44 protein-coding genes (1 of these 44 only partly in view) are annotated in these 51,395 nt (G+C 66.2%); 24 read left to right on the top strand and 20 right to left on the bottom strand.

The genetic code is table 11. The features are described from left to right. The 4 genes from C167_RS34635 to C167_RS0124155 all read left to right on the top strand — a co-directional run. Window positions 1–97: arginine deiminase family protein (locus tag C167_RS34635; RefSeq protein WP_157791871.1), on the top strand; the 97-nt coding region annotated here is incomplete at its 5' end. 142 nt (window positions 98–239) lie between these two features. After that, window positions 240–1,250, top strand: a complete 1,011-nt coding sequence (locus tag C167_RS0124165; RefSeq protein WP_017520887.1) for an ornithine carbamoyltransferase — start codon at window positions 240–242, stop codon at window positions 1,248–1,250. Between the two features lie 71 nt (window positions 1,251–1,321). Then, the gene (gene arcC / locus C167_RS0124160; protein ID WP_017520886.1) at window positions 1,322–2,254 is read left to right on the top strand and encodes a carbamate kinase; all 933 of its coding nucleotides are present in this window, start codon (window positions 1,322–1,324) and stop codon (window positions 2,252–2,254) included. Window positions 2,255–2,512: 258 nt separating this feature from the next. Beyond that, window positions 2,513–4,411 (top strand): beta-ketoacyl synthase, encoded by a 1,899-nt coding sequence (locus tag C167_RS0124155; RefSeq protein WP_026079245.1) that lies wholly within the window; start codon window positions 2,513–2,515, stop codon window positions 4,409–4,411. Window positions 4,412–4,526: 115 nt separating this feature from the next. Here C167_RS0124155 and C167_RS0124150 read toward each other — a convergent pair whose 3' ends face one another. Further along, window positions 4,527–5,351: an HDOD domain-containing protein gene (locus C167_RS0124150; protein WP_085988867.1), complete on the bottom strand. Its 825-nt coding sequence runs from the start codon at window positions 5,349–5,351 to the stop codon at window positions 4,527–4,529. A 266-nt stretch (window positions 5,352–5,617) separates the two neighbouring features. Between C167_RS0124150 and C167_RS0124145 the strand changes: the two genes are divergently transcribed. Continuing rightward, window positions 5,618–6,814 (top strand): class I SAM-dependent rRNA methyltransferase, encoded by a 1,197-nt coding sequence (locus C167_RS0124145; protein WP_017520883.1) that lies wholly within the window; start codon window positions 5,618–5,620, stop codon window positions 6,812–6,814. A gap of 190 nt (window positions 6,815–7,004) precedes the next feature. Here C167_RS0124145 and C167_RS0124140 read toward each other — a convergent pair whose 3' ends face one another. Further along, entirely contained in the window at window positions 7,005–7,319 is a 315-nt protein-coding gene (locus C167_RS0124140) for a hypothetical protein (RefSeq protein ID WP_017520882.1), read from the bottom strand. Window positions 7,320–7,694: 375 nt separating this feature from the next. Here C167_RS0124140 and ilvD point away from each other — a divergent pair, with 375 nt between their 5' ends. Next, window positions 7,695–9,533 (top strand): dihydroxy-acid dehydratase, encoded by a 1,839-nt coding sequence (gene ilvD / locus C167_RS0124135; protein ID WP_017520881.1) that lies wholly within the window; start codon window positions 7,695–7,697, stop codon window positions 9,531–9,533. A gap of 64 nt (window positions 9,534–9,597) precedes the next feature. Here the strand turns inward: ilvD and C167_RS32915 are convergent, their stop codons facing one another. Beyond that, a complete protein-coding gene (locus C167_RS32915; protein WP_017520880.1) occupies window positions 9,598–10,059 on the bottom strand; it encodes a pilin in 462 nt (153 codons plus the stop codon). A 268-nt stretch (window positions 10,060–10,327) separates the two neighbouring features. Between C167_RS32915 and C167_RS0124125 the strand changes: the two genes are divergently transcribed. Together C167_RS0124125 and C167_RS0124120 are read left to right on the top strand one after the other, a co-directional pair. Then, window positions 10,328–11,719: a uracil-xanthine permease family protein gene (locus C167_RS0124125; RefSeq protein WP_017520879.1), complete on the top strand. Its 1,392-nt coding sequence runs from the start codon at window positions 10,328–10,330 to the stop codon at window positions 11,717–11,719. 50 nt (window positions 11,720–11,769) lie between these two features. After that, window positions 11,770–12,237: a metallophosphoesterase family protein gene (locus C167_RS0124120; protein WP_085988866.1), complete on the top strand. Its 468-nt coding sequence runs from the start codon at window positions 11,770–11,772 to the stop codon at window positions 12,235–12,237. 85 nt (window positions 12,238–12,322) lie between these two features. On the opposite strand, the gene C167_RS0124115 is transcribed toward C167_RS0124120, so the two are convergent. Next, on the bottom strand, window positions 12,323–13,696 hold the full coding sequence (locus tag C167_RS0124115) for a GTPase/DUF3482 domain-containing protein (RefSeq protein ID WP_017520877.1): 1,374 nt from the start codon (window positions 13,694–13,696) through the stop codon (window positions 12,323–12,325). Then, a complete protein-coding gene (locus tag C167_RS0124110; RefSeq protein ID WP_017520876.1) occupies window positions 13,689–15,065 on the bottom strand; it encodes a DUF2868 domain-containing protein in 1,377 nt (458 codons plus the stop codon). The genes C167_RS0124115 and C167_RS0124110 overlap by 8 nt, the downstream gene beginning before the upstream one ends. A gap of 165 nt (window positions 15,066–15,230) precedes the next feature. Here C167_RS0124110 and C167_RS0124105 point away from each other — a divergent pair, with 165 nt between their 5' ends. From C167_RS0124105 to C167_RS0124095, 3 genes are read left to right on the top strand one after another with little or no spacing between them, the layout of a single operon-like run. Further along, entirely contained in the window at window positions 15,231–16,253 is a 1,023-nt protein-coding gene (locus tag C167_RS0124105) for a hypothetical protein (RefSeq protein WP_017520875.1), read from the top strand. After that, window positions 16,250–17,314: a hypothetical protein gene (locus C167_RS0124100; RefSeq protein ID WP_017520874.1), complete on the top strand. Its 1,065-nt coding sequence runs from the start codon at window positions 16,250–16,252 to the stop codon at window positions 17,312–17,314. The genes C167_RS0124105 and C167_RS0124100 overlap by 4 nt, the downstream gene beginning before the upstream one ends. A gap of 20 nt (window positions 17,315–17,334) precedes the next feature. Next, a complete protein-coding gene (locus C167_RS0124095; RefSeq protein WP_017520873.1) occupies window positions 17,335–17,847 on the top strand; it encodes a dihydrofolate reductase in 513 nt (170 codons plus the stop codon). 250 nt (window positions 17,848–18,097) lie between these two features. On the opposite strand, the gene C167_RS0124090 is transcribed toward C167_RS0124095, so the two are convergent. Continuing rightward, complete coding sequence (locus C167_RS0124090) at window positions 18,098–19,888, bottom strand: acyl-CoA dehydrogenase C-terminal domain-containing protein (RefSeq protein WP_017520872.1); 1,791 nt, start codon at window positions 19,886–19,888, stop codon at window positions 18,098–18,100. Beyond that, window positions 19,885–21,126, bottom strand: a complete 1,242-nt coding sequence (locus tag C167_RS0124085; protein ID WP_017520871.1) for a 3-hydroxyacyl-CoA dehydrogenase — start codon at window positions 21,124–21,126, stop codon at window positions 19,885–19,887. The genes C167_RS0124090 and C167_RS0124085 overlap by 4 nt, the downstream gene beginning before the upstream one ends. Window positions 21,127–21,230: 104 nt before the next feature. On the opposite strand from C167_RS0124085, the gene C167_RS0124080 reads away from it, so the two are divergent. After that, entirely contained in the window at window positions 21,231–22,130 is a 900-nt protein-coding gene (locus C167_RS0124080; protein WP_026079243.1) for a LysR family transcriptional regulator, read from the top strand. A gap of 65 nt (window positions 22,131–22,195) precedes the next feature. Here the strand turns inward: C167_RS0124080 and C167_RS0124075 are convergent, their stop codons facing one another. The 5 genes from C167_RS0124075 to hslO all read right to left on the bottom strand — a co-directional run bounded on the left by C167_RS0124075 (window position 22,196) and on the right by hslO (window position 29,292). Beyond that, a complete protein-coding gene (locus C167_RS0124075; RefSeq protein ID WP_017520869.1) occupies window positions 22,196–22,798 on the bottom strand; it encodes a nitroreductase family protein in 603 nt (200 codons plus the stop codon). A 142-nt stretch (window positions 22,799–22,940) separates the two neighbouring features. Next, a complete protein-coding gene (locus tag C167_RS0124070; RefSeq protein WP_017520868.1) occupies window positions 22,941–24,440 on the bottom strand; it encodes a flavin-containing monooxygenase in 1,500 nt (499 codons plus the stop codon). A 133-nt stretch (window positions 24,441–24,573) separates the two neighbouring features. Further along, window positions 24,574–26,499, bottom strand: a complete 1,926-nt coding sequence (locus C167_RS0124065) for a RecQ family ATP-dependent DNA helicase (protein WP_017520867.1) — start codon at window positions 26,497–26,499, stop codon at window positions 24,574–24,576. Between the two features lie 189 nt (window positions 26,500–26,688). After that, on the bottom strand, window positions 26,689–28,230 hold the full coding sequence (locus C167_RS0124060) for a phosphoenolpyruvate carboxykinase (protein ID WP_017520866.1): 1,542 nt from the start codon (window positions 28,228–28,230) through the stop codon (window positions 26,689–26,691). Window positions 28,231–28,398: 168 nt separating this feature from the next. Further along, entirely contained in the window at window positions 28,399–29,292 is an 894-nt protein-coding gene (gene hslO / locus C167_RS0124055; protein ID WP_017520865.1) for an Hsp33 family molecular chaperone HslO, read from the bottom strand. A 117-nt stretch (window positions 29,293–29,409) separates the two neighbouring features. Here hslO and C167_RS0124050 point away from each other — a divergent pair, with 117 nt between their 5' ends. Beyond that, entirely contained in the window at window positions 29,410–30,210 is an 801-nt protein-coding gene (locus tag C167_RS0124050) for a phosphatase PAP2 family protein (RefSeq protein ID WP_017520864.1), read from the top strand. 39 nt (window positions 30,211–30,249) lie between these two features. On the opposite strand, the gene C167_RS0124045 is transcribed toward C167_RS0124050, so the two are convergent. Next, window positions 30,250–30,642 carry an RNA-binding S4 domain-containing protein gene (locus tag C167_RS0124045; RefSeq protein WP_017520863.1) on the bottom strand — a complete coding sequence of 131 codons (393 nt, stop codon included), beginning with the start codon at window positions 30,640–30,642 and terminating at the stop codon, window positions 30,250–30,252. 134 nt (window positions 30,643–30,776) lie between these two features. Here C167_RS0124045 and C167_RS0124040 point away from each other — a divergent pair, with 134 nt between their 5' ends. The 3 genes from C167_RS0124040 to C167_RS0124030 all read left to right on the top strand — a co-directional run bounded on the left by C167_RS0124040 (window position 30,777) and on the right by C167_RS0124030 (window position 33,240). Further along, window positions 30,777–31,220: an ATP-dependent zinc protease gene (locus tag C167_RS0124040; protein ID WP_268744101.1), complete on the top strand. Its 444-nt coding sequence runs from the start codon at window positions 30,777–30,779 to the stop codon at window positions 31,218–31,220. Beyond that, window positions 31,217–32,122: a 30S ribosomal protein S6--L-glutamate ligase gene (gene rimK / locus C167_RS0124035; RefSeq protein ID WP_017520861.1), complete on the top strand. Its 906-nt coding sequence runs from the start codon at window positions 31,217–31,219 to the stop codon at window positions 32,120–32,122. Before C167_RS0124040 ends, rimK begins: the two co-directional genes overlap by 4 nt. Window positions 32,123–32,310: 188 nt before the next feature. Then, window positions 32,311–33,240 carry a S66 peptidase family protein gene (locus tag C167_RS0124030; protein WP_017520860.1) on the top strand — a complete coding sequence of 310 codons (930 nt, stop codon included), beginning with the start codon at window positions 32,311–32,313 and terminating at the stop codon, window positions 33,238–33,240. On the opposite strand, the gene C167_RS0124025 is transcribed toward C167_RS0124030, so the two are convergent. Then, window positions 33,237–34,556 (bottom strand): ATP-binding protein, encoded by a 1,320-nt coding sequence (locus tag C167_RS0124025; protein WP_017520859.1) that lies wholly within the window; start codon window positions 34,554–34,556, stop codon window positions 33,237–33,239. The two genes, C167_RS0124030 and C167_RS0124025, sit on opposite strands and share 4 nt — an antisense overlap. 257 nt (window positions 34,557–34,813) lie before the next feature. Continuing rightward, window positions 34,814–35,554 carry a two-component system response regulator OmpR gene (gene ompR, locus C167_RS0124020; protein ID WP_017520858.1) on the bottom strand — a complete coding sequence of 247 codons (741 nt, stop codon included), beginning with the start codon at window positions 35,552–35,554 and terminating at the stop codon, window positions 34,814–34,816. Window positions 35,555–35,828: 274 nt separating this feature from the next. Between ompR and C167_RS0124015 the strand changes: the two genes are divergently transcribed. The 3 genes from C167_RS0124015 (at window position 35,829) to gshA (ending at window position 40,321) form a co-directional block, all read left to right on the top strand. After that, a complete protein-coding gene (locus C167_RS0124015; protein WP_017520857.1) occupies window positions 35,829–38,171 on the top strand; it encodes a Tex family protein in 2,343 nt (780 codons plus the stop codon). A 36-nt stretch (window positions 38,172–38,207) separates the two neighbouring features. After that, window positions 38,208–38,570, top strand: coding sequence for a PaaI family thioesterase (locus C167_RS32910; RefSeq protein ID WP_416774643.1), 363 nt, complete (start codon window positions 38,208–38,210; stop codon window positions 38,568–38,570). Between the two features lie 164 nt (window positions 38,571–38,734). Then, complete coding sequence (gene gshA / locus C167_RS0124005) at window positions 38,735–40,321, top strand: glutamate--cysteine ligase (RefSeq protein ID WP_017520855.1); 1,587 nt, start codon at window positions 38,735–38,737, stop codon at window positions 40,319–40,321. 37 nt (window positions 40,322–40,358) lie between these two features. Here gshA and argA read toward each other — a convergent pair whose 3' ends face one another. Both argA and argE read right to left on the bottom strand, forming a co-directional pair. Then, a complete protein-coding gene (gene argA / locus C167_RS0124000) occupies window positions 40,359–41,657 on the bottom strand; it encodes an amino-acid N-acetyltransferase (protein WP_017520854.1) in 1,299 nt (432 codons plus the stop codon). Between the two features lie 187 nt (window positions 41,658–41,844). Then, on the bottom strand, window positions 41,845–42,984 hold the full coding sequence (argE, locus tag C167_RS0123995) for an acetylornithine deacetylase (RefSeq protein ID WP_017520853.1): 1,140 nt from the start codon (window positions 42,982–42,984) through the stop codon (window positions 41,845–41,847). A 188-nt stretch (window positions 42,985–43,172) separates the two neighbouring features. On the opposite strand from argE, the gene C167_RS0123990 reads away from it, so the two are divergent. The 4 genes from C167_RS0123990 to C167_RS0123975 all read left to right on the top strand — a co-directional run bounded on the left by C167_RS0123990 (window position 43,173) and on the right by C167_RS0123975 (window position 47,904). Continuing rightward, on the top strand, window positions 43,173–44,537 hold the full coding sequence (locus tag C167_RS0123990) for an inorganic triphosphatase (protein ID WP_017520852.1): 1,365 nt from the start codon (window positions 43,173–43,175) through the stop codon (window positions 44,535–44,537). Between the two features lie 89 nt (window positions 44,538–44,626). Continuing rightward, window positions 44,627–46,411: a GspE/PulE family protein gene (locus C167_RS0123985; protein ID WP_017520851.1), complete on the top strand. Its 1,785-nt coding sequence runs from the start codon at window positions 44,627–44,629 to the stop codon at window positions 46,409–46,411. Window positions 46,412–46,531: 120 nt separating this feature from the next. After that, window positions 46,532–47,458, top strand: coding sequence for an SPFH domain-containing protein (locus tag C167_RS0123980; protein WP_017520850.1), 927 nt, complete (start codon window positions 46,532–46,534; stop codon window positions 47,456–47,458). Next, entirely contained in the window at window positions 47,458–47,904 is a 447-nt protein-coding gene (locus C167_RS0123975) for an NfeD family protein (protein WP_017520849.1), read from the top strand. The genes C167_RS0123980 and C167_RS0123975 overlap by 1 nt, the downstream gene beginning before the upstream one ends. 84 nt (window positions 47,905–47,988) lie before the next feature. Here C167_RS0123975 and lgt read toward each other — a convergent pair whose 3' ends face one another. Together lgt and C167_RS0123965 are read right to left on the bottom strand one after the other, a co-directional pair. Then, on the bottom strand, window positions 47,989–48,789 hold the full coding sequence (gene lgt, locus C167_RS0123970; RefSeq protein ID WP_017520848.1) for a prolipoprotein diacylglyceryl transferase: 801 nt from the start codon (window positions 48,787–48,789) through the stop codon (window positions 47,989–47,991). A 19-nt stretch (window positions 48,790–48,808) separates the two neighbouring features. Further along, a complete protein-coding gene (locus tag C167_RS0123965; RefSeq protein ID WP_017520847.1) occupies window positions 48,809–49,591 on the bottom strand; it encodes a sulfite exporter TauE/SafE family protein in 783 nt (260 codons plus the stop codon). A 114-nt stretch (window positions 49,592–49,705) separates the two neighbouring features. On the opposite strand from C167_RS0123965, the gene C167_RS0123960 reads away from it, so the two are divergent. Next, a complete protein-coding gene (locus C167_RS0123960) occupies window positions 49,706–50,452 on the top strand; it encodes an NRDE family protein (RefSeq protein WP_017520846.1) in 747 nt (248 codons plus the stop codon). Here the strand turns inward: C167_RS0123960 and C167_RS0123955 are convergent. Then, a protein-coding gene (locus C167_RS0123955) for a sensor domain-containing diguanylate cyclase (RefSeq protein ID WP_017520845.1) crosses the window boundary here: on the bottom strand, window positions 50,449–51,395 show its 3' portion. Its footprint extends 79 nt past the window's final position; only the last 947 of its 1,026 coding nucleotides appear in the window; its start codon lies off the right edge, out of view — the gene reads right to left on this strand; the stop codon is at window positions 50,449–50,451. The genes C167_RS0123960 and C167_RS0123955 overlap by 4 nt on opposite strands.

Here is a 51,395-nt window from a genome sequence, read left to right as displayed (position 1 = left end):
GGAAGTCATCACCATCAGCGCCGGCGAGCTGGGCCGGGGCCGTGGCGGCGGTCACTGCATGACCTGCCCGATCATCCGCGACCCGATCGACTACTGATCCGCGCACTATATAGATAGACGCGACTACCTCAACCAGAGCGCAAGCACCTCACGTGGCGGCCCTAGCCAGGGCCGCCAGCCCCGCCAGCCACGAGCTGTACTGACGAGGGCCGAGAACGAATCCCACAAGGAGATAGACCATGGCTTTCAACATGCACAACCGCAACCTGCTCAGCCTGATGCACCACAGCACTCGCGAGTTGCGCTACCTGCTCGACCTGTCCCGCGACCTGAAACGCGCCAAATACACCGGTACCGAGCAGCAGCACCTGAAAGGCAACAACATTGCGCTGATCTTCGAAAAGACCTCGACCCGCACCCGCTGCGCCTTCGAAGTCGCCGCCTATGACCAGGGCGCCAACGTCACCTACATCGACCCGAACTCCTCGCAGATCGGCCACAAGGAATCGATGAAGGACACCGCCCGCGTCCTCGGCCGGATGTACGACGCCATCGAATACCGCGGCTTCAAGCAGGAAATCGTCGAAGAACTCGCCAAGTTCGCCGGCGTACCGGTATTCAACGGCCTGACCGACGAATACCACCCGACCCAGATGCTGGCCGACGTGCTGACCATGCGCGAGCACAGCGACAAGCCGCTGCACGAGATCGCCTACGCCTACCTGGGCGACGCCCGCAACAACATGGGCAACTCCCTGCTGCTGATCGGCGCCAAGCTCGGCATGGACGTGCGCATCGCCGCACCGAAGGAACTCTGGCCGACCGACGAACACGTCGCTGCCTGCAAGAAGTTCGCCGAGGAAAGCGGCGCCCGCATCACCATCACCGAAGACCCGAAAGTCGCGGTCAAGGGCGTGGACTTCATCCACACCGACGTGTGGGTGTCCATGGGTGAGCCGGTGGAAGCCTGGGGCGAGCGCATCAAGGAACTGCTGCCCTACCAGGTCAACACCGACATGATGAAGGCCGCCGGCAACCCGCGCGTGAAGTTCATGCACTGCCTGCCCGCGTTCCACAACAGCGAGACCAAGGTCGGCAAGCAGATCGCCGAACAGTACCCGAACCTGAAGAACGGCATCGAAGTCACCGAAGACGTCTTCGAATCCCCCTACAACATTGCCTTCGAGCAGGCGGAAAACCGCATGCACACCATCAAGGCAATCCTCGTTTCGACCCTCGCCGACATGTAATGCCGGGCCGCCCCGGAGCCGCGCCACGCGCAGGCTCCGGGCGCGTTTCCACTCTTTCGGAGGAAATGAATATGCGTATCGTCGTCGCATTGGGCGGCAATGCCCTGCTGCGTCGTGGCGAACCCATGACTGCCGACAACCAACGCACCAACGTACGGATCGCGGCTGAACAGATTGCCAAGGTTGCCCCGGGCAACGAGCTGGTGATCGCCCACGGCAACGGCCCGCAGGTCGGCCTGCTGGCCCTGCAGGGTGCGGCCTACGAGAAGGTCAGCCCCTACCCGCTGGACGTCCTGGGCGCCGAGACCGAAGGCATGATCGGCTACATGATCGAACAGGAAATGGGCAACCTGCTGCCGTTCGAAGTGCCGTTCGCCACCCTGCTTACCCAGGTTGAAGTGGACGCCAAGGACCCGGCCTTCCAGAATCCGACCAAGCCCATCGGCCCGGTCTACACCAAGGAAGAGGCCGAGAGCCTCGCCAAGGAAAAAGGCTGGAGCATCGCCCCGGACGGTGACAAGTTCCGCCGCGTCGTGGCCAGCCCGCGTCCGAAGCGCATCTTCGAGATCCGCCCGGTCAAGTGGCTACTGGAGAAAGGCACCATCGTCATCTGCGCGGGCGGCGGTGGCATCCCGACCATGTACGACGAATCCGGCAAGAAACTCTCCGGCGTCGAAGCGGTGATCGACAAGGACCTGTGTTCCTCGCTGCTGGCCCAGGAACTGTCAGCTGACATCCTGATCATCGCCACCGACGTGGACGCGGCCTACATCGACTGGGGCAAACCGACCCAGAAGGCCATCGCCCAGGCCCACCCGGACGAACTGGAGCGCCTCGGCTTCGCCGCCGGCTCCATGGGCCCGAAGGTCCAGGCCGCCATGGAGTTCGCCCGCAACACCGGCAAGGACGCGGTGATCGGCTCGCTGGAAAACATCGTTGCCATCACCCAGGGCAAGTCCGGCACGCGCGTCAGCACCCAGAAAGCGGGCATCGAATACCGTTGAGTTTCGCCTGCTGTCAGAAACGGGAGCCCTCTGTGGCTCCCGTTTTCATTCATACGTCCCTGCACGATCTGCCCGGAAATTCGTCGCCTTCTTCCGTCAAATCCTGGCGCGAGCGTGACTCGGCAGTCATCATCCTCGTCAGCTAAAGCATTCCGAATCATTACAAGCCACCGCCTGGCTTTGTGCCACCGGGCAGCCCCGCCATGGGCCACCGTCGTCCGGCGCGCAAGATGCACTTGCTGAAGGAGTTTCCGAGAGATGTCTCGACTACCGGTCATCGTTGGTTTTGGTGGATATAACGCGGCAGGCCGCAGTTCCTTCCACCATGGGTTCCGCCGTACAGTCCTCGAGTCCATGGAGCCCGCCGCCCGCCAGGAAACCCTCGCCGGCCTCGCGGTGATGATGAAACTGGTCAAGGTCGTCGACGGCCAATACCAGGACACCGATGGCAACAGCCTCGATCCGGCCGCCATCGAGCACCGCTTCGAACAGCAGATTCGCCAGTCCACCCTGATCCGCCGCATCGAGCTGCAATACCTCGACGTCGACGCCGCGCACTGCCACAAGAGCCTGACCGTCAGCGCCGCAGGCAGCCCGGTGACCTTCACCACCCTGCGCAAGCAACTGCCCGAGCCGCTGCCAGCCAACTGGTCGGTGGAGGAGCTCGAAGGCGGCGAAGTCCGTGTCACCCTGCACGACAGCTGCGAATTCAAGGTCGACAGCTACCGCGCCCTGCCGGTGAAGTCCGCCGGCCAGCTGCCCACCGGCTTCGAGCCGGGCGAGCTGTACAACTCGCGCTTCCACCCGCGCGGCCTGCAGATGTCCGTGGTCGCCGCCACCGACGCGGTGCGCTCCACCGGCCTGGACTGGCAGACCATCAGCAACGCCGTACAGCCTGACGAAATCGCCGTGTTCTCCAGCAGCATCATGAGCCAACTGGACGAGAACGGCTTCGGCGGCCTGCTGCAATCGCGCCTGCGCGGCCACCGCGTATCGGCCAAGCAGCTGCCGCTGGGCTTCAACAGCATGCCCACCGACTTCATCAACGCCTACGTGCTGGGCAGCGTCGGCATGACCGGCAGCGTCACCGGCGCCTGCGCCACCTTCCTGTACAACCTGCAGAAAGGCATTGACGTCATCACCACCGGCCAGGCCCGCGTGGCCATCGTCGGCAACGCCGAAGCGCCGATCACCTCCGAGATCATCGAGGGCTACGCCGCCATGGGTGCGCTGGCCACCGAGGAAGGCCTGCGCCTGATCGAAGGCCGCGACGATGTCGACTTCCGCCGCGCCAGCCGTCCGTTCGGCGACAACTGCGGCTTCTCCCTGGCCGAGTCCGCGCAGTACGTGGTGCTGATGGACGACGCCCTGGCCCTGGAACTGGGCGCCGACATCCATGGCTCGGTGCCGGACGTGTTCATCAACGCCGACGGCTTCAAGAAGTCCATCTCCGCTCCCGGCCCGGGCAACTACCTGACCATGGCCAAGGCCGTGGCCGCCGCCGCGCAGATCGTCGGCGAGAAGAGCGTGCGCCAGCACAGCTTCGTCCACGCCCACGGCTCCAGCACCCCGGCCAACCGCGTCACCGAATCGGAAATCCTCGACCGCGTCGCCACCGCCTTCGGTATCGATGGCTGGCCGGTCACCGCGGTGAAGGCCTTCGTCGGCCACTCCCTGGCCACCGCCAGCGCCGACCAGCTGATCTCTGCCCTGGGCACCTTCCGTTACGGCGTCATCCCCGGCATCAAGACCGTGGACAAATTCGCCGACGACGTCTTCAAGGACCACATCGACCTGTCCAACAGCGACGTGCGCCGCGACGATCTGGAAGTCTGCTTCATCAACTCCAAGGGCTTCGGCGGCAACAACGCCACCGGCGTCCTGCTGTCCCCGTCGATCACCGAGAAGATGCTGCGCAAGCGCCACGGCGATGCCGCCTTCGCCGACTACCAGACGCGCCGCGAAGCTACCCGCGCTGCCGCTCGCCAGTACGACGAAGCCGCGACCCAGGGCCGTTTCGACATCATCTACAACTTCGGCAACGACATGATCGACGAGCAGGCCATCGAGATCAGCGACCAGGGCATCCAGGTCCCCGGCTTCAGCCAGACCATTGCCTACAAGAAAGACGAACGTTTCAGCGACATGCTCGACTGATTGCCGACGTTCAACGAAAAAGCCGAGCAGATGCCCGGCTTTTTTCATAAAGGAAGTCCGCTTTTCGTAGGAGCGGATTTATCCGCGACGGCCGACCGCGCGCCGAGATGGCCAGTCAATACGTCCCCTGCCCTACGCCCAACTCCAGAATGCTCGCCTTGAGGTTCTCGAAGTCGTACTCGGTCAACCCGACGTAGTCCAACACCACCGCGCGCACGCTTTCCCATTCATGGTCCTGGTCCTGATTGCCCAGCACGCGATAGGAGCCGCAGATGTGCTCGGCCATCTTGAGGATCGCCAGCAGGTTCTTCAGCTGGGTATCGCGGGAGTTGTCTTCGCTGAAGATCGACAGCGCATTGTGGTGGTTGGCGATGGCCTCGCAGACGTGCTCCGGCAGGCGCCAGGAGCGGGCAATGAAATAGCCAACCACCGCATGGTTGGTGTTCAACACGCGGTTCTCGGTATCCACCACGCGGCGCTCGTCGCTGGCACTGGCGTAGGCCTCCTCCAGCACCGCCATGTAGTGCGGGAAGCGCTTGAGCATCAGCGGGATGCCGCAGTTGTGGAACAGCCCCAGCGCGTACGCCTCGTCCACCGACTCGTAACCGATGCGCTTGGCCAGGGTCAGGCAGCTCATGGCCACGTCCTGGGCGGTGTCCCAGAAACGGTTGAGGGTGACGATGGTGGCGTCAGACATCTCGCCCTTGATCGATTGGGCGTTGATCAGGTTGATCACCGAGCGGCTGCCCAGCAGGTTGACCGCGCGCTGGATGGAGGTGATGCGGTTGGCCAGGCCGAAGAATGGCGAGTTCACCAGCTTCAGCAGCGCGCCGGAAAGCCCCGGGTCCTGGCTGATCAGCTTGGCGATCGCCTTCAGGTCCGGGTTGGGCATGAACTGCTCCATCTGCAGGTCAACCATGATCTGCGGCTGCGGCGGCACGCTGATGCCCTGCAGGGCCTGACGGATCTGTTCGGCGGAAAGTTCTTGGGACATTGGGCGCGCTGGCGAAGTTGACGGGGAGCACAGTTTACCCAGAGCCGAGGCGTCTGGAACTGCGGCTTTCGATCAAGCTGCATCGGCTGCGCGCGATGAACCTTTAGGCCCGACGCGCCTGCTCAGCGCCAGCCGATCAAAAGCACCCGCAGCGCGCTCCGGGGGCGCACGCCGCTGCGCTATAATCCCGCTCTTTTGCCGGAGCCCTTCCCATGACCCTGCCCAGCCTGCGTCTGAAAGCCAACGCCGAGCGCCGCCTGCGCGCCGGCCACCTGTGGGTCTACAGCAACGAGGTGGACGTCGCCGCCACCCCGCTGAACGGATTCGGCGCCGGCGAACAGGCCATCCTCGAAATGGCCAACGGCAAGCCGCTGGGCATCGTCGCGATGAGCCCGAACAACCTCATCTGCGCCCGTCTCATTTCCCGTGATACCAAGCACGTTCTCGACAAATCCCTGCTGGTTCACCGCCTGAACGTAGCCCTGAGCCTGCGCGACCGCCTGTTCGACAAGCCCTTCTACCGCCTGGTCTACGGCGACTCCGACCTGCTGCCGGGCCTGGTGGTGGACCGTTTCGGCGACGTACTGGTGGTCCAGCTCGCCTCGGCGACCATGGAGAAGCACCGCGACGACGTGCTCGCCGCCCTCCTGCAGGTACTCAAGCCCAGCGCCGTGCTGTGGAAGAACGACTCCAGCGCCCGCGATGCCGAGGGCCTGGAGCGCTATGTCGCGAACGCCTATGGCGAAGTCCCGGAATGGGTCGCGCTGGAAGAGAACGGCGTGAAGTTCGAAGCCCCGGTGCTGGCCGGCCAGAAGACCGGCTGGTTCTACGACCACCGCATGAACCGCGCCCGCCTGCAGCCCTATGTGCAGGGCAAGCGCGTGCTCGACCTGTTCAGCTACGTCGGCGGCTGGGGCATCCAGGCCGCGGCCTTCGGCGCCAGCGACGTGATGTGCGTGGACGCTTCCGGCTTTGCCCTTGATGGCGTGGAGCGCAATGCCGCGCTCAATGGTGTGGCCGACAAGGTCGCCTGCGTCGAAGGTGACGTGTTCGAAGCCCTGCGCGAGCTGAAGGCCGCCGACGAGCGCTTCGACGTAATCGTTGCCGACCCGCCTGCCTTCATCAAGCGCAAGAAAGACCTGAAGAACGGCGAGGCCGCCTACCGCCGTCTCAACGAACAGGCCATGCGCCTGCTGTCCAAGGACGGCATCCTGGTCAGCGCCTCCTGCTCCATGCACCTGCCCGAGGACGACCTGCAGAACATCCTGCTGGGCAGCGCCCGTCACCTGGACCGCAACATCCAGCTGCTCGAGCGCGGCGGCCAGGGTCCGGACCACCCGGTCCACCTGGCGATCCCGGAAACCCGCTACATCAAGAGCCTGACCGTGCGCCTGCTGCCCAACGGCTGAGGCATCAGGGCAACGGAAAAGGGGCGCCCCTCACGGAAGCGCCCCGTTTTCATCTCGGCGAATGGCCGATGGCTCGCGCCCTCGCCTGTGCAGGGCGGATAAAGCGGAACGCTTTATCCGCCGTCTCGGTTGAAATGGCGGATAACGCCTGAGGCGTTATCCGCCCTACGGCTCGCCTCTCGCCACGCCGTCACTGGATCGGCAACAGCGAATCCGCCTCGCTGAGCGCCGCCTTGCCGGTCTTTCGCTCGAACAGGCACAGCTCGCGGCCAGGCCTGCCCTTCATGTGTTTCTGCGCATAGGTCCCGCCAATCATCAGCGCCGTGTAGCCCACGCTGTCATCGAACAGCACCGGCGAGCCCAGCACCTTCTTGTTCTGCAGATGGCTCAGTGCCAGGCAGGCTTCGCGCTGCAGCTTGTCCTGCGCCTGCCAGGCCGCATCGGAGGAGGCCTGCGCGCTGCCGGCGACGAGGCTGGCGAGCACGAGGATACGGGTGACTTTCATGAAGTTGCTCCTGAAACCAAGGGGACGGAAAAACGCCAGTGGCCATTCAGACCACGCCAGGATGGCAACAGTCTACGCCGCGCCCCGACCGCCAGCCTTTCCCTGTCGGCAAGGCCCGGCGTAGAATCGGTCCATTCCTGCCATTTATCCCCCGGCGGGCCTGTGAGCCCCGGCCGCGCAGGCGGTGACCCCGCCACGCCCCGCGCCGACCTCGCCCATGCAAGGCCATCTGCTGTTTGCATCCGGTGCGTACCGCGCTCACGATACGAAATCAGAGTCCGTTCAAGGTCTCGCCGGCCAGCCCTACCCGCTGCACGCCGCCGCACGAAAGACCCGGATCGGCTCCCACCGAGACCTGATGCGCAGGAACCCGTCATGCCCGATTACCGCTCGAAAACCTCCACCCACGGCCGCAACATGGCCGGCGCCCGTGCCCTGTGGCGCGCCACCGGGATGAAGGACGAAGACTTCAAGAAGCCGATCATCGCCATCGCCAACTCCTTCACCCAGTTCGTGCCCGGCCACGTGCACCTGAAGGACCTGGGCCAGCTGGTTGCCCGCGAGATCGAAAAACACGGCGGCGTGGCCAAGGAATTCAACACCATCGCCGTGGACGACGGCATCGCCATGGGCCATGACGGCATGCTCTATTCCCTGCCGTCGCGCGAGATCATCGCCGATTCCGTGGAATACATGGTCAACGCCCACTGCGCCGACGCCATCGTCTGCATCTCCAACTGCGACAAGATCACCCCCGGCATGCTGATGGCCGCCCTGCGCCTGAACATCCCGGTGGTGTTCGTCTCCGGCGGCCCGATGGAAGCCGGCAAGACCAAGCTGGCCAACCACGGCCTGGACCTGGTGGACGCCATGGTGGTCGCCGCCGACGACTCCTGCTCCGACGAGAAAGTCGCCGAGTACGAGCGCAGCGCCTGCCCGACCTGCGGCTCCTGCTCCGGCATGTTCACCGCCAACTCGATGAACTGCCTGACCGAAGCATTGGGCCTGTCCCTGCCGGGCAACGGTTCGACCCTCGCCACCCACGCCGACCGCGAGCAGCTGTTCCTGCGCGCCGGCCGCCTGGCAGTGGAGCTGTGCCAGCGCTACTACGGCGAAGGCGACGATTCCGTGCTGCCGCGCAACGTTGCCAGCTTCAAGGCGTTCGAGAACGCCATGACCCTGGATATCGCCATGGGCGGCTCGACCAACACCATTCTGCACCTGCTGGCCGCAGCGCAGGAGGCGGAGATCGCCTTCGACCTGCGCGACATCGATCGCCTGTCGCGCAAGGTGCCGCAGCTGTGCAAGGTGGCGCCGAACATCCAGAAGTACCACATGGAAGACGTGCACCGCGCCGGTGGCATCTTCTCCATCCTCGGCGAGCTGGCCCGTGGCGGCCTGCTGCACACCGACGTACCGACCGTGCACAGCCCGAGCATGGCCGACGCCATCGCCGAGTGGGACATCACCCAGACCCAGGACGAGAAGGTCCACACCTTCTTCAAGGCCGGCCCGGCGGGCATCCCGACCCAGGTCGCCTTCAGCCAGAGCACGCGCTGGGACACCCTGGACGCTGACCGCGCCGAAGGTTGCATCCGCAGCGTCGAGCACGCCTATTCCCAGGAAGGCGGTCTGGCCGTGCTGTACGGCAACATCGCCCTCGACGGTTGCGTGGTGAAGACCGCCGGTGTGGACGAGTCCATCCACGTGTTCGAAGGCCGCGCGAAGATCTTCGAGAGCCAGGACAGCGCCGTGAAGGGCATCCTCGCCGACGAAGTGAAGCCGGGCGACATCGTGATCATCCGCTACGAAGGCCCGAAAGGCGGCCCGGGCATGCAGGAAATGCTCTACCCGACCAGCTACCTGAAGTCCAAGGGCCTGGGCAAGGCCTGCGCCCTGCTTACCGACGGCCGCTTCTCCGGCGGCACCTCGGGCCTTTCCATCGGCCACGCCTCGCCGGAAGCTGCCGCTGGCGGCGCCATCGGCCTGGTGCAGGACGGCGACAAGGTGCTGATCGACATCCCCAACCGCAGCATCAACCTGCTGGTGAGCGATGAAGAACTGGCCGCCCGCCGCATCGAACAGGACAAGAACGGCTGGAAGCCGGCCCAGCCGCGCGCGCGCAAGGTGAGCACCGCACTGAAAGCCTACGCCCTGCTGGCCACCAGCGCCGACAAGGGCGCGGTACGCGACAAGGCGCTGCTGGACGGTTGAGTCTGGTGGCGACATGAAAAAGCCCGGCGGATGCCGGGCTTTTTCATTGATGCAGCGCGATGGCTTATGACTTGGTTGCCGGCGCCTTTGGACAATCACCCGAACCCGGCTTGAGCCCTCGATCCGCATTGCAGATGGTTCCTTTCTCCTCCCAGGCGACCGAGCTCTCGCCCGTTGCCTTGGTAGGAGTCAGCTCGATCTTCAGTGCATTCCCATCCGCATCGGTGGCCGCAGTAGAGGCCTTTATCACACCTTTTTCCACCGCATAGTCGCCAGTGATGTTGGACGTCGCAGCGAAGTTCTTCGGAATCCCGTAATCACCCGCCTTGCAGTCGTCCACCTTGCCCGTTTCGGAGATGCAAAGGCTGACGGCGGTTTTGACGGCGGACAGTTCTGCCTTGGCTGCCGTAGCCCTTGAGCGCGACGAGTAGTCCGAATACAGCGGCAGGGAAACCGAAGCCAGAATTCCGATGATCGCGACCACGATCATCAACTCGATCAGGGTGAAACCATGTTGTTTTCGCATCTGCGTGTCCTTCTGGGTTGAGCCGGAGGCCTGGATGGCTCCGGGTGCAGTCCAGTGAAGTCACGCCAGCCGGCCCTTACATTCAGACGGCTCCCGCCTGCGCGGCGGAAAGTTCGGTGCTGACCACCCGATCAGGACCACAGTGGGCGATCTCGTACAGCGAGAAGTACCAATGGGACCAGTCCACTCATCCCAACGTGCCTCATGGCACTGTGCGATCCCGCCGTGGGTCAGTAAAATCGCGCTCTTTTTTCCCGGACCGCCGCCCATGAGCTCCCTCGAGAACCCGTCCGCCGCCAAAAACCAGCCCGACCTGGTCTACGGCCTGGAAGACCGCCCCGCCCTGCCCATCGCATGGCTTGCGGCGCTGCAGCATCTGCTGGCGATCATCGTGCCCATCGTCACCCCCGGCCTGCTGATCTGCCAGGCGCTGGGCGTGTCGCCGCGCGACACCAACCTGATCGTGTCGATGTCGCTGGTCATCTCCGGCATCGCCACCTTCGTCCAGTGCAAGCGCTTCGGGCCGTTCGGTGCGGGCCTCCTGATCGTCCAGGGCACCAGCTTCAACTTCGTCGGCCCGCTGATCGCCGGCGGCGCGCTGATGGTGAAGAACGGCACCCCGGTGGAAGCGGTGATGGCGGCGATCTTCGGCGTGGTCATGGCCGGCTCCTTCGTGGAGATGGGCGTGTCTCGCATCCTGCCCTTCGTGAAGCGCCTGATCACGCCGCTGGTCACCGGCATCGTGGTACTGATGATCGGCCTGACTCTGATCAAGGTCGGCCTGATCAGCATGGGTGGCGGCTTCTCCGCCATGTCCAACGGCACCTTCGCCAACGGCGAGAACCTGATGCTGTCCGGGCTGGTGCTGGCGATCATCGTCATCCTCAACCGCATCCCGGTGGTGTGGATGCGCAGCGGCGCCATCGTCATCGCCCTGGCCGTTGGCTACGCGCTGGCCGGCTACCTGGGCCGCCTCGACTTCACCGGCATGCACGAGGCGCCGGCCTTCCAGATCCCGGTGCCGCTGCACTTCGGCCTGGGCTTCTCCTGGAGCCTGTTCATCCCGATGCTGGTGATCTACCTGGTGACCTCGCTGGAAGCCATCGGTGACGTCACCGCCACCAGCAAGATCTCCAAGCAGCCGGTCGAAGGCCCGCTGTGGATGCAGCGCATCAAGGGCGGCGTGCTGGTGAATGGCGCCAACTCGCTGCTGGCCGGCCTGTTCAACACCTTCCCGAGCTCCGTGTTCGCGCAGAACAACGGCGTGATCCAGCTGACCGGCGTCGCCAGCCGCCACGTCGGCCTGTGGATCGCCGCAATGCTGATCGTGCTGGGCCTGTTCCCCAGCGTTGCCGGGGTGATCCAGGCCGTTCCCGAGCCGGTGCTGGGCGGTGCGGTGATGGTGATGTTCGGCGCGGTCGCCGCCTCGGGCATCAACATCCTCGCCGGCACCCACCTGGACCGTCGCGCGCTGCTGATCATCGCCGTCAGCCTGGCGCTGGGCCTGGGCGTTTCGCAGGTGCCGGAATTCCTCGCGCATATGCCCCACGCCATCCGCAACGTGCTGGAGTCCGGCGTCGCCACCGGCGGCATCTGCGCCCTGCTGCTCAACTGGTTCCTGCCCGAGTCCGACGCCGCGAAGGCCTCGCACAACAGCTGATCCAGACACGACGCCACCCTCGGGTGGCGTCGTGGTTTATGCTCCCTGGCATGAGCACTTCCCTGCGCATCGGCGTCATCGCCGACACCCACGGCCTGCTGCGCCCCGAAGCGCTGGCAGCGCTGCAAGGCTGCCAGCGCATCCTGCACCTGGGCGACATCGGCCCCGCCCCACTGCTCGACCAACTGCGCGCCCTGGCGCCTCTGCACGTGGTGCGCGGCAACAACGACACCGACGACTGGGCCGGCGCGCTGCCCGAAACGCTGCTGCTGGAACTGGGCGGGCTCCGGCTCTATCTGATCCACGATCTCAAGCAGCTTTCCATCGATCCAGTAGCCGAGGGCATTGACGTGGTGCTGGCGGGACATTCGCACAAGCCGCTGAACGCGGTGCGCGATGGGGTGCTGTACCTGAATCCGGGCAGCGCGGGGCCGCGCCGGTTCAAGCTGCCGATTGCATTGGCGATCCTGACCGTAAGCGAGGGGAAGGCCAAGGTGGAGATGGTTTCGCTCATCTAAGAGCGTTCGCGAGCAAGCTCGCTCCTACAGAGGAGCAGCGTCGCTGTGGGAGCGAGCTTGCTCGCGAACCGCCTCCATACCGCACTTACGGTTCGAGCAACTGCGTGGCCAACTGCGCCACCGCCTCCTGCCGCTCGTTTTTTTCGCTGCGGCGGCGACCATTGAGCCCCGACCACTCGGGATGCGCCCGCGCCTTGCGCAGCGCCTCGGGCAACTTGCCCTCGCGCCACTGCTTGTCCTCGGGCGATTGCAGATGAATCGCCTCCACTGCCGCATGCCCGCGCGTCTGCAACGCCGCCAGCAACTGCCGCTGCCGTAGCGCCAGCAGACGCAGCACGCTGTCGTCCACGGAGAGCTCGCGGCTGCCCTTGAGCTTGCCGAGCAGGCGCTGCCCGTAATGGCCGACGGTCTGCCAGGCGCCGCCGGCGATGGCGCCCAGCGCGGTGGCAGCGCCGAGGGTCAGGCCGCCGACCAGCAGGTCGATCCCCGCCCCCGCCGCCGCGCCCGCCGCAACGCCGCCACCCAGGCGAATGCCCAGCTGGCGCAGGGTTTCCGGGTTGAACAGGTCATCGCCCCAGCGCCCGTCCAGCAGCGGCAGGTCGGCGGCACGGGCATCGTCCTTGCGGAAGGCGTAGAGGCTGAGCAACGCCTTGACGCAGGTATCTTCGCGCTTGCGCACCTGGTTGCGCAGCGTCTCGGTGGCGGCGCGCACCGCCGCATCGCCGGCGGGCACCAGTTGGCGGCAGGCGGCGACATCCACCAGCAGTTCGGCGATCAGCCGCGCCCCGGCTTCGCGGCGGGCGACGGCCTGGGCTTCGTGATCGGCCACCAGCCGGTCCAGTTGCGGGCGCGCACGCTCCAGCATCAGTGCGAGGCTTTCATAGAGGCGGCGCTCGCCATCCAGCGGCGGCGCCACGCTGTCGAAGCGCACCAGCGCGTGCAGGCCGAGACGGGACAAGGCCTCGCGCCACTGTTCCTCGCGGTGCTGCGGACTGGCGACAAAATTCAGCACCGGCAGCAACGGCCGCGCGCAGGCGGCCAGCACCGCCAGTTCATCGCGGTACTTGGCCAGCACCGGCTCGCGGGCGTCGATCACATAGAGGCCAGCGTCGGAAGCGAGCAACTGGCGCAGCACCTTGGCTTCCTGTTCGAAGCGGCCACGGGCCTCGCTGCCGTCGAGAAAGCGCCGCAGCCTCTCCGGGCCGTCCAGGCGCTCCCCGGGGCGCTCCAGGCCGTCGAGGAAGTCGCGCAGGGCGATGGCGTCTTCCAGGCCGGGCGTGTCGTACAACTCCAGCAGCGGCTCGCCGTCCACCGACAGCCGCGCGCCTTCCACATGCCGCGTGGTGCTGGGGCGATGGGAGACTTCACCGAAGCCTACGTCGCGGGTCAGGGTACGCAGCAGCGACGTCTTGCCGACATTGGTGTGGCCGACCACGGCCAGTTTCAGCGCATCAGTCATGCCCGGTCTCCAGCCAGCCCAAGGGCGACGCCGAGGTGTGCGGCAGGTGCAGCCGCTCGATGCCGGCGTGCCAGTCGCCCAGGCGCTCGGCGTCCAGCGCTTCGCCAGCCGGCGCCTGCAGCAGCCAGACGCGGGTCGCAGCGGCGCAGCGCGAGAGTTCGGCGATCAGCGCCAGGGTGCCGCGATCCGGCGAGCGACGCGGGTCGCAGGCGATCACCAGGCGCGCCGGCGGGTAGCGGGTGAGTTGTTCCAACAGGCGGCGGCGCTGGGCGCCGTCATCGAGGTCGCCGGCGTTGGCGATGCTCTCCGGCAGCCTTGGCGGCCAGTTCGGTCGGTCCAATAACTCGATGGAAACCAGCAGCGCACCGTCGGCAGTGGACGCCGGTGCTCGCGCCTGCGGCTCGACCAGTTCGTCCGGCGCGGCATCGCTGACACCCAGGCGCTCGCTGGCCGGCATCAGCCGTTCGCGCAGCAAGGCGTAGCCGGGCAGCGAGACATCCAGCGCCAGCTGCGCACGCCCGCGCTTCCAGTGCCACAGGCAGAGCAGCCAGAGCGCGCCCCGCAGCAGCACGCCGTAGACCAGCAGGATGCCGACCAGCCAGCCGGCCCAGGCGTGACGCGCGTTCTCGCTGGCCACCAGGGCATCGCCGCTGGCGCGCACCAGCTCCGAATCGGGCTGCGGGAAGCCGAGCAGTGACGGCAGCGCGCCGAGGCCGTGGGTCAGGGCGATGAAGGTGTCGCCGCCGAGGATGGTGGTTTCCCAGACGAAGCCATAGCGCCGGGTGGCCAGCAGCGCCAGCATCACGCCCAGCGCGCTGGTCAGCGCGACCAGCCACAGGCCGTGGACCAGCAGGCCGAGCGCCCAGCGGGTCAGCTTCTGGCGGTCCAGCAGCACCAGCAGGGCCGGCGCGAGCTGCGCGGCCTGGGCATCGCGGGCCAGCTTGCCGCTCAGCCAGAGCCACAGGCGCCCTAGCGCGCCGGCCGCCTCGCCGCTGGCGAAGAAGGCCAGCATCCAGCCAATCAGGGTCATCAGGTGCAGGCCCAGCAGGCTGGCCAGGGCCCAGAACACGTTGACCGGGCGCACACCGTCGCCCAGCGCTGCGAGCGCCAGGCCGCCGCCGGTGAACAGGGCCAGCGCCAGCAGGACATAAATCGCCAGCCGCGCGCCCTGGGTCCAGGTGCGCAGGGCGGCGCGCTGGCCGTCGCGTTCGGCGAGCAGCAGCGCGCGGTTCTGCAGGCGCTGCGCGAGATCGCCACCGCTGACGATGGCGCGGCGGTTGGCTTCGCTGTCTTCCAGGGGACCGACCTGCTCCTCGCGCAGGCGCACGGCCTCGCACAGCCACAGGGATTGGAGGGCGGACTCGCTCACGGGTTCTCCGACAATCGGTATTCGCCAGCAAGGATAACCGCTGCGCGCCGCGACGTCCCGGCACCGCCGGTAACACCCGGTGGCGTCAACCAAACCAAGGAGGGGCTCTCGCCGCGCGCGGCCAGCCTCAGACTCAGCAGATAACTACAACAATGAGGCCTCGCCATGCTGCGCTCGCTGCTCAGTGCCGTGCCCCTGCTGTTCGTCGCCGCCACCGCGGCGGCCGTGGAAACGCCACCGGTGCGCCCCTCCGACTGGGGCCCGGACACCCCGCTGATGCAGGCGGTGCCGCCGCGCCAGCTGGGCGCCGACGTCAGCGCGCGGCAGTCCGCCAGCAACACCTCGCAACTGTGGATCAGCCAGACCGACTTCCGCCTGCATGACGACATCGGCTTCTTCATCCGCAGGATGCTGATCCAGATGAGCCCGGTAGCAGGCAGCAGCACGCCGCTGATGCTCGACGACCCGAAGTCCATGGTCGCGCGCATCCAGGCCGGGGATATCTTCGTCGCCGACGCCACCCTCGCCAGCCTGCTCAACGAGGAGCTGCGCAACGCCAACGCACCGGTGCGCAATCTCAAGCTCAGCACCCGCGCCGACGGCCAGGAAGTCCACGGCGAACTGCTGCGCAAGGGCCGCTGGCGGCCGCTGCGGATGGTCACCGGGATCGAGCAGGCCGGGCCACTGAAGGTGGCGCTGGTGCCGCAGCGGATCTTCGTCGACGGCGTGGACGTCACGCCTTCACTGACCGCCGCGTCCATCGAGATGTCCGAGGTGCTGCAGCTGCACACCGCACACATGCAACTGATCGGCAACCGCATCCTGGTCGACCTCGACGGCCTGTTCCCGCCGCCGCGCCTGGACTTCACCGTGCGCCGCCTCGCGCTGGCCGACGGCGGCATGGATCTGCTGCTGGGCAGCGACCTGGCCGAGCTGAAATGGCCGCAGCTAAAGGCGCCACAGAGCTACATGTTCATCGAGGGCGGCGACATCAAGATGGCGCGGACCATCCTGGTGAAGGCCTACGCGCTGTTCACCAGCCTGAGCCCCGACGCACCGCTGCTGTTCAACCTCTACGACTACCGCCGCCAGCTGCAGTACGGCGAAATCCGCCTGCGCGAAGACGGCATGGTGCACATCGCCGTCTCGCCGGTTAAAGCACCCGCTCCGGAGGAGAAAGCCCTATGAAAACCCTCCTCGCTTCCCTGCTCTGCCTCGCGCTGGCCGGCCAGGCCGCGGCCGAGAGCGCCATCGACAAGCAGCAGCGCGAACTGGGCGTGCTGCGCCAGGGCTGGTTCCAGCAGACGCCGCCGGCGCCGGATTTCAAGGCCAGCCGGCCGGGCGGGCTGCGTGACTCCGGCCAGGACGGCGTGGGCATCCTGCTGAACAACGTGGACATGTACTTCCAGGGCGACATCGGCTTCCACAGCCCGCAGCTCAAGGGCTGGCTGGTGCCGCTCAAGGCCGGCGAGCCAATCGACTTCGACCGCCCGCAGGATATGCGCATCAATGTCTCCGAGGGCGAGGTGATCCTCAGCCCCGAGCAGCTCGGCAGCCTGTTCAACCAGCACATCCTCGCCTACCCGGAAACCATGCTGCGCGACTTCACGCTCAGCGTCGAAGGCGACCGCCTGCTGGTTTCCGGCGAGGTGCAGCCGCTGGGCGTCGGGCCCTGGCTGCCGCTCAAGCTCTCCGGCACGGTGAAGCTCGACGGCGACAACCTCGACTACCAGCCCGACAGCGTGAAGGTACTCGGCGTGCCCAGCTATGGCGCCATGAGCTTGGTGGGCCTGCGCCTGGATTCGCTGGTGACCCTGGAGCGCCCCGGCGCGGTGCTGCAGGACAACGTGATGCACCTGAACTACCACCAGGTCTTCCCGCTGGTGGGCATCGGCGGGCGTGTCGAATCCAGTTGGCTGGACGCCAAGGGCCTGCACCTGAAGTTTGCGCCCAAGCCGGGCGCCACCTCGCTGGCCTTCGAACCGCCGCGCCAGGCCGGGCAGTCGTACATCTGGCTGCAGTCGGGCGACCTGAAGATCTTCGAGATCCTCATCACCTATTCCCAGGTGCTGCTCAAGGCCGAGCAGCAGGACCAGACGCTGGCCTTCAACCTCAAGGACTATCGCAAGGTGCTGGCCACCGGCATCACCCAGGTCAACGAAGACGGCACCTTCTTCATGCGCGTTCCGCCCTCCGGTCCCACCGGGGAGGTGCGACTGGTATCCTCTGGCAACGGGAGTTCCCGCTGATGTTCACCACTGGAGTCACGATGTCCGAAGCCCTGCCCCTGGCGATGATCGCCGCCCTTGCCGAGAACCGCGTGATCGGCGTCGACAACCGCCTGCCCTGGCACCTGCCGCAGGACCTCAAGCACTTCAAGGCCATGACCCTGGGCAAGCCAGTGATCATGGGGCGCAAGACCTGGGACTCGCTGGGCCGCCCGCTGCCGGGTCGGCTGAATATCGTGGTCACCCGCCAGGCCGGTCTGAAGCTCGAAGGCGCGGAGGTCTTCACCAGCCTCGATGCCGCCTTGGAGCGCGCCGCGCAATGGGCCAAGGAAGAGGAAGCCGAGGAACTGATGCTGATCGGCGGTGCGCAGCTTTACGGTGAAGCCCTGGGCCGCGCCGACCGCCTGTACCTGACCCGCGTGGGCCTGAGCCCGGACGGCGATGCGCACTTCCCGGAAGTGAACGAAAGCCAGTGGCACCTGGCGTCGAGCATCGAGCACGGCGCGGAAGGCGAAACGCCGGCCTATGCGTTCGAGGTGTGGGAGCGGGCTTGAGCCGTACTTTCGCGAGCAAGAACCCCTCTTCCCAGCCCTGGCTGCGCGCCCCGCTCCAAAGGGAGAGGGAGCCGTTCGGAGCGAAAGGAACTCGCTGTGCTCGCCGGTGATGTAAGCAAGTTCGCCTCACTCGGATATCCCCTCTCCCTTCAGGGAGAGGGTTAGGGAGAGGGAACGCCCAACGCCAAACCTGCAAAGAAAAAACGCCGCCCCGGTCCCCCGGCGCGGCGTTTTTCTTTACCTCAACCCATCAGAACGCAAAGTGCTCTGCGTCCAACCCCATCAGGCAGTCCGCGCCGCCCAGCAGCGCCTCGCGGTGCATGCTGGCGCGCGGCAGGATGCGCTTGACGTAGAACTCGGCGCTGGCGAGCTTGGCGCGGTAGAAGTCCGCGTCGCCCTCGCCGGCCGCCAGCTTCGCCTGGGCCACGCCGGCAGCCTGCACCCAGAGTCCGGCGAGCAGCACGTAGGAGCAGTACTGAAGGAAGTCCACCGAAGTAGCACCGATTTCCTGCGGGTCGCGCTGGCAGGCGGCGATCACTTCGCTGGTGAGGCTGCGCCACTCCTGCAGGCGTTGGCGCACGGTTTCCGCCAGGCCCGCCAGTTCAGTGCGCGCACTGATGGTTTCGCAGACAGCCGCCAGTTCGCCGATCAGCGCGCTCAACTCCGCACCACCGTCGCCCAGCAGCTTTCGGCGGATCAGGTCGAGCGCCTGGATGCCGTTGGTGCCTTCGTAGATCTGCGTGATGCGGCTGTCGCGCATCAGTTGCTCCATGCCCCACTCGCGGATGTAGCCGTGGCCGCCGTAGACCTGCACGCCGAGGCTGGACACCTCCTGGCCGACGTCGGTGAAGAACGACTTCACGATGGGGATCAGCAGCGCCGCGCGCTTGCTCGCGGCCTTGCGCGCCTCGGCCTCGGGATGGCCGTGCTCCAGGTCCAGCTCGCGGGCGCAGAGCGCGGCGATCATCCGGCAGCCTTCAGTGAGGGTCTTCTGGGTCAGCAGCATGCGCCGCACGTCGGGGTGGAAGATGATCGGGTCGGCAGCCTTGGACGGCTCCGCCGGGCCGGTCAGCGCGCGCGATTGCAGGCGCTCGCGGGCGTAGGCCAGCGCGCCCTGGCAGGAACGCTCGGCGATGCCCAGGCCCTGCAGGCCGACCTGGAAGCGCGCATCGTTCATCATGGTGAACATGCACGCCAGGCCCTGGTTGGCCTGGCCGATCAGCCAGCCGGTGGCGCCGTCGAAGTTCATCACGCAGGTGGACGCGCCCTTGATGCCCATCTTGTGCTCGAGGGCGCCGCAGCTCAGAGAGTTGCGCGCGCCCGGCGTGCCGTCGGCGTTGGCGATGAACTTGGGCACCAGGAACAGGCTGATGCCCTTCACTCCAGCCGGTGCGTCGGGCAGACGCGCCAGTACCAGGTGGACGATGTTCTCGGAGAGGTCCTGCTCACCGCCGCTGATGAAGATCTTGCTGCCGCTGACCTGATAGCTGCCGTCGGCCTGCGGTTCGGCACGGGTGCGCAGCAGGGCAAGGTCGGTGCCGGCCTGGGGTTCGGTGAGGCACATGGTGCCGGTCCACACACCGCTGACCATCTTCGCCAGGTAGTCGCGCTTCAGGTCCTCGCTGCCGTGCGTGTACAACGCCAGCACCGCGCCCTCGGTCAGGCCGGAGTAGACACGGAAGGACAGCGACGCCGCCATCAGCATCTCGTGGAAGTTCGCCGCGACCATCTGCGGGAAGCCCTGGCCGCCGAACTCGGTCGGCCCGGTCATGCTTGCCCAGCCGTTGTCGCAGTACTGCTGGTACGCCTCGCGGAAGCCGTCCGGGGTGGTGACTTCGCCACCCTGCAGAGTCGCGCCCTGCTCATCGCTGTTGCGGTTGAGCGGCGCGACCACCTCGCCGGTGTAGCGCGCGCCCTCTTCCAGCACGCCGTCGATCAGCTCGCGATCGAGGCCGTTGCCCAGCAGCTCGCAATGGGCGCTGACGTCGAACAGTTCGTGGAGGACGAAGCGCATGTCGCGCAGCGGTGCCTGGTAACTCATGCGAAGGGCTCCTGTTTGACGTCGGCGAAGTGGCCATTGGCGGCGGCCAGGCGCTCGATCAGCGCGGCCGGCTGCCAGTGCGCACCGTGCTCGCCGGCCAGGTCACGCAGGCGCGCCAGCACGCTCTGCAGGCCCTGGGCATCAGCCCAGGCCATTGGGCCGGACTTGTCCTTGGGGAAGCCATAACCATTGAGGTAAACGGTGTCGATGTCGAAGGGGGTGGAGGCGATGCCTTCATCGAGGATCTTCGCGCCTTCGTTGACCAGGGCCAGCAGGCAGCGCTCGAGGATTTCCTCGTCGCCGATGTCGCGGCGCACATAGCCCAGGCGTTCGGATTCGCGCACCACCAGGGCGTCGACTTCCGGGTCGTGCTCGGCCTGGCGGCTGCCGGGTTCGTAGTGGTAGAAGCCATTGCCGGTCTTCTGGCCGAAGCGGCCCATCTCGCACAGCCGGTTGTCCACCTGCACGGTCGGGGCGTCCTGGCCCTTGCCGGCCAGCTCGCGGGCGCGCCATTCGAGGTCGATGCCGACCACGTCGAACATGCGGAACGGCCCCATGGCGAAGCCGAAGGCCTGGATCGCTGCGTCCACCTGGTGCGGCAGCGAGCCTTCGAGGATCAGCCGGCGCGACTCCTGGACGTACTTCTCCAGCATGCGGTTGCCGATGAAGCCGTGGCAGTTGCCGGCCACCACGCTGACCTTGCCCATGCGCTCACCCAGTTCCAGCGCCGCGTCGAGCACGGCGGGGGCGGTCTTCGCGCCGCGCACGATCTCCAGCAGCTTCATGATGTGCGCCGGGCTGAAGAAGTGCAGGCCCAGAACCTGGGACGGCCGTGAAGTCACCGCGGCAATCGCATCGACGTCCAGGTAGGAGGTATTGGAAGCGAGAATGGCAGAGGGTTTCAGCGCCGCATCCAGCTCGCGGAAGATCGACTGCTTGAGCTCGAGGTTCTCGTACACCGCCTCGATCACCAGGTCCACCTCGCGGATCGCCGCATAGTTCGCCACCTGGGAGATGCGCGCGCGGCGACGGGCGGCTTCGGCCTCGTCGATGCGACCCTGGCGCACGTTGTGGGCGTAGGTATCGGCCACGGCGCCGAGGGCCTGGGTCAGCATCTGCGGGTTGTTGTCCAGCCACAGGACCTGCACGCCGGCGTTCGCCAGGCACATGGCAATGCCCCGGCCCATGGTGCCGGCGCCGATGACGGCGGCGCTGGCGATGCGGATGTTCTGGCTCATGTTGTTCCTCTTGTCAGCCTGAAACGCTCGTTTGAAGACCACTCACCTTAGGGAAGGCGGTACTATTTTTGAAATTTTGAGTTGTGATAAGTGGCATTCAGCCGATGAATATGAATACCTTCGACCTCAACCTGCTGCGGGTGCTGGATGCGCTGCTGCGCGAACGCAACGTCTCCCGTGCGGCGGAGCGCCTGTCGCTGAGCCAGCCGGCGGTGAGCAACGCGCTCAACCGCCTGCGCGAACTGCTCGATGATCCGCTGCTGGTGCGCGTGGGCCGTGCGATGCAGCCGACGCCGCGGGCACTGGAGCTGGAAGCGCCGATCCGCGACGCCCTGCAGCGCATCGGCCAGAGCCTGGCCGGCGGCGACATCTTCGACCCGGCGCGCAGCCGCCAGCGCTTCACCCTGGCGTTGACCGACTATGTGGAAGCGCTGTGCATGCCGCACCTGCTCGAACGTCTGGGCAGCGCGGCGCCGGGGATGAGCCTGGCCATCCAGCACCTGGCGCCGACGCTGCCGGCCGAGGCGCTGGACAAGGGCAATCTCGACCTGGTGCTGGGTCGCTTCGAGGAGTTGCCGGCGCGTTTCCAGCGTCGGCCCTGGGCCAGCGAAACGCTGCGCCTGCTGGCCCGGCGCGGGCATCCGCAGGTGGACGGCCGGATCGACCTCGATACCTTCCTCAGCCAGCGGCATCTGTGGGTTTCCGGCGGGCAGACCAAGGGCATGGTCGACCAGTGGCTGGGCAGCCAGGGGCTGAAGCGGCAGATCGCCTACACCACGCCCAACTACCTGCAGGCGGCGCACCTGGTGGCGACCACCGACCTGCTGACGGTACTGCCGACGCGGCTGGCGACGTATTTCGCGGGGTTGTTGCCGCTGCAGGTACTGGAGCTGCCGTTCGACGTGGGGCAGTTCCACCTGGAGCTGGTGTACCTCGCCCAGCGCGAGCGGGAGGCGGCGTTGCAATGGCTGGTGGAGCGGATTGTGGAGGCGGCGCCGAGGTGAACGAGTAGGCGACCCCACCTGCAGGAGCGCAAAAAAAACGCGCCCGGAGGCGCGTTTCGTGTGGCTCAGAAGCGATCGCGGATGATCGTCTCTTCCAGCGGCAGGCGGCCGATGCGCGGCTTGGCCTCCACTGCCTGCTTGCCCACGGCGATCATCAGGCCGATCACATGGTTGGCCGGCAGGTTGATCAGCTTGCCCACGGCGTCGAAGTCGAAGCCGACCATGGGAACGCTGTCCAGGCCACGGCCACGGGCGGCGAGCATCAGGGTCTGGGCCACCAGGCCACTGCTGCGCATGGCTTCGTCGCGCTGGGTCTGCGGCTTGCCTCTGTAGTAGCCGTCGATGGCGCCGACCATGTAGTTCTTCACTTCAGCCGCAGCGCCGTCCCACACGCGTTCGGCGTTCTTCTCCCAGCTGTCGACCTGCGCGCAGACGATCACCAGCATCGAGGCGTCGGTCATCTGCACTTGGTCCCAGCCGGCTTCGCGAATTTGTGCACGCAACTGCGGATCGCTGACTTCCACCAGACGCACGTGCTGCAGGTTGAAGGAGGTGGGCGCGAGCAGCGCCTGCTGCAGCAGGTCGTCCTTCTCCTCGCGGCTCATCACGTAGGAAGTGTCGAAACCACGAATGGAACGGCGGCTGCGGATGGCATCTTCGATCAGCATGGAAAAATCCTCTGGCTGGCATGGGCGGGAATGGCGCGCATGGTAAGCCGGGAGGACGCTCCGTTGCAGAGCGGCGTATCGATAATGTCTATCCAGACTGTCGATGAAACGGCGCCCGCCACCTCGGGCGCTGTCGCGGCGATCAGCTCTCCAGCGCCTCCACCGGTGCCGTTGCGGCCTGGCGCTGCTTGGGCGAGGTGAAGCTCAGGTAACCATCCTCGACCTTGCCGAAGCGCAGCAGGGCGAGGTCCAGCGCGTAGTTCTGGTAGAGCTTCCAAGGCGTGCGGTCGCCCTGCTTGGGCATGCGGTCGGCGGCGCGCTGGATGTAGCCGGAGTTGAGGTTGAGGAAGGGCTCTTCCTTCACAGAACCGTGCGTCTGGCGCGGCGTGCACTGGCGCATGCCGATGGCGTCGAGGTGGTTGATCAGGCGACAGAAGTATTCACTGGAAAGGTCGGCCTTGAGCGTCCAGCTGGCGTTGGTGTAGCCGACGATGGCGGCGAGGTTGGGCAGGTCGCGCAGCATGATGCCGCGGTAGCCCATGCTCTGGGTGACGTCGAAGGGCTTGCCATCGATGGCCAGTTCCGCACCGCCGAACATCACCAGGTCCAGCCCGGTGGCGGTGACGATCACGTCCGCTTCCAGCACCTGCCCGGACTTGAGCAGGATGCCTTTCTCGGTGAAGCGCTCGATATGGTCGGTGACCACCGAGGCGCGGCCCTGGCGCAGCGCCTTGAACAGGTCTCCGTCAGGCACGCAGCACACGCGCTCATCCCACGGTTTGTAGCGCGGGCTGAAGTGGCGCATGTCGAAATCCTTGCCCAGCTGCAGGCTGGCCAGCTTGAGCATGAGTTTGCGCACCGCGCCGGGGAACGCCTTGGAGGCCATGAAGAAGATCATCTGCATGGTCACGTTGCGCGCCCGCGCCTGGCGGTACACCCACCTCTCCGGCAGGAAGTGGCGCAGGAAGTTGGAGATCGGGTCCTTCGCCGGCAACGTGATCACGTAGGACGGCGAGCGCTGCAGCATGGTGACGTGGGCGGCCTTGTCGGTCAGCGAGGGGATCAGCGTGACGGCGGTGGCGCCGCTGCCGATCACCACGATGCGCTTGCCGCTGTAGTCGAAATGCTCAGGCCACAGCTGCGGGTGGATGACCTGCCCGGCGAAGCTCTCGCGCCCGGGGAAGTCCGGGGTGTAGCCGGCGTCGTAGCGGTAGTAGCCGGTGCACATGAAGAGGAATTGCGCACTCATGCGCACCGGCTCGTCCTCGTCGCCGCACTGCACGGTGAGGTTCCAGCGCGCACTCGCACTGTCCCAGTCGGCCTTGAGCACGCGGTGGCGGTAGCGCACCTTGTCCTCGACACGGTACTCGCGGGCGGTCTCGCGGATGTAGCTGAGGATCGACGGGCCATCGGCGATGGCCTTGGGGTCCGTCCAGGGCTTGAAGTTGTAGCCCAGGGTGTACATGTCCGAGTCGGAGCGGATGCCGGGGTAGCGGAACAGGTCCCAGGTACCGCCCATGGCCTTGCGGCCTTCGAGGATGGCGTAGGACTTGCCGGGACACTGCTTCTGCAGGTGACAGGCGGCGCCAATGCCGGACAGGCCGGCGCCGATGATCAGTACATCCAGGTGCTCGACGGACATGCGGGGGCTCCTCGGCCGGTAGGCAGGCAGTGCCTGGTGAGTCTAGGAGGAATTTCCTCCCCTCACCCTACAAGCAGCCCTGCCGGCATCACGCCGACCTTTAGTCGTGCGTGGCCCCGCCGTATTCAGGCGATCACAGTTGCGCCTGCACCCAGTCGCGCACCTGGGCGTAGGGGTAGTCCTCCAGCGTCGCGTAGCCCGGCAGCGTGCGGGCGCGCAGGCGGGTGAAAGCCGGCACACTGATGCCGCAGAGGAAGCGGGTGATGCAGTCGGCGCTGGGCTCTGAGCCACGGGCGCTACGGTATTTTTCCAGGAAGGCGGCGCAGCGGTCGTGCAGCGACCGGCCGTCCAGCGGCGGCAACGCGGGCGGCTCCGGCAGTCGGGCGACGCGGCCGGCGCAAACCGAGCAGTGCCCGCAGCGACGCGGCGCCTGCTGGTCGCCGAAGTACCGGGCCAGGCGCCAGCTCAGGCACTCCTCGCTGCCCAGCAGCTCGAGCATGGCGCCGATGCGGGCGATCTCGCTCTCTTCGTGGCGCTTGAAGTAGCGGTGCAGCTCTTCGCTCAGGTTATCCACCGAGAAGGACGCGTCGCGCACCGAGTAGGCCTCGGTCATCTGCTTGCTTTCCAGCTCGACCCAACCGCGCTCCTGGAAGTAGTCCAGCGCCTTTACCACCCGCGCGCGCTCGGCGCCATGGCGGCTGTAGAGGGTGTCGAAGTCTAGGGTCGCCCAGGTTCGGGCGCGGGCCGAGGTGGCGAGGATGGCTTCGACGAACTGCCGTCGCTCGCCCGCGAAATGCCCCAGAAGCTCGTGGGAATCAATCAACAGTTTGTAGCGATATTCGGCGAAATAGGCGAAGCGTGGTGCGATGATGCCGCGTAGCTCCAGCTGCACCAGCAGCGTCTTGAGGGGTAGCTGGCGAATGTTGGACTGGTCCGACAGCGGCACCAGCATGGTTTCCCACTGGCCATTGGGTGCCAGGCGGATTTCCTCCAGCACGTTACGGATGCCTTCGCGTTCGGGCGTGTCGCCGTAGACGAAGTTCTCCAGCACGTTGAGGCTGTCGCGATTGGCCAGCACCAGGCATTCCGAACGCTGGCCGTCGCGCCCGGCGCGGCCGATTTCCTGGCTGTAGTTCTCCAGCGACTTGGGCAGGTCATAGTGCACCACCTGGCGGATGTTGCTCTTGTCGATGCCCATGCCGAAGGCGATGGTGGCGACGATGCAGTTCAGCCGGCCCTCCATGAAGCGGCGCTGGATGCCTTCGCGCTCGGGATGCTCCATTCCGGCGTGGTAGGCGCAAGCGGGGATGCCGCGTTCGGCCAGGTGCGCAGAGATTTCCTCGGCGGTCTTCTGCTGGGTGACGTAGACGATGGCCGGCTTATCCGGGCGCTCGCGCAACCATTTCACCAGCCGTGCGCGGCGGTCAGCACTGGCTACCGGCTCCACCTGCAGGTCGAGGTTGGCGCGGTAGAAACCAGTGGTGACCACGTCGGTCTCGGCGATGGCGAACTTGGCGCGCATGTCGGCGATCACCGCTGGAGTGGCCGTGGCGGTGAGCAGCAGCACCTGGGGAATGCGGAACTGCTTCTGGTAGTCCGGCAGCTTCAGGTAATCGGGGCGGAAGTTGTGGCCCCATTCGGAAATGCAGTGCGCCTCGTCCACCACCAGCAAGGAAATCGGCACCTCGCTGATGAAGTTTCGGAAGCGCTCGTTCTTCAGACGCTCCACCGAGATCATCAGCACCTTCAGCTCACCACTGCGCGCACGGGCCATGGTCTGCGCGGTCTGCTCGCGGCTCTGCGCGGAGTCGATGCTGGCGGCGGCGATGCCATGACGGGCGAGGAAGGCGAGCTGGTCCTGCATCAGCGCCAGCAGCGGCGAGACCACCAGGGTCAGGTGCGGCAGCAGCAACGCCGGCAACTGGTAGCACAGTGACTTGCCGGACCCCGTGGGGAAGATCGCCGCCGCCGAGCGTCCGGCCAGCACCGCGCTGACCGCCGCCTCCTGGCCGGGGCGGAAATGGCGGAAGCCGAAGACACGTTCGAGGGTGTCGTGCATGGGGTTAACTCCTTTGCCTGTCATGGACGATCCCGTGAGCCTAGGAGCGTCCATTGTAGGACCGAGGGGGGGCGCCTAGCCCTTGCTCGCGAACAGCCCACCTCCGGTTCGCGAGCAAGCTCGCTCCTACAAAAAGCGGCACCCATGAAAAAGCCGCCCGAAGGCGGCTCTTTCGCAGAACGGGCTCGCTTACAGCTGCGGGCCGGCGTTCTTGATGGCGTCGCTGACGTCGAACTTCTTGAAGTTCTCGATGAACTTGCTGGCCAGGCCCTTGGCGGCTTCGTCGTAGGCAGCCTTGTCTTCCCAGGTGTTGCGCGGGTTGAGCAGGACGGTCTCGACGCCCGGAACGGCCTTGGGCACGTCCAGGTTGATGATGTCCAGGTGCTCGGTCTCGGCGCCGATCAGAGCACCGCTCTGGATGGCAGCGATCACGCCACGGGTGGTCGGGATGTTGAAGCGCTTGCCAACACCGTAGCCACCGCCGGTCCAGCCGGTGTTGACCAGGTAGACCTTGGAGCCGAAGGCCTTGATGCGCTTGATCAGCAGCTCGGCGTAGACGCCGGCCGGGCGCGGGAAGAACGGCGCGCCGAAGCAGGTGGAGAAGGTCGACTTGATGCCGCCGCCCGAACCCATTTCGGTGGAACCGACCAGCGCGGTGTAGCCGGACAGGAAGTGGTAGGCCGCCTGCTCGTTGTTCAGGATCGACACCGGCGGCAGAACGCCGGTCAGGTCGCAGGTCAGGAAGATCACGGCGTTGGGTTCGCCGCCGAGGTTCTTCTCGGAACGCTTCTCGACGTTCTCCAGCGGGTAGGCCGCGCGGGAGTTCTGGGTCAGGCTGTCATCGGCGTAGTCCGGGGTGCGGTTCTCGTCGAGGACGACGTTCTCCAGCACGGCGCCGAACTTGATGGCTTTCCAGATGACCGGCTCGTTCTTCTCGGACAGGTCGATGCACTTGGCGTAGCAACCGCCTTCGATGTTGAACACAACGCCTTCGCCCCAGCCGTGCTCGTCGTCGCCGATCAGGTAGCGGCTTTCGTCGGCGGACAGGGTGGTCTTGCCGGTGCCCGACAGACCGAAGAACAGGGTCACGTCGCCGGCTTCGCCGATGTTGGCGGCGCAGTGCATCGGCAGCACGTCTTTTTCCGGCAGCAGGTAGTTCTGCACGCCGAACATGGCCTTCTTCATCTCACCGGCATAGCGCATGCCAGCGATCAGCACCTTCTTCTGGGCGAAGTTGAGGATCACGCAGCCATCGGAGTTGGTGCCGTCACGCTCGGGCACGCATTCGAAGTTGGCGACGTTGAGGACCTGCCACTCTTCGCGGCCGGCCGGGTTGTACTGCTCGGGCTCGATGAACAGGGCACGGCCGAACAGGTTCTGCCAGGCGGTGGCGGTGGTCATCTTCACGGCCAGGTAGTGGTCGTGGGCCGAGCCTACATGGACGTGGGATACGAAGTGGTCCTGGGCGTTGTTGAAGGCCTGGACACGGTCCCACAGGGCATCGAACTTGTCGGCCGGGAACGGACGGTTGATGGCGCCCCAAGCGATGGAATCCTTGCTGCCCGGCTCTTCGACGATGAAACGGTCGGCAGGCGAGCGGCCGGTGCGGTGGCCGGTACGTACGACCAGCGAGCCGTTGTCGGCGAGTTCGCCTTCGCCGCGGCGAATGGCTTCCTCGACCAGTTGGGCAACGCTGATGTCGGTGTAAACGGCTTTATTGGCTTGCGTCATGTGGGTCCCCGTCGGCCGAAGCCGAGTCCTCCAAACATTGCGTAGTGACTTCTAATTCCCACTACCGCGGAAAAAAGTCGCGGGATTATGCCAGAAAAGAACTGTTCTCGTGCAGCCTCTGATCTGGCGAGAGCGCCATTGGTTCGGCTATCGGACAAATCGATGCGGTCAATGGCGGGTTTCTGACGGTGTCTGGCTTCCGCCACCCGAGAACAGCTGGGCAACGTCGGAGCCGTCGAAGCGATAGCGCTGGTTGCAGAACTGGCAGTCGATGACGATCTCGCCATCCTCCTCGGCCAGCAGGCGCTCGGCGTCTTCCTGCCCAAGACTGACCAGCGCATTGGCCGAGCGTTCCCGCGAGCAACTGCAGCGGAACACCAGCGGCTGCGGCTCGAACAGGCGCACGTCGTCCTCGTGGTACAGGCGGTGCAGCACGGTGGCGTTGTCCAGGCCCAGCAGCTCTTCGGCGGTGAGGGTATCGGCCAGCGTGGTGACGTGCTGCCAGGCCGCTTCGCGCGACTCCGCGTCGCGCTGGCGGTCGGCCGGCAGCTGCTGCAGCAGCAGGCCGCGGGCGCGACGGCTGTCGGCGTTGAGCCAGAAGCGGGTCGGCAGCTGTTCGGAGGTGGCGAAGTAGGTCGACAGGCACTCGGCCAGGGTCGCGCCTTCCAGCGGCACGATGCCCTGGTAGCGCTTGCCGTTCTTCGGATCGACGGTGAGGGTCAGCACACCATGGGGCATCAGCTCGGCGAGGCCGGCGGTATCGCCAATGGCGTCGGCGTCGTAGCGGGCCAGGCCGCGCACTTCGCGATCACTGGAACACTCCACCATCAGCAGCGGCACGGCGCCACTGGAGCGCGCCTGCAACACCAGCAGGCCGTCGAACTTGAGGGTGCCGCATAACAGCGCGGCGGCAGCTAGCATTTCCCCCAGCAGCTGGGCGACCGGCTGCGGATAGGGATGCTTGGCCAGCACCTCGGCGAAGCTGCGTTCCAGCTCCACCAGCTCACCGCGAACATCGGTGTTGTCGAACAGGAAACGCTGACTTTGATCGATCTGAGACATGCTGGGCACAACGCTGCGATAGGCACAAATGAATGACAAGTTGATGGCAAAGGCCTATAAAGCGCGCTTTGCAGCACCCACCCACATCGGGTGGTTCCGTAAGGGGGTATCGATTTTATGGACAAAACCACGCCGTTCCAAGCCACCTGGTCCTGGAAGCCCTTCATCGCCTGTCATCTGCTGGCGATCGTCCTGCTCCTGCTATGGCTCTGGGAGCCCGCTCGCAGCGCGATGGACCTGTTCGATTTCAGTCTGTTCAGCCTGCTCAACCAGCCACTGGCAACCCACGAAGCCTGGCGCCTGACCTGGGCGGTGGCGAGCACCCGACCATTCGACCTGCTGGTGGGCGTGATCCTGCTGCTGCTGCTGATCCGTGGCGATTGGATCTTCAAGGCCACCCAGGTCCGCGCGGCGACCTTCGGCTTTTTATGTGCGGCCGTGGTGCTGGTGGTGGTGCGCATCCTCTACGCCAAGATTGCCCACAAGCTGGGCTGGCAGCACGCGAGTATCTCGGCCGTTGCGCCGGACGCCGTGCGTCTGGAGAATTTCTACCCGCAGTGGCAGAACACCGTGTTCGAGGTGAAGGACGAATCCGCTCGCAGCTTCCCCGGTGACCACGCCTCGGTGCTGTTGATCTGGGCGCTGTTCCTCACCCTGTTCGCCCGCAACGCCCTGCAGTGGGTGGTGATCTGGGGCCTGGCGCTGCTGTTCATGCTGCCGCGCCTGGTGGCCGGCGCGCACTGGGGGCAGGACGACTACATCGGCGGCGTGCAAATGGCGCTGGTGGCCCTGGCCTGGAGCTGCTTCACGCCGTTCGCCGCCGTCGGCAGCGCCGCCCTGGTGCGTTGGACCGATCCGCTGTTCCGCCTGGCCGCGAAGATTCCGCTGGTCAACCGCCTGAGCGTCGTCACGGCCTGACGCCCGCCCGGCGAGGCGCCAGCCGTCCTCGCCGGCCGCTCACTCCTGATCGCGGAAGCTGAACAGCTGGCGGCGCTGCTTCTTGGTCGGCCGCCCGTCGGTCTGCACGCCCAGCGCCCCCGCTTTGCGCATGGCCGAAGCATCCTCGCGACGCTTCACACTGTCGGCGGTCTCTTCATAGAGCAACTGCGCCTCGGGCGCGCCACGGCGCACCATCGACAGCGCCTTCACCACCACGGTGCGCTCGTCGAAGCCGGTGCGGATCACATACTCCTCGCCGACCTTCGGCTCCTTGCCCGGCTTGCAGCGTTCGCCCCGGCAATGCACCTTGCCGCCCTCGATGGCGTCCTTGGCCAGGGAGCGGGTCTTGTAGAAGCGCGCCGCCCACAGCCACTTGTCCAGGCGGACCTTGTCGTCGTCTTTTTCGCTCACTTCACAACCTCGTCATGCGGGTCTGAGAGTGTACCCCGCGCCCCGCTGGCGGGGCACAGGCGGCCTGACTAGAATGCCGGCAAACGCCGGGGACACCAGCCTTGAAGACTTTCGACCAGCTGTCGGTAATTGGTCTGCGCGAATGGATCGCCCTGCCCGAACTGGGCATGGTCGGCCTGCGCGCGAAGATCGACACCGGCGCCAGTACCTCCAGCCTGCATGCCAGCGACATCGTGCCGTTCCAGCGCGACGGTCAGGACTGGGTGCGTTTCGTCGCCCACCTGGGCACCCAGGTGCAGCGTCGCCATCGCTGCGAAGCGCCGGTGGTGACGATGAAAACCATCAAGAGCTCCAACGGCCAGGCCCAGACCCGCTATGTGATCCGCACCCTGCTGGCCCTGGGCGACCGCGCCTGGTCGGTGGAATTCACCCTGGCCTGCCGCAAGACCATGCGCTACCGCGTGCTGCTGGGCTCCAAGGCCCTGGTGCAGGGCCAGCTGGTAGTCAACCCGGGCCTCACCTACGTGCAAGACAAACCCCTCATCATGGTTCCCGCCACCCTTCCAGGTGATCAATGAAAATTGCTGTGCTGTCGCGCAATCCGCGCCTGTATTCCACCCGTCGGCTGGTGGAGGCCGGGCAGCAACGCGGCCACGAGATGGTGGTGATCGACACCCTCCGCGCCTACATGAACATCGCCAGCCACAAGCCGCAGATCCATTACCGCGGCAAGCCGCTGGAAGGTTTCGACGCGGTGATCCCGCGCATCGGCGCCTCGGTGACCTTCTATGGCTGCGCCGTGCTGCGCCAGTTCGAGATGATGGGCGTCTTTCCCCTCAACGAATCGGTGGCCATTGCCCGCTCCCGCGACAAGCTGCGCTCGCTGCAACTGCTCTCGCGCAAGGGCATCGGCCTGCCGGTGACCGGCTTCGCCCACTCCCCCGATGACGTGCCGGACCTGATCGAAATGGTGGGCGGCGCGCCGCTGGTGATCAAGCTGCTGGAAGGCACCCAGGGCATCGGCGTGGTGCTCTGCGAGACGGAGAAGGCCGCCGAATCCGTGCTGGAGGCCTTCATGGGGCTCAAGCACAACATCATGGTGCAGGAGTACATCAAGGAAGCCGGCGGCGCCGACATCCGCTGCTTCGTGGTCGGCGACAAGGTGATCGCCTCGATGAAGCGCCAGGCCGCGGTCGGCGAGTTCCGCTCCAACCTGCACCGCGGCGGCAGCGCCAGCCTGATCAAGATCACCCCGGAAGAGCGCATGACCGCCATTCGCGCCGCCAAGGTGATGGGCCTGCACGTCGCTGGCGTCGACATCCTGCGCTCCAACCACGGGCCGCTGGTGATGGAGGTGAACTCCTCGCCGGGCCTGGAAGGCATCGAGACCACCACCGGCAAGGACATCGCCGGGGTGATCATCGAGTACCTGGAGAAGAATGGCGGGCCGCACCTGGCCAGAACCAAAGGCAAGGGGTGAGCCGGGCTCCCGTTTCATGCAGGAGCGAGCTTGCTCGCGAACCGCCTCGCTCCCTGCGTATCACGGCGGATAAAGCGTTCCGCTTTATTCGCCCTGCGGGAGCGAACCTTCCGCCATCGTTGCCACACTGAACCCTTCGCGAGCAAGCTCACTCCTACAGGGTCTCTCCACCGCTATCGGATGTTCCAATGCCCCCCGCCCGCCCCCACGCCGAACTCAAATGGTCGCCCATCGAAGGCCGCGTCGCCCTCGTTGCACCGGCGTCCGCCATTGCCGAAGAAGTGCTGGAAGCCACCTTGCGCCAGTTGGAGGTGCAGGGCATCGACTACCACCTGGGCCAGCACGCCGACGCCCGCTACCGCTACCTGGCCGGCACGCCGCAGCAACGCCTGGAAGACTTCCACGCCGCCTTCGAGCTGGAAGGCGTCAGCGCCGTCTGGTGCCTGCGCGGCGGCTACGGCTGTGGACAACTCATCCCGCAACTCGACTGGCAGCGCCTGAAGGCCGCCTCGCCGCGCCCGCTGATCGGCTACTCGGACATCTCTATCCTCCTCAGCGCCTTCCACCGCCAGGGCCTGCCGGCGATCCACGGCATGGTCGCCAGCGGGCTGGGCCTGCAACCGCTGAGCGTGCCCAGCGAGCAGCGTGAGCGCCTGGCTTCGCTGGCCTCGATCAGCCACGTACTGGCTGGCGCTCCCGGCAAACTGGCGGTGCAGCATCTGGCGGGGCCGAAGGCGGCAGTGAATGGCGAACTGATCGGCGGCAACCTCACCGCGCTGGCCTGCATGGCCGGCACCGAAGGCGCGCTGTACGCGCCCGACGGCGCGATCCTGATCCTCGAAGACGTCGGCGAGCCCTACTACCGCATCGAGCGCAGCCTGTGGCAGCTGCTGAACAGCCTGGACGGCGCACGCCTGGGCGCCATCTGCCTGGGCACCTTCACCGACTGCCCGCGCAAGGGCGTGGCCCACAGCCTGGAAGACATCTTCGCCGAGTATGCCGCGCAGGCGGGCGTGCCGCTCTATCACGGCCTGCCCAGCGGCCACGGCGCGCAGAACCGCGCCTGGCCCTATGGGCGCCAGGCGGTGCTGGAAGGCAAGAGTCTGCGCTGGGATTAATGCGCGTTGCGCGGTAGCAGCAGGCCGAGCGGCAGGCAGACACGCGCTTCCACGCCACCGCCCTCGCGGTTGCGCAGTTCGATGCTACCGCCGTGCTGTTCGGCGATGCGCTTGACGATGGCCAGCCCCAGGCCGGTGCCCTTGCCGCCACGGGCCTTGTCGCCGCGGAAGAACGGATTGAAGATGTTTTCCAGCTCCTGCGGGTCAACTCCGGCGCCTCGGTCCAGCACGCTCAGCACCACGTAGGGCGCACCGCCGCCGCCGGCCACGTGAGCCGCCACTTCGACCTTGCCACCGCCGTGGTTGAGGCCGTTCTCGATCAGGTTGCCCAGCAGGCGCTTGATCGACACCCGGCGGAAGCGGAACAGCGGCAGGGTCTCCAGGCACAGGCGCACGCGGTTGCCGGTCTGGTTGAAGGCATCGGCCACTTCGCGGATCAGGTCGGCGAGGTCGCCCTCCTCCACGGGTTCGTCGCGGCCATCACGGATGAAGGCAAGGAACTGGTCGAGAATCGCGTCCATGTCCTCGATGTCACGGACCATGTCCTCGACCATCTCGCGGTCGCTTTCGGGCATCAGTTCCAGCGACAGGCGCAGCCGCGTCAGCGGCGTGCGCAGGTCATGGGAGACACCGGCGAGCATCAGCTCGCGCTCACGCCCGGCCTGCTCCACATCGTCGGCCATCTGGTTGAAGGCGCGGTACACCTCGGCCATCTCGCTGGGGGTTTCCTGCCCCAGCGGCAGGCGCACGCTGCGCCCCTTGCCGAACTCGCGGGAAGCGAAGACCAGGCGCTTGAGCGGCTGGCTGAGTTGCCGCACGAAGATCCAGGCGGCCGCAGTGGACAACAGGCCAATGCCGAGGAACCAGCCCAGCACGCTCCATATCTGCTGGCCGCGCAAGGGGTGCGGGTAGAGCGGCACGCCGATCCAGCCGTCGCCCAGGGTCGGTGCGCGCACCCAGAGCATCGACGGATGGTGGATGCGCAGGCGGGTCTCGGTGTCGATGCCCAGCTCCATGCGCATCTGCCGCTGGAAGATTTCCGTGTATGGCCAGTGCACTTCCTCCGGTTGTCCCTGCTCGTGGGGCGCCCACTTCAGCCCGGCGGACTGGGCGATGGCCTCGCGGGACTTCTCGTCCGCCGCCCAGTACGCACGCACGGTCAGCGCCGCGCCGTGGCTGTACTGGCGATCGACCAGCATGTCTTCGTTCATCAGCAGGTAGACCAGGGTCAGCGCCTTGGAGAACAGCACGACGATGAGCACCAGCCAGAGGGTGCGGGCGAAGAAGCTTTGCGGGAACCAGAGGGGTGTTTTCAAGGGGGAGTTACCAGGAAGCACGAATGGTAGGAGCGAAGGCGGCGTCCGAATTTTGCTCGCAAACGGGACCAGGCAAAGGCCCCTCTCCCTAACCCTCTCCCTGAAGGGAGAGGGGACTGGAACGGTGCAGGATGAAACCTTGGCGTCAGCCGGCACATACAACTCCCTCTCCCTTCAGGGAGAGGGCGGGGGAGAGGGCTGCCGACCAGAGCCTCTGCAGTCAGCGTACGTTCTTTTCTCTCCCCTGCGGGACGGGATCACTTGCGCGCCGCGCCATCCGGCACGAACACGTAGCCCACGCCCCAGACGGTCTGGATGTAGCGCGGCTTGGACGGGTCGGGCTCGATCAGTCGGCGCAGGCGGGAAATCTGCACGTCGATGGAGCGTTCCAGGGCGTCCCACTCGCGGCCGCGGGCCAGGTTCATCAGCTTGTCGCGGGTCAGCGGCTCGCGGGCGTGCTGCACCAGGGCCTTGAGCACGGCGAACTCACCGGTGGTGAGCATGTGCACTTCCTCGCCCTTCTTCAGCTCGCGGGTGGCCAGGTGCAGTTCGTAGTCGCCGAAGGTGACGACCTCGTCCTCGCCTGCCGGCGCGCCCGGAACCAGCGGCGCCTGGCGGCGCAGCACGGCCTTGATCCGCGCCAGCAGCTCGCGCGGGTTGAAGGGCTTGGCCAGGTAGTCGTCGGCGCCCTGTTCGAGGCCGGAGATACGGCTGGATTCGTCGCCCTTGGCGGTGAGCATGATGATCGGGATCTGGTTGTTCGACTCGCGCAGGCGCTTGCACGCGGAGAGGCCATCCTCGCCGGGCATCATCAGGTCCAGCACCACCAGCTGGAACAGCTCGCGGGCCAGCAGGCGGTCCATCTGCTCGGTGTTTTCGACGGCGCGGACACGGTAACCCTGCTCATCGAGGAAGCGTTCCAGCAGACGACGCAGGCGCGCGTCGTCATCGACCACGAGGATCTTTTCGCCTTCCGGCAGGGTGGCAGCGTTGCTCATGGAAACTCCCAGAATCTGATTCGGCGGGCATTATCGCCCAGCAGCCGCGCATCACGGCCTGTCCATTGTTAGCAGATTTTTCCCCGACCAGTCGCGCGCCCGGTGAAATTGTCGTGGGTATAATGCGGCGCTTTTGCGGCGGGGCGTTGTCACAGGGCCTGTCGAATGACCGGGAAGCCCGGCATTGGCGCTCTGTCATGGAGCTTTTGATGATCCTGCGCGCTAGCGCAGCAGATCATGCGTCCCGTTTTCGATTGGTTTGTCAGGTGGATTTATGGACAGCATCAACACCCGTATCGCCGAAGAGCTTTCCGCACTGCCCTCCGGCCGCGTTCAACCGGAGCAGGTCGCCGCTGCCGTCGCCCTGCTCGATGAAGGCTCCACCGTTCCCTTCATCGCCCGTTACCGGAAAGAAGTCACCGGCAGCCTGGACGACACCCAGCTGCGCATGCTCGAAGAGCGCCTGCGTTACCTGCGCGAGCTGGAAGACCGCCGTGGCGCGATCCTCGCCAGCATCGAGGAACAGGGCAAGCTGACCCCGGAACTGGCCCGCGAGATCAAGCTCGCCGACACCAAGACCCGCCTCGAAGACCTCTACCTGCCCTATAAGCAGAAGCGCCGCACCAAGGGCCAGATCGCCCTGGAAGCCGGCCTGGGCGAGCTGGCCGACGCGCTGTTCAATGACCCGGGCCTGGCCCCGGAAACCGAAGCCGCACGCTTCGTCGATGCCGAGAAAGGCTTCGCCGACACCCGCGCCGTACTCGAAGGCGCCAAGTACATCCTGATGGAGCGCTTCGCCGAGGACGCCACCCTGCTGGACCGTCTGCGCGGCTTCCTCAAGGACAACGCCACCCTCACCGCGCGCGTGGTGCCGGGCAAGGAAACAGAAGGCGCCAAGTTCAGCGACTACTTCGAGCACGACGAGCCGCTGAAGAGCGCCCCGTCGCACCGCGCCCTGGCGATCTTCCGTGGCCGCAACGAAGGTATCCTGAGCGTCGCCCTGAAGGTCGGCGAGGAACTGCCGGGCACCTCGCATCCTTGCGAGGTCATGATCGGCGAGCGGTTCGGCGTCTCCAACCAGGGCCGCCCCGCTGACAAGTGGCTGGCCGAAGTAGTGCGCTGGACCTGGAAGGTCAAGCTCTACACCCACCTGGAAACCGACCTGCTGGGCGAGCTGCGCGACGGCGCCGACGCCGAGGCGATCAACGTCTTCGCGCGCAACCTGCACGACCTGCTGCTGGCCGCTCCGGCCGGCCCGCGCGCCACCCTGGGCCTCGACCCGGGCCTGCGCACCGGCGTGAAGGTCGCCGTGGTCGACGGCACCGGCAAGCTGCTGGACACCGCCACCGTTTACCCGCACGCGCCGAAGAACCAGTGGGACCAGACCATCGCGGTGCTCGCCGCCCTGTGCGCCAAGCATCAGGTGGAGCTGATCGCCATCGGCAACGGCACCGCCAGCCGCGAGACCGACAAGCTGGCCGCCGAGCTGATCAAGAAGTACCCGGCGCTCAGGTGCACCAAGATCATGGTCAGCGAGGCCGGCGCCTCGGTGTACTCGGCCTCCGAGCTGGCCGCCAAGGAATTCCCGGAGCTGGACGTCTCGCTGCGCGGCGCCGTGTCCATCGCCCGACGTCTGCAGGACCCGCTGGCCGAACTGGTGAAGATCGAGCCGAAATCCATCGGCGTCGGCCAATACCAGCACGATGTGTCCCAGCTGCAGCTCGCGCGCAGCCTGGACGCCGTGGTGGAAGACTGCGTGAACGCCGTCGGCGTGGATGTGAATACTGCGTCCGCCGCCCTGCTGGCGCGCATCTCCGGCCTCAACAGCACACTGGCGCAGAACATCGTCTCGCACCGCGACGCCAACGGCGCCTTCAAGACCCGTGACGAGCTGAAGAAAGTCAGCCGCCTGGGCGAGAAAACCTTCGAGCAGGCCGCCGGCTTCCTCCGCGTGATGAACGGCGACAATCCGCTGGATGCCTCCGCGGTGCACCCGGAAACCTACCCGCTGGTGCAACGCATCGCCGCCGATACCGGCCGCGACGTGCGCTCGCTGATCGGCGACTCGAGTTTCCTCAAGCGCCTGGACCCGAAGAAGTTCACCGACGAGCAGTTTGGCCTGCCGACCGTCACCGACATTCTCAAGGAACTGGACAAACCTGGCCGCGACCCGCGCCCGGAGTTCAAGACCGCCGAGTTCCAGGACGGCGTCGAGAGCCTGAAGGACCTCGCCCCCGGCATGGTGCTCGAAGGCGTGGTGACCAACGTCACCAACTTTGGTGCCTTCGTTGACATCGGCGTCCACCAGGACGGCCTGGTGCACATCTCCGCGCTGTCGGAGAAGTTCGTCAAGGACCCGTACGAAGTGGTCAAGGCCGGCGACATCGTCAAGGTGAAGGTCATGGAAGTGGACATTCCGCGCAACCGCGTCGGCCTGTCCATGCGCATGGGCGATACCCCCGGCGAAAAAGTCGACGGTCCGCGTGGCGGCGGTCGTCCCGGCAACGGCGCGCCGCGCGGTGAGCGCAGCGCTGCCCCGCGCCAGCAGGAGAAGGCACCGGCGAACAACGCGATGGCCTCCCTGTTCGCCAACGCCAAGCAACTGAAGAAGAAGTAAGGAAGGTCCATGAGCGAGATGCCCGCCCGCGAGCTGATGATCAGCCGCTTCAGCGAAACCATCGGCGTGCAGCCGATCCGTGTCGCCGACGGCGAAGCCGAGGTGCTGCTGCCGATGGCAGAGCACCTGCACAATCGCGGCAACGTCATGCACGGCGGCGCGCTCTTCACGCTGATGGACATGACCATGGGCCTGGCCTGCTCCAGCGCCCATGGTTTCGACCGGCAGAGCGTCACCCTGGAATGCAAGATCAACTACATCCGCGCGGTCGCCGAGGGCGAAGTGCGTTGTGTGGCGAAAGTCCTGCACGCCGGGCGCCGCTCGCTGGTGGTGGAGGCCGACATCCACCAGGGCGACAAGCTGGTCGCCAAGGGACAAGGCACCTTCGCCCAGCTGTAATTCGCACCGCGACAACTGACCTATGCTGTACGCCGGAGCCCAGGATTTGCGGGCGCCGGCGCAGCGCCTCGATAAAGCCAGGCGACCACGCCGGTTGTTCTCCCCTTGTAGACCGCCCAGTCCACCCCCATAGTGGGGCGATTGCCGTGTGAAGGACTTCCAACTTGAGCGACCAACTCTCCCGCCGCCTGGCCCTGCTTGGCGATGCCGCCAACCTGTCCCTGCTCACCCAGTGCCTGCACGGTATCGAGCGCGAATGCCTGCGCGTCGATGAACGCGGCAAGCTCGCCCTGACCCCGCACCCGCGTGCCCTGGGCTCGGCGCTGACCAACCCGCAGATCACCACGGATTATTCCGAGTCGCTGCTGGAGTTCATCACCCCGACCTCCACCAGCGTCGAAGAGACCCTGCACGAACTGGGTGAAATCCACCGCTTCGCCAGCGGCAAGCTCGACGGTGAATACCTGTGGAGCCCGTCCATGCCCTGCGAGCTGCCGGATGAGGAGACCATCCCGATCGCCCGCTACGGCAGCTCGCACATCGGCCGCCTGAAATACGTCTACCGCAAGGGCCTGGCCCTGCGCTACGGCAAGACCATGCAATGCATCGCCGGCATCCACTACAACTTCTCCCTGCCCGAAGGCATCTGGGAGCTGCTGCGCGAGGAAGAAGGCAGCGAAAAGAGCGCGCGGGACTTCCAGTCGCACCGCTACATCGCGATGATCCGAAACTTCCGCCGCTACAGCTGGCTGCTGATGTACCTGTTCGGCGCATCCCCGGCACTCGACGCCGGCTTCCTGCGCGGCCGCCCGCACGGCCTGGAAGCCTTCGACGAGCACACGCTCTACCTGCCCTACGCCACCAGCCTGCGCATGAGCGACCTGGGCTACCAGAACAACGCCCAGGCCGGCCTGACGCCCTGCTACAACGACCTGGACAGCTACATCGACAGCCTGCGCCGCGCAGTCAGCACGCCCTATGCGCCGTACGAGAAGGTCGGCACCAAGGTCGATGGCGAGTGGGTGCAGCTCAACACCAACATCCTGCAGATCGAGAACGAGTACTACTCGAGCATCCGCCCCAAACGCGTCACCTACACCGGCGAGCGCCCAATCCAGGCGTTGATGGCCCGTGGCGTGCAGTACGTCGAGGCGCGCTGCCTGGACATAAACCCGTTCCTGCCACTGGGCATCGACGTCACCGAGGCGCGCTTCCTCGACGCCTTCCTGCTCTACTGCGCGCTCTCCGACAGCCCGCCGCTGGGTGGTTGCGAGTGCGGCTCGGCCACCAGCAACTTCCTCAAGGTGGTCAAGGAAGGTCGCCGTCCGGGCCTGAAACTGGAACGCGGCGGCCAGCAGATCGAAATGAAGACGTGGGCCGACGCCCTGCTCGACGCCATCGCGCCGATCATCGACCTGCTCGACCGTGCCAACGGCAGCAGCCTGCACGCGCAGAGCCTGGCCGAGCAGCGCGCCAAGGTAGCCGATTCGGACCTGACGCCTTCGGCGAAAGTCCTGGCGGAAATGCGCGAGCGTGGCGAGAGCTTCGAAGCCTTCGCCCTGCGCTACAGCCGACAGCACGCCGAGACGCTGCACAGCGAACCGCTGTCCGCTGACGAGCAAGCGCGCTTCGAAGGCATGGCCAGCGAATCCCTGGCCGAACAGGCGGAGCTGGAGAAGCAGCCCGAGGGCGATTTCGACACCTTCGTCGCCGCTTACCAGGCGAGCATCCTCGGCCTGATCAGCGTCTGAGACAGCACCGCGGCGACCTAGGTCGCCGCGATGTCATTCAGAGGCTCTTCTCGAAGACCTGGGAATTTCGCTGGTAGTTGTACAGCGACGCCCGCGCCGCCGGCAGGCGCTCCACGCTGCTGGGCTGGAAGCCGCGTTCGCGGAACCAGTGGGCGGTACGGGTGGTGAGGACGTAGAGCGTCTTCAGGCCGAGGTTGCGCGCGCGCTGCTCGATGCGCTCCAGCAGGTCGTCACCGCGTCCGCCGTGGCGATACTCCGGGTTCACCGCCAGGCAAGCCAGCTCGCCCGAGTCCGAATCGGCAATGGGATACAGCGCCGCGCACGCGATGATCAGCCCTTCGCGTTCGACGATGCTGAACTGCTCGATCTCGCGTTCCAGCACCTCGCGGGAACGGCGCACCAGGATGCCCTGCTCCTCCAGCGGACGGATCAGTTCCAGCAGTCCACCGACATCCTCGATCCCCGCTTCGCGCAGTTGCTCGAATTGCTCCTGGGCCACCAGCGTGCCGTTGCCGGTGCGGGTGAAGAGTTCGCTGAGCAGCGAACCGTCTTCGGTGTAGCTGACGATATGGCTGCGGCGCACGCCCGCACGGCAGGCCTGGGCAGCCGCATCCAGCAGCTCGCCCTGGTAGCTCGCACCCAGGCGTTCCAGGTGCGCCGGCACCTGCTGCGGGCGCAACTCGCGCACCAGCTTGCCGGCGTCGTCCATCAGGCCGCGCTCGGCTCCATACAGGATCAGCTTGTCCGCGCCCAGGTCGATGGCCGCGCGCATGGCCACGTCCTCGCAGGCGAGGTTGAAGATTTCGCCGGTGGGCGAATAGCCCAGCGGCGAGAGCAGCACGATACTGCGCTCGTCGAGCTGGCGGTTGATGCCCTTGCGGTCGATACGCCGCACTTCGCCGGTATGGTGGTAGTCGATGCCGTCGACCACGCCGATCGGCCGCGCAGTGACGAAGTTGCCGGCAGTCACTCGCAGGCGCGAGCCCTGCATGGGCGAGGCGGCCATGTCCATGGACAGGCGCGCCTCGATGGAAATGCGCAGGCTGCCGACGGCATCGATCACGCAATCCAGGGTCGGCGCATCGGTAACCCGCAGGCCACGGTGGAAGCGTGGCGCCAGCCCGTGGGAGGCCAGGCGCGCCTCGATCTGGGGGCGCGAACCATGAACCAGCACCAGGCGCACGCCCAGGCTGTGCAGCAGCACCAGGTCGTGGACGATATTGCCGAAATTGGGGTCTTCGACGCCCTCGCCGGGGAGCATCACCACGAAGGTGCAGTCCCGGTGCGAGTTGATGTAGGGCGAAGCGTGGCGCAGCCAGTTGACGTAGTCGTGCATTGCTTGAAAAGCCTGTCGTTCGAGTGGGCGGAAATCTGTCGGATGCGGCCGGAGCACGGCCAGGGGCGGCGCGGTTATCGTCGTCGCAGGAACATCGACAGGTTTCTCCTCTTGGATAGGTCGGGCCCGTTGTCGGGGCGCTCTACAGGCAACTCTTCATCAACAGTATCTGACGTCAGGAACCGTCTCACAGACAGTAATGACGGATCAGTCCGCGCAGCAGGTCCACGCATGGCTCGATGCGGTCGAGCTCGAGGTGTTCGTCCGGCTGGTGGGCGCAGGCGATATCGCCGGGGCCCAGCACCAGGGTCTGGCAGCCGAGCTGCTGAAGATACGGTGCTTCGGTGCCAAAGGCTACCGCTTGTGCCGTGTGCCCGGTCAGACTTTCGGCCAGCCGCACCAGTTCGCTCTGTTGCGGTTCCTCGAAGGGCGGCACGGCGGGGAACAACGGCGCGTAGTCGATCTTCACCGCGTGGCGTTCGGCGATGGGTCCGAGCCGCTCGCGAATGGCCTGGCGCAGAGCCTCCGGAGCCATGCCCGGCAGCGGGCGCAGGTCGAACTCCAGCGCGCACTGGCCGCAGATGCGGTTGGGGTTGTCGCCGCCGTGGATGCACCCCAGGTTCAGGGTCGGCTGCGGCACGCTGAATTGCGGGTTGTTGAATTCCTGCTGCCATTGGTTGCGCAGGCCCTGCAACTCGCCCATCACCGCCTGCATCGCCTCCAGCGCGCTGCGCCCAAGGCTCGGGTCGGAGGAATGGCCGCTCTGCCCGAGAATGTCGATGCGCTCCATCATCACGCCCTTGTGCAGGCGGATCGGCTTGAGATTGGTCGGTTCGCCGATCACCGCCGCGCGGCCCAGCGGCCTGCCCGCCTCGGCCAGGGCGCGCGCGCCGGCCATGGAGCTTTCCTCGTCGCAGGTGGCGAGGATGACCAGCGGCTGCTTGAACGGCTGCTCCAGCAGTGGCAGCAGGGCTTCGATGACGAGGGCGAAGAAGCCCTTCATGTCGCAGGAGCCCAGGCCGAACCAGCGCCCGTCGCGCTCGGTCAACCCCAACGGGTCGCTTTTCCACAAGGCTTCGTCGTAGGGCACGGTATCGGTGTGCCCGGCCAGCACCAGCCCGCCGGGGCCGCTGCCCAGGGTGGCGACCAGGTTGAACTTGCCCGGCGACACCGGCTGCATCTCGCAGGCGAAGCCCAGGTCCACCAGCCAGTTGCCCAGCAGCTCGATCACCGGGCGGTTGGACTGGTCCAGGGCCGGTTGGGTGCAACTGACGGACGGGCTCGCGATCAACTGTGCGAAGCGTTGTTTGAGCGGCGGCAACGGCATGGCGTCCTCCGGAAGATTTATCCCCACTATGGACCATGCAGCGGCGCGGTAAAACCTCGCGGCGCCCGGCAGGAACGCCGAAGTCCTGTAAACTGCATGGCTCTGACGTCTTTTTTTGCGCCCGTCGCCCTGCCCCCCGCAAGGCCGCTCGAAGAACCGGGCGCGACCGCTCTGAACCGGACCCCGCCATGCAGAAAGAAACCGAAATCAAACTGCGCGCCAGTCGCGAGACCCTCGAAGCACTGCGCGAGCACCCGGCGCTGAAGAAGCGCAACAAATCCGGCTGGGAGCCCCGCGAGCTGTTCAACCAGTACTACGACACTCCCGCCCGCGACCTGGCCCGCGCCCGCGTGGCGCTGCGCATGCGCAAGGACGGCGAGCAGTTCATCCAGACCCTGAAGACCCGTGGCCAGAGTGTGGCAGGCCTGTCCGAGCGCAACGAGTGGGACTGGTACCTGGAGAAGAACAAGCTCGACCTGAAGAAGCTCGACGACCAGTGCTGGCCGGCCGCCCTGGCCGACCTGGACAAGAAGAGCCTGAAGCCGATCTTCAGCACCGACTTCACCCGCCAGCGCGCCGAGATCGCCTGGGGCCGCGGCAAGGCCAAGGTGGTGATCGAGGCCGCGCTGGACCTGGGCAAGGTCGTCGCCGGCAAGCAGGAAGAAGAAATCTGCGAGCTGGAACTGGAACTGCGCCAGGGCGAGCCCGAGGCGCTACTGGACCTGGCCATCGAACTGGCCGCGGACCTGGCGCTGATGCCCTGCGACATCAGCAAGGCCGAGCGCGGCTACCGCCTGTTCGACCCGGCCAGCTACAGCATCCAGCCCGACACCCAGAAGCTGCTGCACGAAACCCCGCTGGACGGCGCCTTCGCCGCACTGTCCTGGTCGCTGTTGGGCAGCAGCCAGCGCCTGGCCGAGCAGTACCGCTTCAACGGCCACTGGAGTCTGCTGGAAAGCTGGCTGCAGCAGCTGGTCGATCTGCGCGCCCTGCTCGGCAGCCTCGGCCAGGCCGTACCGCGCGCCAGCACCCGCGAGCTGCGCGCAGCCCTCGACGCCTTGATCGCCGACTGGCAGCCGCGCATCGAACAGGGTCGCCACGACGATGCCGTGCGCCAGCAGATGCCCGCCGCCTTCCTTGAGGAACTGGCCAACGTGCGTTGGGGTCAGTTCTCCCTGAGCACCTCGCGCTGGCTGCTGGGCAAGGCCTGGACCCTTGAGCGCAATGACCGCGCCAACCGCCTCGGCGGCTCCGCCGTCGGCAAGTGGCTGCAACGCACCCTGGCCGAAGAGGCCCAGGCCATGCCGCTGCAACGCGCCCAGCAACTACCTGAAGTGCTCGCCGACCAGTTGCCGCGACTGCAGCGCATGCTGGTCTGGCTGCGCCTGGCGCGCGGCGTGCTGGAGCTGCCGGAAACCGACCGCCTGTACGGCGAACTGGCCAAGCTGCAGGAGCTGCTCGTCACTCCCGACGCCGAGGGGCGCCTGGATGCCCTCGCCGCCCAGGCTCATACTGTGCTGACCCTCAAGCCGTGGAAGGCGCTTTTGAAATAACCTTCAGTAGAGCGGCACGTCACCGCTCTGTGCAGGAGCGAGCTTGCTCTGCAGATAAGCCGCTCCCGCCACGACCAACAGGAGTCCGCATGTCCGTCTTTGCCCCATCCGCCCAGGATCGCCTGCTCGACCTGGGCGATATCCTGCGCGAGCTGGTCACCCAGGGCCGCGTCGACCAGAACGACGCGGAACAGTGCCTGGCGATCCGCCGCAGCGCGGTGAAGAACCAGCAGCACCCGCTGGAATTCCTTGCCGCGCAGCAAGTGGAAGACCGCCAGCGGCCGGGGCGCAAGCTGGACCTGGAGACCCTGGTGCACTGGCTGGCGGACTTCTCCGGCCAGCCTTACCAGCGCATCGACCCGCTGAAGATCGACGTCGCCGCACTGACGCCGCTGATGTCCTACGCCTTCGCCCAGCGCCACCAGATCCTCGCGGTGGCGGTGAGCCCGGACGAGGTCACCATCGCCAGCGCGCAGCCCTTCGTGCACGCCTGGGAGAGCAACCTCACCCATGTGCTCAAGCGTCCGATCAAGCGCGTGGTGGCCAACCCGGTGGACATCCAGCGCTTCACCGTGGAGTTCTACCGCCTGGCCAAATCGGTCAGCGGCGCCACCGCCAAGGACCAGAAGATCAGCGGCGTCGGCAACTTCGAACAGTTGCTCAACCTGGGCGCAACCGACCAGGAGCCCGATGCCAACGACGCGCACATCGTCACCATCGTCGACTGGCTGTTCCAGTACGCCTTCCAGCAGCGCGCCAGCGACATCCACATCGAGCCGCGCCGCGAGCAGGGCACGGTGCGCTTTCGTATCGACGGCGTGCTGCACAACGTCTACCAGTTTCCGCCGCAGGTCACCATGGCGGTGGTCAGCCGCCTGAAATCCCTGGGCCGCATGAACGTTGCCGAGAAGCGCAAGCCGCAGGACGGCCGGGTGAAGACCAAGACCCCGGAAGGCGCCGAGGTGGAGCTGCGCCTGTCGACCCTGCCAACGGCTTTCGGCGAGAAGATGGTGATGCGCATCTTCGACCCGGAGGTACTGCTCAAGTCCTTCGACCAACTCGGCTTCTCCCCGGACGACCTGCGCCGCTGGGAGAGCATGACCAGCCAGCCCAACGGCATCATCCTCGTCACCGGCCCCACGGGTTCGGGCAAGACCACCACGCTCTACACCACGCTCAAACAACTGGCGACCGACGAGGTGAACCTCTGCACCATCGAGGATCCGATCGAGATGATCGAGCCCTCGTTCAACCAGATGCAGGTGCAGCACAACATCGACCTGACCTTCGCCAGCGGCGTGCGTGCCCTGCTGCGCCAGGACCCGGACATCATCATGGTCGGCGAGATCCGTGACCTGGAGACCGCCGAGATGGCGATCCAGGCGGCGCTCACCGGCCACCTGGTGCTGTCCACCCTGCACACCAACGACTCGCCCACTGCCATCACCCGCCTGCTGGAACTGGGCGTGCCCTATTACCTGATCCGCGCCACCGTGCTCGGTGTCATGGCCCAGCGCCTGGTGCGTACCCTGTGCCCGCACTGCAAGGCGCCGATGGAGCTGCGCGAGGAGGACTGGCAGGAAGTCACCCGCCCGTGGAACGCCCCGCTGCCCACCGGCGCGCACCAGGCGGTGGGTTGCCTGGAGTGCCGCGACACTGGCTATCGGGGACGCGCCGGGGTCTACGAGATCATGCTGCTGAGCGAATCGCTGAAGGAGCTGATCACCGCCGACACCGACCTCATCCCGCTGCGCCGCCAGGCCTTCAAGGAAGGCATGCGCAGCCTGCGGCTGTCCGGTGCGCAGAAGGTCGCGGCCGGCCTGACGACCATCGAGGAAGTGCTGAGGGTGACGCCGCAAAGCGAGCAGAAATAAGCCGCCCGTCAGTCGCTTGAGAAAAGTCCCCAGGCGACTGCTGCACTTTCCTGCATGCCAGCCTGGCGTGCCGGTTACACTCGATGCTCCTCTATCCACGCCAGACAAGGAGTCCTTTGCATGGAAATCGGCAGCGTCGCCCTGCTCTTCGTCATTCTCGCCATCGTTATCGTCCTCATGGGGTTCAAGGTCGTGCCCCAGGGCTACGAATGGACCATCGAGCGCTTCGGCCGCTACACCGTCACCCTGAAGCCGGGCCTGAGCATCATCATCCCGGTGGTGGACCGCGTCGGCCAGAAGATCAACATGATGGAGCGCGTGCTCGACGTGCCGCCGCAGGAGGCCATCAGCGCCGACAACGCCATCGTGCAGATCGACGCCGTGTGCTTCTTCCAGGTGGTCGACGCGGCGCAGGCGGCCTACGAAGTGAGCGGGCTGGAAAACGCCGTGCGCAACCTGGTGATGACCAACATCCGCACCGTGCTCGGCTCCATGGAGCTGGACCACATGCTCAGCCAGCGCGACGCGATCAACGAACGCCTGCTGCGCACCGTCGACGAGGCCACTGCGCCCTGGGGCCTGAAGGTCACCCGCATCGAGATCAAGGACATCAGCCCGCCGGCCGACCTGGTGGAAGCCATGGCCAGCCAGATGAAGGCCGAGCGCTTGAAGCGTGCGCAGATCCTCGAAGCCGAAGGCCGCCGCGCCGCTGAAATCCTCACCGCCGAGGGCAAGAAGCAGGCACAGATCCTCGAAGCCGAGGGCCTGCGCCAGTCGGCTTTCCTCGAATCCGAAGCCCGCGAGCGCCAGGCCGAGGCCGAAGCCAAGGCGACCCAGGTGGTCTCCGAAGCCATCGCCAGCGGCAACGTGCAGGCGATCAACTACTTCGTCGCACAGAAGTACGTCGACGCCCTCGGCCAACTGGCCAGCTCCAACAACAGCAAGATCGTGCTGATGCCGCTGGAAGCCAGCCAGGTGATCGGCGCGGTCGGCGGCATCGGCGAGATCGTCAAGGCCACCTTCGGCGACACCAAGGGCCGTAGCTGATGGGCGCCTTTCTCCAGAACCTCGGCTTCTGGGACTGGCTGGGCCTGGGCATCGTCCTGCTGATCCTGGAAATCTTCGGCGCCGGCGGCTACCTGCTGTGGATCGGTATCGCCGCCGCGCTGACCGGCGTGCTCTCCTTCCTCGTGCCGGGTCTGGACTGGGTCTGGCAGTGCCTGGCCTTCGGCGTGCTGGCGATCCTCACCGCGCTGTACTGGTGGAACCATCAGCGCCTCAACAAGCGCCAGGCCGTCCCCTCCAGCCTCAACCGCCGCGGCAGCGAGCTGGTCGGCCGGCAGTTCGCCCTGCACGACGCCATCGTCGGCGGTCGCGGCAAGATTCGCGTCGGCGACAGCGTCTGGCTGGTCAGCGGGCCGGATTTGCCGGCAGGCGCGCCGGTGCGCGTAACCAGGCAGGATGGCGTGCTGCTGATCGTCGAGCCCGTCTGACACGGAATCTGTAGGAGCGAGCTCGCTCCTACAAAAACCATGAAAAAGCCCGCCAATCGGCGGGCTTTTTCATTCAGGCGATGCTCAGCTCGCGGCCGGCTGCGCCGGGGCGCGGCGGTAGGCCCAGACCATCAGCCCGATACCGCCCAGCACCATCGGCACGCACAGCACCTGGCCCATGGTCAGCCAGCCCCACGCCAGGTAGCCCAACTGGGCATCCGGCACGCGGACGAACTCGACAATGAAGCGGAAGATGCCGTAGCACAGCACGAACAGGCCGGACACCGAGGCCGTCGGGCGTGGCTTGCGAGTGAACAGCCAGAGCACCACGAACAGCGCCACGCCTTCCAGCGCGAACTGGTACAGCTGCGATGGGTGGCGCGGCTCCGGGCCGCCGGTGGGGAAGACCATCGCCCAGGGCACGTCGGACACCTTGCCCCACAGCTCGCCGTTGATGAAGTTGCCAATGCGCCCGGCGCCCAGGCCGATCGGCACCAGCGGCGCGATCAGGTCCATCAGCTGGAAGAAGCTCTTGTTGTTGCGCTTGCCGAACCACCAGGTGGCCAGCATCACGCCGATCAGGCCACCGTGGAAGGACATGCCGCCCTTCCAGACCTCGAAGATCAGCGTCGGATTGGCGATGTACTCGTCCAGGTTGTAGAACAGCACGTAGCCCAGGCGACCGCCCAGGACCACGCCGCAGGCCACCCAGAACACCAGGTCGGAGAGCTTCTCCTTGGTCCAGGTCGGGTCGAAGTCCTTCAGCCTGCGCGACGCCAGCAGCCAGGCGCCGCCGATGCCAATCAGGTACATCAGGCCGTACCAGTGGATTTTCAGCGGCCCGAGCGACAAGGCAACCGGGTCGATCTGTGGATAAGGCAGCATCCGCTTCTCCTAGCAGGAATCAGATCAGGAAACTCAAGCCCACGCTGAACAGCAGCAGGGCGAACAAACGCTTCAGGACTTTCGCCGGCAGGCGATGCGCCAGCCGCGCCCCGATGCGGGCAAAGAACATGCTGGTGACGGCAATGCCCACCAGTGCCGGGAGGTAGACGAAACCCAGGCTCAGCTCCGGCAGTTTTTCGTTGTGCCAGCCGACCGCGACGAAGGATATCGCGCCGGCGATGGCAATCGGCAGGCCGCACGCCGAGGAAGTCGCAACCGCCTGTTGCATGGAGACGCCCCGCCAGGACAGGAAAGGCACGGTCAGCGAGCCGCCGCCGATGCCGAAGATCGCCGACGCCCAGCCCACCACACCGCCAGCAACACCCATGCCGAACCGCCCGGGCAGCCCTCGTTCGCCCCGGGGCTGCAGGCCCAGCGCCATCTGGATCGACACCAGGATGGCGAAGCTGCCGATGATTTTCTGCAGCACCGGCCCCTGGATCTTCGACGCAGTGACAGCACCCAGCGCGCCGCCGACCAGAATGCCGACGGTCATCCAGGCAAATACCGGCCAGAGCACGGCGCCCCGGCGGTGATGTTCGCGGATCGAGTTGATCGAGGTGAAGATGATGGTTGCCAGCGAAGTGCCCACCGCCATCTGGGTCAGCACATCGGGTGAAAAGCCATGGGCAGTAAAACTGAACACCAGCGCCGGGACGATAATCAACCCGCCGCCGACGCCAAACAGGCCGGCGAGCACGCCAGCGCAGGCGCCAAGCACCAGGTAGAGCACGAACTCCATGGGCAACCTCGGCCAATAAAGCGGGCATGGTAGCCGAAGGCTCCGGGGCGCTCCAGCCACTCCGGGTCTTCGGCGGATGTTGATAGACTGCCGGCACACTACGGAGTTCGCCCCATGTGCCTGATCGTCTTCGCCTGGCGTCCCGGCCACGCCACGCCCCTGATCGTCGCGGCCAACCGCGATGAATTCTACGCCCGCCCGGCCTTGCCGCTGGCGGCCTGGGAAGAATATCCCGGCCTTTACGCCGGCCGTGACCTGGAGGCCGGCGGCACCTGGCTGGGCGTGGCGCCGGATGGCCGCTTCGCCGCCCTGACCAACGTGCGCGACCCCGGCCAACCGCTGGGCCCGCGCTCCCGCGGCGAGCTGGTGGCGGCTTACCTGCAGGGCCGCCAATCACCGCTGGAGTACCTGCAGCAGGTCGCCCGCCGCGCTTCGGACTACAGCGGCTTCAACCTGCTGGTAGGCGACCGTGCGCAACTCTGCTACTTCAACCCGCGCGTCGGTCCGCCGGTGGCAGTGGCGCCGGGTGTGCACGGGCTGTCCAATGCCGCGCTGAACACCCCCTGGCCCAAGCTGACCCGTGCGCGCAATGCGCTGGAAGCCGCGCTCGACAGGCCTGACACCCGCACACTGGTCGGATTGCTGGCAGACAACCGCCAGCCCGATGATGCGGAGCTGCCGGAAACCGGCGTCGGCCTGGCCACCGAGCGCCTGCTCTCAAGCGTGTTCATCGCCAGCCCAACCTACGGCACCCGCGCCAGCACTGCGCTGATCGTCCACGCCGATGGCCGCCGCGACATGCTGGAGCACAGTTTCGGCCCCAGCGGCGCGCGGCTGGGCGAGGTTGTCCTGACCCTCTAGCAGACGACGATGCAGTCGCGCTGGCGCTTGGCACGGTACAGCGCGTCATCCAGCCGGCGCATCATCACCATCAGGTCTTCGCCGGGCTGCATCTGGGTCACAGAGAAGCTGGCGGTGAGTTGCGTCGGCAGGGAAACGTCCGCCCGGCGCAGGCTCAGGCGCAGCCGTTCGGCGAGCTCCCGCGCCGCTTCGCTGGGGGTTTCCGGCAGCAGCACGATGAATTCCTCGCCGCCCCAGCGGGCGAAGCAGTCCTCCTCGCGCAGGCGCCGCCGCACCACTTCGGCGACCGCCACCAGCACGCGATCGCCGGCCTGATGGCCGAGACTGTCATTGATGCGCTTGAAGTGGTCCAGGTCGAACATCATCAGTGAGCAACCATGGCCATGGCGTTGCAGGCGCTGCCATTCGGCGTGCAACTGCTGCTCGAAGCGCCGACGGTTGGCGATCTGCGTCAGCGGATCGATCTCGGCCAGGCGCTGGGCGACGGCAGCCTGCTCGGCCAGCGCCTGGTTGGCCTGGCGCAAGGCCTCGGTGCGCTGCAGCACCAGGTACTCCAGGCTCAGGTTGAGCTGGTGCAGTTCGTGGTTCTTTTCCTGCAATGCCAGCTCCGCGAGCTTGCGCTCATGGATGTTGCGGTGCGCGCCGATCATCCGCGTCGGTTTGCCATCGGCGTCGAATTCGAAGAAGCGCCCGTGGTCGCTGACCCACAGATAATTGCCATCCTGGCAGCGGCAGCGGTACTCCTCGCGGTAGACGCCGCTGCGACCTTGCACATAGGCATCGAAGGCGAACATGACCCGTTCGAAATCATCGGGATGAATGATCTCGTGCCAGGTGATGACATTTTCCGGAAGACTGCCCGGGTCATAGCCCAGCATGGCGTACCAGCTCGGACTGCGGGTGACGTGATTGGTGCGGATGTCCCAGTCCCAGATGCCATCGC

This window comes from Pseudomonas nitroreducens TX1 (assembly GCF_000313755.1).
In the GTDB taxonomy this organism is placed as follows: Bacteria; Pseudomonadota; Gammaproteobacteria; order Pseudomonadales; family Pseudomonadaceae; genus Pseudomonas; species Pseudomonas nitroreducens_A.
The sequence above is the reverse complement of the archived record's forward strand: the minus strand, read 5'-3'. Positions and strand labels throughout refer to the sequence as shown.

Coding starts and splice junctions, on each gene's coding strand:
- C167_RS0124165 (WP_017520887.1), top strand. CDS start 240: ATGGCTTTCAACATGCACAACCGCAACCTGCTCAGCCTGATGCACCAC.
- arcC (WP_017520886.1), top strand. CDS start 1,322: ATGCGTATCGTCGTCGCATTGGGCGGCAATGCCCTGCTGCGTCGTGGC.
- C167_RS0124155 (WP_026079245.1), top strand. CDS start 2,513: ATGTCTCGACTACCGGTCATCGTTGGTTTTGGTGGATATAACGCGGCA.
- C167_RS0124145 (WP_017520883.1), top strand. CDS start 5,618: ATGACCCTGCCCAGCCTGCGTCTGAAAGCCAACGCCGAGCGCCGCCTG.
- C167_RS0124140 (WP_017520882.1), bottom strand. CDS start 7,319: ATGAAAGTCACCCGTATCCTCGTGCTCGCCAGCCTCGTCGCCGGCAGC.
- ilvD (WP_017520881.1), top strand. CDS start 7,695: ATGCCCGATTACCGCTCGAAAACCTCCACCCACGGCCGCAACATGGCC.
- C167_RS32915 (WP_017520880.1), bottom strand. CDS start 10,059: ATGCGAAAACAACATGGTTTCACCCTGATCGAGTTGATGATCGTGGTC.
- C167_RS0124125 (WP_017520879.1), top strand. CDS start 10,328: ATGAGCTCCCTCGAGAACCCGTCCGCCGCCAAAAACCAGCCCGACCTG.
- C167_RS0124120 (WP_085988866.1), top strand. CDS start 11,770: ATGAGCACTTCCCTGCGCATCGGCGTCATCGCCGACACCCACGGCCTG.
- C167_RS0124115 (WP_017520877.1), bottom strand. CDS start 13,696: ATGACTGATGCGCTGAAACTGGCCGTGGTCGGCCACACCAATGTCGGC.
- C167_RS0124105 (WP_017520875.1), top strand. CDS start 15,231: ATGCTGCGCTCGCTGCTCAGTGCCGTGCCCCTGCTGTTCGTCGCCGCC.
- C167_RS0124100 (WP_017520874.1), top strand. CDS start 16,250: ATGAAAACCCTCCTCGCTTCCCTGCTCTGCCTCGCGCTGGCCGGCCAG.
- C167_RS0124095 (WP_017520873.1), top strand. CDS start 17,335: ATGTCCGAAGCCCTGCCCCTGGCGATGATCGCCGCCCTTGCCGAGAAC.
- C167_RS0124090 (WP_017520872.1), bottom strand. CDS start 19,888: ATGAGTTACCAGGCACCGCTGCGCGACATGCGCTTCGTCCTCCACGAA.
- C167_RS0124085 (WP_017520871.1), bottom strand. CDS start 21,126: ATGAGCCAGAACATCCGCATCGCCAGCGCCGCCGTCATCGGCGCCGGC.
- C167_RS0124080 (WP_026079243.1), top strand. CDS start 21,231: ATGAATATGAATACCTTCGACCTCAACCTGCTGCGGGTGCTGGATGCG.
- C167_RS0124075 (WP_017520869.1), bottom strand. CDS start 22,798: ATGCTGATCGAAGATGCCATCCGCAGCCGCCGTTCCATTCGTGGTTTC.
- C167_RS0124070 (WP_017520868.1), bottom strand. CDS start 24,440: ATGTCCGTCGAGCACCTGGATGTACTGATCATCGGCGCCGGCCTGTCC.
- C167_RS0124065 (WP_017520867.1), bottom strand. CDS start 26,499: ATGCACGACACCCTCGAACGTGTCTTCGGCTTCCGCCATTTCCGCCCC.
- C167_RS0124060 (WP_017520866.1), bottom strand. CDS start 28,230: ATGACGCAAGCCAATAAAGCCGTTTACACCGACATCAGCGTTGCCCAA.
- hslO (WP_017520865.1), bottom strand. CDS start 29,292: ATGTCTCAGATCGATCAAAGTCAGCGTTTCCTGTTCGACAACACCGAT.
- C167_RS0124050 (WP_017520864.1), top strand. CDS start 29,410: ATGGACAAAACCACGCCGTTCCAAGCCACCTGGTCCTGGAAGCCCTTC.
- rimK (WP_017520861.1), top strand. CDS start 31,217: ATGAAAATTGCTGTGCTGTCGCGCAATCCGCGCCTGTATTCCACCCGT.
- C167_RS0124030 (WP_017520860.1), top strand. CDS start 32,311: ATGCCCCCCGCCCGCCCCCACGCCGAACTCAAATGGTCGCCCATCGAA.
- ompR (WP_017520858.1), bottom strand. CDS start 35,554: ATGAGCAACGCTGCCACCCTGCCGGAAGGCGAAAAGATCCTCGTGGTC.
- C167_RS0124015 (WP_017520857.1), top strand. CDS start 35,829: ATGGACAGCATCAACACCCGTATCGCCGAAGAGCTTTCCGCACTGCCC.
- C167_RS32910 (WP_416774643.1), top strand. CDS start 38,208: ATGATCAGCCGCTTCAGCGAAACCATCGGCGTGCAGCCGATCCGTGTC.
- argA (WP_017520854.1), bottom strand. CDS start 41,657: ATGCACGACTACGTCAACTGGCTGCGCCACGCTTCGCCCTACATCAAC.
- argE (WP_017520853.1), bottom strand. CDS start 42,984: ATGCCGTTGCCGCCGCTCAAACAACGCTTCGCACAGTTGATCGCGAGC.
- C167_RS0123990 (WP_017520852.1), top strand. CDS start 43,173: ATGCAGAAAGAAACCGAAATCAAACTGCGCGCCAGTCGCGAGACCCTC.
- C167_RS0123985 (WP_017520851.1), top strand. CDS start 44,627: ATGTCCGTCTTTGCCCCATCCGCCCAGGATCGCCTGCTCGACCTGGGC.
- C167_RS0123980 (WP_017520850.1), top strand. CDS start 46,532: ATGGAAATCGGCAGCGTCGCCCTGCTCTTCGTCATTCTCGCCATCGTT.
- C167_RS0123975 (WP_017520849.1), top strand. CDS start 47,458: ATGGGCGCCTTTCTCCAGAACCTCGGCTTCTGGGACTGGCTGGGCCTG.
- lgt (WP_017520848.1), bottom strand. CDS start 48,789: ATGCTGCCTTATCCACAGATCGACCCGGTTGCCTTGTCGCTCGGGCCG.
- C167_RS0123965 (WP_017520847.1), bottom strand. CDS start 49,591: ATGGAGTTCGTGCTCTACCTGGTGCTTGGCGCCTGCGCTGGCGTGCTC.
- C167_RS0123960 (WP_017520846.1), top strand. CDS start 49,706: ATGTGCCTGATCGTCTTCGCCTGGCGTCCCGGCCACGCCACGCCCCTG.